The 57,311-nt window shown below is 63.9% G+C and carries 50 protein-coding genes and 1 pseudogene; 33 read left to right on the top strand and 18 right to left on the bottom strand.

Annotated elements, in window-relative coordinates; genetic code table 11:
• The first annotated feature begins 9 nt into the window (after nt 1-9).
• The 3 genes from DS839_RS34090 (at nt 10) to DS839_RS34080 (ending at nt 4,551) form a co-directional block, all read left to right on the top strand.
• Nucleotides 10-1,794, top strand: coding sequence for a gamma-glutamyltransferase family protein (locus DS839_RS34090; RefSeq protein ID WP_119275013.1), 1,785 nt, complete (start codon nt 10-12; stop codon nt 1,792-1,794).
• A gap of 17 nt (nt 1,795-1,811) precedes the next feature.
• A complete protein-coding gene (locus DS839_RS34085) occupies nt 1,812-3,686 on the top strand; it encodes an ABC transporter ATP-binding protein (protein WP_119275036.1) in 1,875 nt (624 codons plus the stop codon).
• A gap of 145 nt (nt 3,687-3,831) precedes the next feature.
• The gene (locus DS839_RS34080; protein ID WP_119275012.1) at nt 3,832-4,551 is read left to right on the top strand and encodes a DNA helicase; all 720 of its coding nucleotides are present in this window, start codon (nt 3,832-3,834) and stop codon (nt 4,549-4,551) included.
• Here the strand turns inward: DS839_RS34080 and DS839_RS34075 are convergent.
• Nucleotides 4,538-5,326 (bottom strand): enoyl-CoA hydratase/isomerase family protein, encoded by a 789-nt coding sequence (locus DS839_RS34075; protein ID WP_119275011.1) that lies wholly within the window; start codon nt 5,324-5,326, stop codon nt 4,538-4,540. The two genes, DS839_RS34080 and DS839_RS34075, sit on opposite strands and share 14 nt — an antisense overlap.
• A complete protein-coding gene (locus tag DS839_RS34070; protein WP_119275010.1) occupies nt 5,319-6,896 on the bottom strand; it encodes an acyl CoA:acetate/3-ketoacid CoA transferase in 1,578 nt (525 codons plus the stop codon). Before DS839_RS34070 ends, DS839_RS34075 begins: the two co-directional genes overlap by 8 nt.
• A 105-nt stretch (nt 6,897-7,001) precedes the next feature.
• On the opposite strand from DS839_RS34070, the gene DS839_RS34065 reads away from it, so the two are divergent.
• The 3 genes from DS839_RS34065 to DS839_RS34055 are packed head-to-tail and all read left to right on the top strand — an operon-like array spanning nt 7,002 to nt 9,788.
• Entirely contained in the window at nt 7,002-7,778 is a 777-nt protein-coding gene (locus DS839_RS34065; protein WP_119275009.1) for a 3-ketoacyl-ACP reductase, read from the top strand.
• Between the two features lie 2 nt (nt 7,779-7,780).
• Nucleotides 7,781-8,950, top strand: coding sequence for a dihydrodipicolinate synthase family protein (locus tag DS839_RS34060; RefSeq protein ID WP_119275008.1), 1,170 nt, complete (start codon nt 7,781-7,783; stop codon nt 8,948-8,950).
• Nucleotides 8,943-9,788 carry a sugar phosphate isomerase/epimerase family protein gene (locus DS839_RS34055; RefSeq protein ID WP_119275007.1) on the top strand — a complete coding sequence of 282 codons (846 nt, stop codon included), beginning with the start codon at nt 8,943-8,945 and terminating at the stop codon, nt 9,786-9,788. Before DS839_RS34060 ends, DS839_RS34055 begins: the two co-directional genes overlap by 8 nt.
• Nucleotides 9,789-9,800: 12 nt before the next feature.
• Here DS839_RS34055 and DS839_RS34050 read toward each other — a convergent pair whose 3' ends face one another.
• On the bottom strand, nt 9,801-10,628 hold the full coding sequence (locus tag DS839_RS34050) for an aldo/keto reductase (RefSeq protein ID WP_119275006.1): 828 nt from the start codon (nt 10,626-10,628) through the stop codon (nt 9,801-9,803).
• Between the two features lie 104 nt (nt 10,629-10,732).
• On the opposite strand from DS839_RS34050, the gene DS839_RS34045 reads away from it, so the two are divergent.
• Nucleotides 10,733-11,659 (top strand): carbohydrate kinase family protein, encoded by a 927-nt coding sequence (locus DS839_RS34045; RefSeq protein WP_119275005.1) that lies wholly within the window; start codon nt 10,733-10,735, stop codon nt 11,657-11,659.
• A 3-nt stretch (nt 11,660-11,662) separates the two neighbouring features.
• On the top strand, nt 11,663-13,294 hold the full coding sequence (pgi, locus tag DS839_RS34040) for a glucose-6-phosphate isomerase (protein WP_119275004.1): 1,632 nt from the start codon (nt 11,663-11,665) through the stop codon (nt 13,292-13,294).
• A 15-nt stretch (nt 13,295-13,309) separates the two neighbouring features.
• Here the strand turns inward: pgi and DS839_RS34035 are convergent, their stop codons facing one another.
• Nucleotides 13,310-13,819 carry a GNAT family N-acetyltransferase gene (locus DS839_RS34035; RefSeq protein WP_119275003.1) on the bottom strand — a complete coding sequence of 170 codons (510 nt, stop codon included), beginning with the start codon at nt 13,817-13,819 and terminating at the stop codon, nt 13,310-13,312.
• A 2-nt stretch (nt 13,820-13,821) separates the two neighbouring features.
• Nucleotides 13,822-14,124 (bottom strand): type II toxin-antitoxin system TacA family antitoxin, encoded by a 303-nt coding sequence (locus DS839_RS34030; RefSeq protein WP_119275035.1) that lies wholly within the window; start codon nt 14,122-14,124, stop codon nt 13,822-13,824.
• 191 nt (nt 14,125-14,315) lie between these two features.
• On the opposite strand from DS839_RS34030, the gene DS839_RS34025 reads away from it, so the two are divergent.
• The 14 genes from DS839_RS34025 to DS839_RS33955 all read left to right on the top strand — a co-directional run bounded on the left by DS839_RS34025 (nt 14,316) and on the right by DS839_RS33955 (nt 32,758).
• A complete protein-coding gene (locus DS839_RS34025; protein ID WP_119275002.1) occupies nt 14,316-15,167 on the top strand; it encodes an ABC transporter permease in 852 nt (283 codons plus the stop codon).
• On the top strand, nt 15,167-16,087 hold the full coding sequence (locus tag DS839_RS34020) for an ABC transporter permease (protein WP_119275001.1): 921 nt from the start codon (nt 15,167-15,169) through the stop codon (nt 16,085-16,087). The genes DS839_RS34025 and DS839_RS34020 overlap by 1 nt, the downstream gene beginning before the upstream one ends.
• A 54-nt stretch (nt 16,088-16,141) precedes the next feature.
• Nucleotides 16,142-17,761 (top strand): ABC transporter substrate-binding protein, encoded by a 1,620-nt coding sequence (locus DS839_RS34015; RefSeq protein WP_119275000.1) that lies wholly within the window; start codon nt 16,142-16,144, stop codon nt 17,759-17,761.
• 44 nt (nt 17,762-17,805) lie between these two features.
• Nucleotides 17,806-18,744, top strand: coding sequence for an acetamidase/formamidase family protein (locus DS839_RS34010; protein WP_119274999.1), 939 nt, complete (start codon nt 17,806-17,808; stop codon nt 18,742-18,744).
• A gap of 45 nt (nt 18,745-18,789) precedes the next feature.
• The gene (locus DS839_RS34005; RefSeq protein WP_119274998.1) at nt 18,790-19,767 is read left to right on the top strand and encodes an ABC transporter ATP-binding protein; all 978 of its coding nucleotides are present in this window, start codon (nt 18,790-18,792) and stop codon (nt 19,765-19,767) included.
• Nucleotides 19,764-20,738, top strand: coding sequence for an ABC transporter ATP-binding protein (locus DS839_RS34000; protein ID WP_119274997.1), 975 nt, complete (start codon nt 19,764-19,766; stop codon nt 20,736-20,738). Before DS839_RS34005 ends, DS839_RS34000 begins: the two co-directional genes overlap by 4 nt.
• A 240-nt stretch (nt 20,739-20,978) precedes the next feature.
• On the top strand, nt 20,979-26,312 hold the full coding sequence (locus DS839_RS33995; protein ID WP_119275034.1) for a HAMP domain-containing protein: 5,334 nt from the start codon (nt 20,979-20,981) through the stop codon (nt 26,310-26,312).
• 26 nt (nt 26,313-26,338) lie between these two features.
• Complete coding sequence (locus DS839_RS33990) at nt 26,339-27,835, top strand: response regulator (protein ID WP_368912077.1); 1,497 nt, start codon at nt 26,339-26,341, stop codon at nt 27,833-27,835.
• A gap of 65 nt (nt 27,836-27,900) precedes the next feature.
• Nucleotides 27,901-28,359, top strand: coding sequence for an RrF2 family transcriptional regulator (locus DS839_RS33985; protein WP_119274996.1), 459 nt, complete (start codon nt 27,901-27,903; stop codon nt 28,357-28,359).
• A 120-nt stretch (nt 28,360-28,479) separates the two neighbouring features.
• Nucleotides 28,480-28,671 (top strand): hypothetical protein, encoded by a 192-nt coding sequence (locus DS839_RS33980; protein ID WP_119274995.1) that lies wholly within the window; start codon nt 28,480-28,482, stop codon nt 28,669-28,671.
• 194 nt (nt 28,672-28,865) lie between these two features.
• The gene (locus tag DS839_RS33975; protein ID WP_119274994.1) at nt 28,866-29,867 is read left to right on the top strand and encodes a sulfate ABC transporter substrate-binding protein; all 1,002 of its coding nucleotides are present in this window, start codon (nt 28,866-28,868) and stop codon (nt 29,865-29,867) included.
• A gap of 193 nt (nt 29,868-30,060) precedes the next feature.
• A complete protein-coding gene (cysT, locus tag DS839_RS33965) occupies nt 30,061-30,906 on the top strand; it encodes a sulfate ABC transporter permease subunit CysT (protein ID WP_119274992.1) in 846 nt (281 codons plus the stop codon).
• Between the two features lie 5 nt (nt 30,907-30,911).
• Nucleotides 30,912-31,718 (top strand): sulfate ABC transporter permease subunit CysW, encoded by an 807-nt coding sequence (gene cysW, locus DS839_RS33960; protein ID WP_119274991.1) that lies wholly within the window; start codon nt 30,912-30,914, stop codon nt 31,716-31,718.
• Entirely contained in the window at nt 31,718-32,758 is a 1,041-nt protein-coding gene (locus tag DS839_RS33955; RefSeq protein ID WP_119274990.1) for a sulfate/molybdate ABC transporter ATP-binding protein, read from the top strand. Before cysW ends, DS839_RS33955 begins: the two co-directional genes overlap by 1 nt.
• 223 nt (nt 32,759-32,981) lie before the next feature.
• On the opposite strand, the pseudogene DS839_RS33950 reads toward DS839_RS33955, so the two are convergent.
• From DS839_RS33950 to DS839_RS33905, 9 genes and pseudogenes are all read right to left on the bottom strand, one after another.
• Nucleotides 32,982-33,223: pseudogene (locus DS839_RS33950) on the bottom strand (type II toxin-antitoxin system Phd/YefM family antitoxin).
• Between the two features lie 55 nt (nt 33,224-33,278).
• On the bottom strand, nt 33,279-34,388 hold the full coding sequence (locus DS839_RS33945) for a DUF1513 domain-containing protein (RefSeq protein WP_119274989.1): 1,110 nt from the start codon (nt 34,386-34,388) through the stop codon (nt 33,279-33,281).
• Nucleotides 34,378-35,397: an imelysin family protein gene (locus tag DS839_RS33940; RefSeq protein WP_119274988.1), complete on the bottom strand. Its 1,020-nt coding sequence runs from the start codon at nt 35,395-35,397 to the stop codon at nt 34,378-34,380. The genes DS839_RS33945 and DS839_RS33940 overlap by 11 nt, the downstream gene beginning before the upstream one ends.
• Entirely contained in the window at nt 35,398-36,603 is a 1,206-nt protein-coding gene (locus DS839_RS33935; RefSeq protein WP_119274987.1) for a di-heme oxidoredictase family protein, read from the bottom strand.
• Nucleotides 36,600-38,051, bottom strand: coding sequence for a multicopper oxidase family protein (locus tag DS839_RS33930; RefSeq protein ID WP_119274986.1), 1,452 nt, complete (start codon nt 38,049-38,051; stop codon nt 36,600-36,602). The genes DS839_RS33935 and DS839_RS33930 overlap by 4 nt, the downstream gene beginning before the upstream one ends.
• Before the next feature lie 291 nt (nt 38,052-38,342).
• On the bottom strand, nt 38,343-38,828 hold the full coding sequence (bfr, locus tag DS839_RS33925; protein ID WP_119274985.1) for a bacterioferritin: 486 nt from the start codon (nt 38,826-38,828) through the stop codon (nt 38,343-38,345).
• 293 nt (nt 38,829-39,121) lie between these two features.
• A complete protein-coding gene (locus DS839_RS33915; protein ID WP_119274984.1) occupies nt 39,122-39,394 on the bottom strand; it encodes a transposase in 273 nt (90 codons plus the stop codon).
• 8 nt (nt 39,395-39,402) lie between these two features.
• Complete coding sequence (locus DS839_RS33910; protein ID WP_119275032.1) at nt 39,403-40,680, bottom strand: imelysin family protein; 1,278 nt, start codon at nt 40,678-40,680, stop codon at nt 39,403-39,405.
• A gap of 40 nt (nt 40,681-40,720) precedes the next feature.
• Nucleotides 40,721-41,248, bottom strand: a complete 528-nt coding sequence (locus DS839_RS33905) for a hypothetical protein (RefSeq protein WP_119274983.1) — start codon at nt 41,246-41,248, stop codon at nt 40,721-40,723.
• A gap of 139 nt (nt 41,249-41,387) precedes the next feature.
• On the opposite strand from DS839_RS33905, the gene DS839_RS33900 reads away from it, so the two are divergent.
• Nucleotides 41,388-42,311, top strand: a complete 924-nt coding sequence (locus tag DS839_RS33900) for a sugar kinase (protein ID WP_119274982.1) — start codon at nt 41,388-41,390, stop codon at nt 42,309-42,311.
• Between the two features lie 7 nt (nt 42,312-42,318).
• Here the strand turns inward: DS839_RS33900 and DS839_RS33895 are convergent, their stop codons facing one another.
• Both DS839_RS33895 and DS839_RS33890 read right to left on the bottom strand, forming a co-directional pair.
• A complete protein-coding gene (locus DS839_RS33895) occupies nt 42,319-42,876 on the bottom strand; it encodes a DUF6647 family protein (RefSeq protein WP_368912076.1) in 558 nt (185 codons plus the stop codon).
• 90 nt (nt 42,877-42,966) lie between these two features.
• On the bottom strand, nt 42,967-43,887 hold the full coding sequence (locus tag DS839_RS33890; protein ID WP_119274981.1) for a 2-dehydro-3-deoxygalactonokinase: 921 nt from the start codon (nt 43,885-43,887) through the stop codon (nt 42,967-42,969).
• 95 nt (nt 43,888-43,982) lie between these two features.
• Here DS839_RS33890 and DS839_RS33885 point away from each other — a divergent pair, with 95 nt between their 5' ends.
• The 6 genes from DS839_RS33885 to DS839_RS33860 all read left to right on the top strand — a co-directional run bounded on the left by DS839_RS33885 (nt 43,983) and on the right by DS839_RS33860 (nt 50,571).
• On the top strand, nt 43,983-44,762 hold the full coding sequence (locus DS839_RS33885) for a FadR/GntR family transcriptional regulator (RefSeq protein WP_162918990.1): 780 nt from the start codon (nt 43,983-43,985) through the stop codon (nt 44,760-44,762).
• A 105-nt stretch (nt 44,763-44,867) separates the two neighbouring features.
• A complete protein-coding gene (locus DS839_RS33880; RefSeq protein ID WP_119274979.1) occupies nt 44,868-45,878 on the top strand; it encodes an ABC transporter substrate-binding protein in 1,011 nt (336 codons plus the stop codon).
• Nucleotides 45,879-46,041: 163 nt separating this feature from the next.
• Nucleotides 46,042-47,517, top strand: a complete 1,476-nt coding sequence (locus DS839_RS33875; RefSeq protein WP_119274978.1) for a sugar ABC transporter ATP-binding protein — start codon at nt 46,042-46,044, stop codon at nt 47,515-47,517.
• Between the two features lie 212 nt (nt 47,518-47,729).
• Nucleotides 47,730-48,671, top strand: coding sequence for an ABC transporter permease (locus tag DS839_RS33870; RefSeq protein WP_119274977.1), 942 nt, complete (start codon nt 47,730-47,732; stop codon nt 48,669-48,671).
• Complete coding sequence (locus tag DS839_RS33865; protein WP_119274976.1) at nt 48,668-49,621, top strand: ABC transporter permease; 954 nt, start codon at nt 48,668-48,670, stop codon at nt 49,619-49,621. The genes DS839_RS33870 and DS839_RS33865 overlap by 4 nt, the downstream gene beginning before the upstream one ends.
• A gap of 56 nt (nt 49,622-49,677) precedes the next feature.
• Nucleotides 49,678-50,571 (top strand): NAD(P)-dependent oxidoreductase, encoded by an 894-nt coding sequence (locus DS839_RS33860; RefSeq protein WP_119274975.1) that lies wholly within the window; start codon nt 49,678-49,680, stop codon nt 50,569-50,571.
• On the opposite strand, the gene DS839_RS33855 is transcribed toward DS839_RS33860, so the two are convergent.
• On the bottom strand, nt 50,572-51,549 hold the full coding sequence (locus DS839_RS33855; protein ID WP_119274974.1) for an HpcH/HpaI aldolase/citrate lyase family protein: 978 nt from the start codon (nt 51,547-51,549) through the stop codon (nt 50,572-50,574).
• 181 nt (nt 51,550-51,730) lie between these two features.
• Between DS839_RS33855 and DS839_RS33850 the strand changes: the two genes are divergently transcribed.
• Nucleotides 51,731-53,116, top strand: coding sequence for a M20 family metallopeptidase (locus DS839_RS33850; RefSeq protein WP_119274973.1), 1,386 nt, complete (start codon nt 51,731-51,733; stop codon nt 53,114-53,116).
• Here the strand turns inward: DS839_RS33850 and DS839_RS33845 are convergent, their stop codons facing one another.
• Nucleotides 53,117-53,755, bottom strand: coding sequence for a response regulator transcription factor (locus DS839_RS33845; protein WP_119274972.1), 639 nt, complete (start codon nt 53,753-53,755; stop codon nt 53,117-53,119).
• 170 nt (nt 53,756-53,925) lie between these two features.
• Here DS839_RS33845 and DS839_RS33840 point away from each other — a divergent pair, with 170 nt between their 5' ends.
• From DS839_RS33840 to sucD, 3 genes are read left to right on the top strand one after another with little or no spacing between them, the layout of a single operon-like run.
• Complete coding sequence (locus DS839_RS33840; protein WP_119274971.1) at nt 53,926-55,116, top strand: aminotransferase class V-fold PLP-dependent enzyme; 1,191 nt, start codon at nt 53,926-53,928, stop codon at nt 55,114-55,116.
• A gap of 5 nt (nt 55,117-55,121) precedes the next feature.
• On the top strand, nt 55,122-56,309 hold the full coding sequence (locus tag DS839_RS33835) for a malate--CoA ligase subunit beta (protein ID WP_119275030.1): 1,188 nt from the start codon (nt 55,122-55,124) through the stop codon (nt 56,307-56,309).
• Complete coding sequence (gene sucD / locus DS839_RS33830; RefSeq protein WP_119274970.1) at nt 56,306-57,193, top strand: succinate--CoA ligase subunit alpha; 888 nt, start codon at nt 56,306-56,308, stop codon at nt 57,191-57,193. The genes DS839_RS33835 and sucD overlap by 4 nt, the downstream gene beginning before the upstream one ends.
• The last annotated feature ends 118 nt before the right edge of the window (nt 57,194-57,311 follow it).

The following is a 57,311-nucleotide window of genomic DNA, read 5'->3' as shown; positions in this document are numbered from 1 at the left end:
TTCCCCGAGATGAGCACCTTCACCACCCGTCCTGAAATCCTCGGCACATTCGGCGTCGTCGCCTCCACCCATTGGATCGCCTCCGCGGTCGGCATGAGCATGCTCGAGAAAGGCGGCAATGCCTTCGACGCCGCGGTGGCGGCGGGCTTCGTGCTGCAGGTGGTGGAGCCGCATCTCGTAGGCCCCGGCGGCGACATGCCGGCGATCATCTATTCCAAGGCCAAGGACAAGGTCGAGGTCATCTGCGCGCAAGGACCGGCGCCGGCCGGCGCCACGCTCGAGCACTATCGCGGCGAAGGCCTCGCCAAGATTCCGGGCGACGGCCTCCTCGCCACCGTCATCCCGGGATCCTTCGCCGGCTGGATGCTGATGCTGCGCGACTATGGCCGGCTCACCATCCGCGACGTGCTCACCCCCGCCATGTACTACGCCGCGCATGGCCACCCCATGCTGCCGCGCGTGTCCGACATCATCAAAGGCCTGGCGGACTTCTTCGAGAAGGAATGGCCGACGTCGCACCAGACCTGGCTGCCGGGCGGCCATGCGCCCGAGCCGCGCGCCAACTTCAAGAACCCGGTTCTGGCACGGACATGGGAGCGGGTCATTGCCGAGGCCGAGGCCAAACATGGCCGCGAGGCGCAGATCGAAGCCGCGCGCGATGCCTTCTATCGCGGCTTCATCGCCGAGGCGATCCAGAACTATCTCGACAAGGCCGAAGTGATGGATGCGAGCGGTGCCAGGCACAAGGGCGTGCTCACCGGTGAGGACATGGCCCGCTGGAAAGCGACGATCGAGGCGCCGCTCACCTATGACTATCACGGTTGGACAGTCGCCAAGATCGGGCCATGGGGACAGGGACCGGTCTTCCTGCAGTCGCTGTCGATCCTCAAGGAGATCGACCTCGCGCGCATGGATCCTTCCGGCGCCGAATTCGTCCATACCGTCACCGAAGCGATGAAGCTCGCTTTCGCCGACCGCGAGATCTATTACGGCGATCCGCTGTTCTGCGACGTGCCGCTCGACCATCTGCTGTCCGATACCTATGCCGCCCAACGCCGTCGCTTGCTGAACGGACAGGCCGCACTCGATCTCGAGCCTGGCATCGTTCCCGGTTTCGAGACGCAAGTGCGGCAGACGATGAAGATGCTCGGCGCGGACGACGCCGAGGGGGCCGTCTATGAGCCGACGATGGCGCATCTCTCCACCAAGCGCGGCGATACCGTCCATATCGACGTCATCGACCGGGACGGCAACATGGTCTCGGCGACGCCCTCGGGCGGCTGGCTGCAATCTTCGCCGATCATCCCCGATCTCGGCTTCTGTCTCAATTCGCGCGCCCAGATGTTCTGGCTGGAGCCCGGTCTGCCGACCTCGCTCGCGCCGGGCAAGCGGCCGCGCACCACGCTGACGCCGTCGCTCGCGCTCAAGGATGGACGCCCGACGCTTGCCTTCGGAACGCCCGGCGGTGATCAGCAGGAGCAATGGCAATTGGCCTTCTTCCTGCGCCATGTGCATCACGGCCTCAACCTGCAGGAAGCGATCGACCAGCCGCTTTTCCATACCGCGCATTTCCCGGGGTCGTTCTTCCCGCGCACGCGTGAGCCCGGCAGCCTGATCGCCGAAGCGAATTTCGCCGCCGCGGTGCTCGACGAGTTGCGCCGGCGCGGCCATCGCCTGACGGTCTCCGAGCCATGGTCGATCGGCCGCCTCACCGCGGCGCGCCGCGATCCGGACGGGCTTCTGCGTGCCGCGGCGACCCCTCGCCTCATGCAAGCCTATGCGGTCGGGAGATAAAGGTGGTCGCCTCCGTCATGACCCGCGGGCCCAAGGCCGGTCAATCCGGGGCCGACGTCCTGCCGGTGCTGTCGGTGCGCGATCTCACCACCTCCTTCCTGGTCGACGGCCAGTGGTCGACGGTGGTCCGCAATGTTTCCTTCGACGTCCTGCCGCGCGAGACGGTGGCGATCGTCGGCGAAAGCGGATCAGGCAAGAGTGTCACGGCGCTGTCGGTCATGCGGCTCCTCGCCAAGGAAGCGAGCCGCATTCGGGGCCGCATCACGCTCGCCGGCAAGGACACCCTGTCGCTCTCCGACAAGGACATGCGCGAGGTGCGCGGCAAGGATGCCGCCATGATCTTCCAGGAGCCGATGACCAGCCTCAATCCGGTCTTCACCATCGGCCGGCAGATTTCCGAGGCCCTGACCTGTCACGGCAATATCGGCCCGGCCGAGGCGCGGGCCGAGACGATCCGCCTCTTGGAAAAAGTGCGCATCCCCAATGCGGCGGACCGTTTCGACGACTATCCGCACCAGTTCTCCGGCGGCATGCGCCAGCGCGTGATGATCGCCATGGCTCTGGCAAGCCGGCCCAAGCTTCTCATCGCCGATGAGCCGACCACCGCGCTCGACGTCACCATCCAGGGACAGATCCTCGACCTGATCAAGCTCCTGCAGCAGGAAGAGGGCATGGCGGTCCTGTTCATCACCCATGACATGGGCGTCGTCGCCGAGATCGCCGACCGCACCATCGTCATGCTGCGCGGCGAGGTCGTGGAGGCGGGCGCCACCGCCGATATTTTCGAGCGCGGCGAGCAACCCTATACGCGCGCCCTTCTCGCCGCCGTGCCGCGGCTCGGATCGATGGCCCGCCATCGCAACCCCCGGTACTTCCCCATCGTCGACCAGGTGACGGGCTTGCGCAAAGAGGGCCGCGAGGAAAAGGATACCGTCAAGCATCAGGCCGAGCCGGTTCTGACGGTAAAGAATCTCGTCACCCGCTTCGACATCCGCGGCGGCCTCTTCGGCGGCAAGCTCGGCGCCATTCACGCGGTCGAGAACGTGTCCTTCGATCTCTTCCAGGGCGAGACCCTGGCGCTGGTCGGGGAGTCGGGCTGCGGCAAGTCGACGACCGGGCGGTCCATCATGCGGCTGGTGAAGCCGAAGAGCGGCGATGTCCGGCTCGACGGCTTCGACGTGCTGAGCCTCGATGCGGCCCGGCTACGCACCATGCGGCGCAGCGTCCAGATGGTGTTCCAGGATCCTTTCGCCAGCCTCAATCCGCGCATGACGATCGGTGCTGCGGTGGCGGAGCCGATCACCGAGCACGGCCTGGCCTCGCGTGCGACGGCGCGCGAGCGCGCGGCGGAGCTCCTGCGCCAGGTCGGCCTCACCCCCGACATGATGACGCGCTATCCGCATGAATTCTCGGGCGGCCAGCGCCAGCGCATCTGCATCGCCCGGGCGCTGGCGCTCGATCCCAAGGTGATCGTCGCGGATGAAAGCGTCTCGGCACTCGACGTATCGATCAAGGCGCAAGTGTGCAACCTGCTCATGGACCTGCAGCAGAAGCTCGGCATAGCACTTCTGTTCATCTCGCATGACATGGCCGTGGTCGAGCGCCTGAGCCACAGGGTCGCCGTCATGTATCTCGGCGAAATCGTCGAGATCGGGCCGCGGCGGTCGGTGTTCGGCAATCCGAGCCACGCTTATACGCGCAAGCTCATGGCCGCCGTGCCGGTGCCCGATCCGTCACGACGAGGCTTGCGCCGGAGCGCTGCCGTCGATGAGATCAGGAGCCCGATGCGGCCGTTGGGCTATGTCCCGCCGGCGCGCAGCTATCGCGAGGTCGCCCCAGGCCATTTCGTGCAGATCGAAACGGATGGTCCATCGGCGGGTGATGGGCTATGATGTGATTCTGGCGTGGCCCGCGCCTCCTCCCTCCATTCGGGAAAGCATTTTACTCATGCCGGGCGAGTGGATCATCGGACCGACTGTTCGAGCAGGACGCATGCGGAGGGGTTGCGGCAATGGCTCGCACCAGGAGGTTCTTCAGATGAAGCTGTCCGTTCCCCTCTATCGCTTGAAGCGCAAAGCCAGGCTTCTGTCACGCGAAAGCAGTATCCCTCTTCACGCAGCACTCGATCGTATCGCTCGCGAAGAAGGTTTCGGCCGATGGAGCCTGCTTGCGGCAACGCTGTCGGCAGTCGCACCGGCCGGCAAATTGTTTGCCGAGCTTAGGCCCGGCGATCTGGTGCTGGTCGGTGCACGTCCGGGCCAAGGCAAGACCCTGCTGAGCCTCGAGCTTGCCGTCGCAGCGATGAGGGCCGGCAACAAGGCCGTGTTCTTCTCGCTCGAATATGTCGAACGGCATGTCCCCGACATTTTCCGCGCCATCGGCGCGGAGCGGTCGCAATTCGGCGCGCTGTTCGAATTCGACGGTTCCGACGCGATCAGCGCCGATTACATCATGAGGACGCTGTCCTCGGCACCCTCCGGCACCTTGGCGGTCATAGACTATCTGCAGCTCCTCGATCAGAAGCGCGGAAATCCGGAACTGACGGTCCAGGTCAGTGCTTTGAAGTCCTTTGCACGCGAGAAGGAGCTGATCATCGTCTTCATCTCGCAGATCGACCGGTCATACGATCCGGCGATGAAACCCTGCCCCGATCTGACCGATGTCAGGCTGCCCAATCCGCTGGATTTGACGCTGTTCAACAAGACCTGTTTCCTGAACGGCGGCGAAGTCCGGTTTGGGGCGGCTACTCATTCCTGAATTTCGGCTTGCGCTTGGCGCGGAAGGCGGCAACGCCTTCCTTCAAATCCTCGGTCGAGGCGGCGAGCGCGCCGGCGATGGCTTCGAGCGGCCGCTCGGTCTCCTCGCCTTCCGCCGCATTGATCAGCGCCTTGGTGAGCTCGAGCGCCACGGGTCCTCGCGCCACGACCAGATCGACATATTCCTGAGCACTCGCCATGCCCTGGCCCTTGGCCGCCACCTCATCGACAATGCCCAGAGCCAGCGCTTCCGATGCCGAGAAGATCTCGCCGAAGAGCGCCATGCGGCGGGTCAATTGCGCGCCGAAGCGGCGGGCAACGCGCTGCGTGCCGGACCAGCCCGGAATGATGCCGAGGCCCGTCTCGGGCGCGCCGACCTTGATATGCTCCTCGGCGATCCGGAGATCGGCGACCGCGGCAAGCTCGAGGCCGCCGCCCAGCACATGGCCGTTCAGCACCGCGATGAGCGGCTGGCGCAGCCGGGCCAGCGCATCGAAGGCGCGATGGCCATAGCGGATCCAGGCGCGGCCGAAATCGAGCGCCGAATGCAAGGCCCAGGCTTCGATATCGCCGCCGGCGCAGAAGGATTTGTCGCCGGTGCCGGTCAGGATGGCGACGCGGACATCGCGCTCCGCCTCGATCAGGGCGGCGGCACGCTCCAGCGCCAGGACCATGTCCATGTCGAGCGCGTTGAGCTTCTCCGGCCGCATCAAGGTGAGCGTCGCGACATGGTCCTTGACTTCGAGCAGGATGCGCTTGTCGCCGGTGTCAAGCATGTGACAGCTCCAGGCCCATGGGCCGAGGCTCGAACAGGCGCGCCTCCATGAGCTTGAGATCGGGCGCCACCTTCAGCGGGATGTCGGCCTCTGCCAATATATGCTGCTCGAGATCGACGCCCGGCGCAATCTCGGTGACGAGGAGGCCGTCCTTCGTCAGCTTGAGCACGCAGCGCTCGGTGACATAGGTGATGTCCTGGCCTTGCGCCACGGCGCGCCGTCCCGAAAACGAGACCTGCTCCACTTCCGGCACGATCTTCCTGACCTTGCCTTCCTTCTCGATCCGGAGCTTGCCGCCTTCGACCATCATCTTGGCGCCGGCATTGTAGAAGCCGGAAAAGACGATCTTCTTGGCGCGCGCGGTGATGTCGACGAAGCCGCCGGCGCCTGCCGTCACATGCGGCCTCACCCCGAGCTTCGACACATTGACCGAGCCCGCCCGGTCGATCTGCAGGAAGGAGAGCAGCGAGCAATCGAAGCCCGCCGCCTGGAAATAGGTGAATTGCTGCGGCGAGGGCATCACCGCTTCGGCATTGGAGGCGCAACCGAACTGGAAGTCGAGCAAGGGCACGCCGCCGATCGGTCCCTGTTCGATGACCCAGGTGGCATCGCCATGGCGGCCCTCTTCGAGCAGGATGCGCGGCACATTGGCGGAGACGCCAAAACCCAGATTGACGGCCCAGCCCTTCCTCAATTCCTGCGCCACGCGCCGCGCGATGACCTTGCCGATGCCGAACTCCATCGGCGCGAAGCTCGACAGCGGCAGGTCGATCTCGCCCGAAATGGCGGGATCATAGACCGTCTGCGTCGTCTGCCATTGCTCCGGCGCCTCGACGACATAATCGATGAGGATGCCCGGCACGCGCACATGGTGCGAATTGAGCGAGCCCGCTTTCACGATGCGCTTCACCTGGGCGATGACGATGCCGCCATTATTATGCGCTGCCATGGCGAGATCGGTGATGCCGAGGAAGGCGCCTTCCTGCTCGCAAGAGAGATTGCCGCGCTCATCCGCCGTCGTCGCGCGGATGACGGCGACATTGGGCACGATCGCCGGGAAATAGAGCCACTCCTCGCCCTCGAAGGTGACCTTCTTCACCACCGGCGCCTTGGCCGCCGCATTCATCGCGCAGCCCTCGCGATCGGGATCGACGAAAGTGTCGAGACCGACCTTGGTGAGGACGCCGGGGCGCCTGGCGGCGGCCTCGCGATGCATGTCGAACAGGATGCCGGACGGGATGTTGTAGGCAGCGACCTCGCCCCGGCCGATCATCTGCCAGATGAGCGGCGGCTCGCTCGATGAGGGGCCGGACGGATAGGAGCCGGCGATGATCCTGTTGATGAGGCCGGATTTGGCCAGATGGTCGATGCCCTTGACGCCATACATGTCGCCGGCGGCGATCGGGTGCAGCATGGTCACCTGCTTCGGGCTCCCCTCGCGCTCGAAGCGCTCGCCGATGGCCTTCAGCATATGGTCGGGACAGCAGAGCCCCGAGCTCGAATTGACGGTGATGACGGCGCCATCCGGTATCTGGCGGGCGGCCTCGGCGGCGGTGACGATGCGGACCATAAGGGGGCTTGATCTTTCGCGAAAATTCCGACAAGTAACCATTTAGTTATTTCATTCCGGGCCCGAGGTCAATCGCCCGGGACCGCTCGTGAAACGGACCCTGCCATGGCTGAACCCCGCCCGATCGCTCTCGTCACCGGCGCCCGCCGCGGCATCGGCAAGGCGATCGCTGTGGGCCTCGCGCAAGCGGGCTTCGATGTGGCGATCAACGACCTCGACGCCTCGGGCGAACTCGATGCGGCGGTCGAGGAGGCCAACGCGCATGGTGTCAGGGCGGTAGCGGTCACCGGCGATGTCGCGCGCCTCGGCGATCACGCGGGCCTGCTCGAGGCCGCCGAACGCATGCTCGGGCCGCTGACGACGCTCGTCAACAATGCCGGCGTCTCGGTGATGAGCCGGGGCGACCTCCTCGAGGTGACGAGCGAGAGCTATGACCGCTGCCAGTCGGTCAACACGCGCGGGACCTTCTTCCTCACCCAGGCCTTCGCCAGGCGCCTCCTCGGGCGGGCGCGTCCCTCCGCCCTGCATCATTCCATCGTCACGGTCACTTCCGCCAACGCCATCGGCGTCTCGATCAATCGCGGCGAATATTGCGTGTCCAAGGCCGGAGCCTCGATGGTGTCCAAGCTCTTCGCCGCGAGACTCGCGAATGACGGCATCGGCGTCTATGAGATCCAGCCGGGCTTCATCGCGACGGACATGACGGCGCCGTCGAAAGCGCGCTACGACAAGCTCATCGAGGACGGCCTCACCGTGATCAAGCGATGGGGCACGCCGGAAGAGGTCGCGCGCATTGCCGTGACCCTCGCCACGGGCGGCCTGCCCTATACCAGCGGCCAGGCGATCGCCGCCGATGCCGGCCTCTTGACCGTGAGGTATTGAGCATGGTCGCGATCAAGCTTCCGGATCAGGCGGGGAAAATCGCGAGCTACCGGCTCACCGGCACGCCGCTCGAGGTCGAGAAGGGACAGAAACGCTTCAACCGCGTGGCCTTCGCTGCCGCCCATATCGTCGTCGATCCGCTCAGGACCAGCGAGCCATCGGCATCGCCGGTCTTCGACTGGGAGAGGACGCTCGCCTTCCGCCATCATCTCCTCGATCTGGGTTTCGGCATCGCCGAGGCCATGGACACCGCGCAGCGCGGCATGGGCCTCGACTGGCCGGGGGCGCATGAGCTCATCCGCCAGTCGCTCAATTCGGCCAAGGACCGCAAGGATGCCGTCATCTTTTCGGGCTGCGGCACCGAGCAGCTCGACCCGGCGGAAGCGCGCTCGCTCGATGACGTGATCGCTGCCTATCTGACCCAGCTTCATGCCATCCAGAAGCTCGGCGGCCGCATCATCCTGATGGCGAGCCGTGCGCTTGCCCGCATCGCCCGAACGCCCCGCGACTATGAGACCGTCTATGCCCGCGTATTGTCCGAGGCCGATCAGCCGGTCATCCTGCATTGGCTGGGCGACATGTTCGATCCTGGGCTCAAGGGCTATTGGGGTGCTGAAGATTTCGCCGCTGCGCTCGATACGGCGCTGCGTGTCATCGCAGCCAACCAAGGCAAGGTCGACGGCATCAAGATCTCGCTCCTCGACGATCAGAAGGAGATCGTCATGCGGCGGAGGCTGCCAAACACGGTCAAGATGTATACCGGCGATGATTTCAACTATCCCGCTCTGATCGAAGGCGACGCGCACGGCCATTCGCATGCGCTGCTCGGCATATTCGATCCGATCGCGCCGGCCGCGTCGCTGGCGCTGGAAAAACTCGCGCAAGGCGACCGCAATGCCTATGCGAAGCTGCTCGAGCCGACCGTGCCGCTGTCGCGCCTGATCTTCCGGGCACCGACGCAATATTACAAGACCGGCGTCGTCTTCCTCGCCTGGCTCAACGGCTTCCAGGATCATTTCACCATGGCGGGCGGCGCCCAATCTTTGCGGTCGATCGGCTATTTCGCCGACATCCTGCGGCTCGCCGACCAGGCCGGATTGCTGAGCGATCCCGATCTCGCCTGCACCCGCATGCGCCAGCTGCTGGCGCTCCATGGCATCGAGAATGCGTGATCTCGCGGGCCACCCGGAGCTCTGCGCCATCAACACGGCGACGCTGGGCTTCACGGCGCCAATCGGCGAGGTGATCGAGGCGGTGGCGCGGCACGGCTTCGGCGGCATCGCGCTTTGGCGGCGCGAGGTCGAAGGCCAAGACGTGAAGCGCATTGCCCTTCTCATCCGCGATGCGAAGCTGAAAGTGACCGGCTATTGCCGCTCGACCTTCATCCCGGCGGCGACGGTCAAGGAATTCCGCGCCAGCATCGAGGACAACAAGAGAGCGATCGCGGATGCGTCCGTTCTTGGCGCCGAGAATTTCGTCATGGTGGTGGGCGGGCTCGCTCCCGGCTCCAAGGATCTCGCCGCCGCCCGCCGGCAAGTGGCGGAAGCCACGGCCGAGCTCGTCGTCCATGGCAGGGAGCATGGCGTCAAAATCGCTCTCGAGCCCTTGCACCCCGTCTATGCGGCGGACCGCTCCTGTCTTTCGACCATCGATGAGGCGCTCGATCTGTGCGACCGCCTCGCCCCGGCGTCCGAAAAAATGCTCGGTGTCTGCCTCGATGTCTATCACATCTGGTGGGATCCGGCGCTCGAGCGCGCCATCGACCGCGCCAAGGGCCGCATCTTGGGCTTCCATGTCTGCGACTGGCTGCTCGAGACCAAGGACGTGCTCAATGACCGCGGCATGATGGGCGACGGTGTCATCGACATCAGGGCCATTCGCGCCATGGTCGAGAAAGCCCGCTATCGCGGCCTCGTCGAGGTCGAGATCTTCTCGGCCGCCAATTGGTGGCGGCGGCCGATCGAGGAGACGCTCAAAGTCTGCAAGGAGCGGCTAGGGACGGTGTGCTGAGGCACCGCGCCGTCACTTATCCCATTTCGGCGCCCAGCCGGTGGGCGAGATCAGCCGGCGGTTCTGCTTGGAGGCCTCCGAGAGCGTCGCCATGTCGGCCGCCGACAGCTCGAAATCGAAGATCCGCATATTGCTCTTGGCATTGTCGCGCTTCGTCGTCATCGGCAGAGCCACGACGCCTTGCTGGACGATCCAGCGCAAGGCGATCTCGGAGGGCGGACGGCCGAGGCGCTGTGCGACCTCCACGACCGCCGGATCCCTGAGCACGGCGCCGCGGCCCAAGGGGCTGTAGGCCGAGAGCACGATGCCGAGCTTTTTCGCCTCGGCGCGGACGCGCGACTGGTCGAGCAAGGCATGGAACTCGACCTGGTTGTTGATGAGCGGCAGCGTGGCGCGCTTGGCCGCCCGCTTCATCAGGGGAATGGTGAAATTGCTGACCCCGATCGCCTTGGCGAGCCCCGAGGCCTGCGCCACGCAGAGCGAGTCGATGGCGGAATCGAAGTCCTCCTCATCGGGCGGCCAGTGAATGAGCAGCAGGTCGACCTGCTCGACGGCGAGCTTGTCGAGGCTGTCCTGCAGCGAATGGATGAAATGCCGGCGGCCGAGATTGTCGCGGGCGATCTTGGTGACGAGAAAGATCTCCTCCCGCTTGACGCCGGATTTGGCGATCGCCTGGCCCACATCCTTCTCATTGTCATAGAGCTGGGCCGTGTCGATATGGCGAAGCCCGAGATCGAGCGCCATGACAACACCGTCGCGGCATTCAGCCCCGGTGAGCGGATAGGTCCCATAGCCCAGAAGGGGTATGCCATTGGCCGTCTGCATGACGTCTCGTCCCATTCACAAAGCCTCCGTGACGGCACCTTAATCAACAGAATTCCCAGGAGCCAGCGTATTTTACGCAAAGCTGATGGACGGCAAGGCGGATATGCTATGAGATCGGCATGATCCTCTGCTGCGGCGAAGCCCTCACCGACCTGATCCCCGGATTGACCGCCGACGGCACGCCGGCCTTCGTGCCCAAGACCGGCGGGTCGGTCTTCAACACCGCCGTAGCGCTGGGCCGGCTCGGCATCCCGGCAGCCTTCTTGGGCGGCCTGTCGAGCGACTTCTTCGGCGATGAATTGCGCAAGGCGATGCTCGCCGCCAATGTCGACATCTCGCTCGCCCCGGTCTCGGAGCGCTACACCATCGCCGCCTTCGTCAAGCTCGAGGACAACCAGGCGCGCTACTCCTTCATCGATGAGGGATCGGCTTGCCGGATGCTCGCACCCGAAGACCTGCCGGCGCTGCCCGACAGGATTTCAGCCCTCCATCTCGGCTCCTTCCCTCTGGCGATCGAGCCCTGCGGCTCGGCCTTCGAGGAATTGTGCCGGCGCGAATGTCATACGCGCGTCATCCATTTCGATCCCAATATCCGCGCCAATCTCATCAAGGACCGGGCGGGGCACCGGAAAAGGGTCGAACGCATCGTCGCCATGTCCGATCTCGTCAAGATGAGCGATGAGGATCTCGCCTGGCTGGCGCCCGGCGCCAACCTCGAGATTTTTGCGCAAGACTGGCTCAAGCGCGGCGCCAAGCTCGTGGTGGTGACGCGCGGCAAGGACGGCGCCGTCGCTTTCACACGCGAATTTCGCGCCGAGGTCCCGGGGCTCGCCGTGAAGGTCGCCGATACGATCGGCGCCGGCGACACCTTCACCGCCGGGCTCCTCGCCTCGTTCCATAAAGCGGACCGCCTCAGCAAGGCTGCCATCGCGGCACTTGACCAGGAGAGCGTGGTCGCGGCATTGAAGTTGGCCGTAAAGGCGGCCGCGGTGACGGTGTCGCGGCCGGGCGCCGATCCACCTTGGGCTCATGAACTCAAAGGATAATATATGACCGTTTCAAAACGCGCTTTCGATGCCCTGCTGCAGCATCGGGCGAAAGCACCGTTGCGCGACATGCGGCAAGCCTTCGACGAGGACCCGCTGCGCTTCAAGCGCTTCTCGCTCCATCTCGACGATCTCCTGCTCGACTGGTCGAAATGCGCGGTGACGGCCGAGACCATGAAGCTGCTGCATGAGCTGGCGCAAGCGAACGACGTCATAGGTCTTCGCGACAAGATGTTTGGGGGCGAGCCCATCAACATCACCGAAGGGCGCGCCGTGCTGCATGTCGCGCTGCGCAACCGCGGCAATCGGCCGATCCGCGTCGACGGCAAGGATGTGATGCCCGACGTCAATCGCGTCCTCACCCAGATGCGCGATTTTGCGACCGGGGTCCGGTCCGGCGCCATCGCCACCGCGAGCGGCAAGCGCATCAGCGATGTGGTCAATATCGGCATCGGCGGCTCCGATCTCGGTCCCGCCATGACGACCTTGGCGCTCTCTCCCTATCATGACGGACCGCGGCTCCATTTCGTCTCCAATATCGACGGCGCGGCTCTCGCCGACACGCTGAAGAATCTCGACCCGGCGAAAACCCTGTTCCTCATCGCCTCGAAGACCTTCACCACCGTCGAGACCATGACCAATGGGCATTCGGCGCGCGAATGGATCGTCAAGCATCTGGGCGAGACGGCGGTGCCCAAGCATTTCGCCGCCATCTCGACCGCGCTCGACAAGGTCAAGGCCTTCGGCATCGGCGAGGAACGCACATTCGGCTTCTGGGACTGGGTCGGCGGGCGCTATTCGGTGTGGTCGGCGATCGGCCTGCCCTTGATGATCGCCATCGGGCCTGAGAATTTCGGCCATTTCCTCGACGGCGCCCATGCCATTGACGAGCATTTCCGCTCCGCTCCGCCGGAGCAGAACCTGCCGCTCACCCTCGGCCTCATGGGCGTGTGGCACCGTAACATCTGCTCTTACGCCACCCGCGCGGTCATCCCCTATGACCAGCGCCTGTCGCGGCTTCCGGCCTATCTGCAGCAGCTCGACATGGAATCGAACGGCAAGGGCGTCGAGCGCGACGGCACGCGCGCCGAAACCGAGACGGGGCCCATTGTCTGGGGCGAGCCCGGCACCAATGGCCAGCATGCCTTCTTCCAGCTCATCCATCAGGGCACCAGCCTGATCCCGGTCGAATTCCTGATCGCGGCGCAATCGCATGAGCCGGCGCTCGCCCACCATCACGACCTCCTGATGGCGAACTGCCTGGCGCAATCGGAAGCCCTGATGCACGGGCGCACTTTTGCCGAGGCCAAGAAGCAGCTCCTCGATCAGGGCAAGAGTGAAACGGAAGCCGAGAGGGTGGCGCCGCATCGGGTCTTCACCGGCAACCGGCCCTCGATCACCATCGCCTACAAGAAGCTCGATCCCCGGACGCTCGGCCGGCTCATCGCGCTCTACGAGCATCGCGTCTTCACCGAAGCGGCGATCTGGAACATCAACGCCTTCGACCAATGGGGCGTCGAGCTCGGCAAGGAGCTGGCGACCGGCCTCCTGCCGGTCATCGAAGGCAAGGTCGAGGCCTCGGACCACGACAGCTCGACCCAGGGCCTCGTCGCCTTTTTGCGCGGGTTGCAGTAGCGCTCACGGCTTGCGTTACGCGGATGACGCCCTGATCGATGCCGCGATATCAGGGAGGGATCGGAACAGGACGAAGGGCTCATCGCGCGACGGAACGAAGCCCCGGCGGCGCCAGAAATCGGCAGCTTCGGCGTCGATGGCGTTGACGACCAAAGCACGCCCGCCAACGAGGTTCGCCGCGGCGACAGAGCGATGCAAGGCGTGCTTGAGCAATCCGCTGCCGATGCCCTTGCCGATCCAGTTCATGTCGACCGCAAGCTGACCGAGCAAGAGGCAGGGAACCGGGTTGGGCGGCTGACCAGTACGGATCGAGCGCGGCAAGACTGCCGGCACAACCGCCGTCGGAGATAGGCCGTAATAGCCGATCACCTTCAGACCCGCGTGAACCACAATGACTGCCGTGAAGCCTTTCTCTTGATTGGACAAGGCGCGCGTCTTGAGCCAGTGATCGAGGAGCGGCTTGCCGCAGGAAAACTCCGAGAGGTCATGAGCGGAGGTCAACGGCTCAGGACCAGAGATCGCCAAGCCTAGTTCCCGCTTTTCGAAGTCTTGCGCTCCCAGGGCGCTATGCGGCTAAGGGTGTCGACCATCTCGGGAACCGGGGTGGCGGGCGCGGACAAGGCCGCCATGAAGGACTTGAAACCCGACGCGCTCATGCGAATGGGCGCGGCTTCCATGAGAACCGTCTCCGCGGCGCGGACCGCCGCATCCCGCACGAAATCCGTCCGCGAACGGCCGCGGAGCGACGCGGCGCGATCGATGAGAGCGATATCCGCTTCCGGCAGCCGCATGGACAGCGGATATTCCTTGCGCTTTACAGCCCGCGGCATGGTGAACCTCCGGCCAAGGACATAGGACATCGTAGCGCTTTTTGCAATACGGCCGCGACCTTTACCCTCGGCCCTGCTTTAGCTTGGGGACAAGGGTAATGCGGAATGAGCTGCCGCTTCTGTGCGTAGAGGGAACGTCCGAAACATCCTATTGACAGCCGTCACACCTTCCGGCCTCACTCGGCGCACTCATGCAGGCTTTCTGGAAGAGATTCAGCAAGGACCGGGTCGCCGTCTTCGGCGTCCTGGTGATCGTTCTTGCCGTCCTGGCCGCGGCGCTGGCGCCCGTCATCGCGCCCTATGATCCCTCCGAGCAGTTCTTCGACGGGCTCACCCTGGAAGGCGCCCCCTTGCCGCCCAATGAGCGCTTCTGGTTCGGCACCGACACCAATGGTCGCGACCAGCTCTCGCGCCTGCTTTATGGCGCGCGTACCTCGCTCACGATCGGCCTTATCGCCAATGGCATAGCGGTGGCGATCGGCACGCTGCTCGGCGTCATCGCCGGCTATGCAAGGGGATTCCTCGGCGCCACCATCATGCGCTTCACCGATCTGATGATGGCCTTCCCGCCGCTGCTGCTGGCCATCGCGCTCGCCGCCATCCTGAAGCCCGGCCTGTGGATCGTCATCGTCGTCATCGCCCTCGTCAACTGGGTGCAGATCGCGCGCGTCATCTATACCGAGACGACGTCGCTCGCCGAGCGCGAATATATCGAGGCGGCCCGCGCGCTCGGCGCCTCGACCCCGCGCATCGTGCTGCGCCATCTGATCCCGCATCTCGTGCCCACCATCATCGTCTATGCGACGCTCGGCATCGCCACCACGGTGCTGCTCGAAGCCATGCTGTCCTTCCTCGGCCGCGGCGTGCAGCCGCCGACACCCGCCTGGGGCATGATGATCTTCGAAAGCCAGTCCTATTTCCTCAATGCGCCCTGGCTCGTCTTCATTCCGGGCGCCGCGATTTTGATCGTGGCGCTCGCCTTCAATCTCGCCGGCGATGGCCTGCGCGACGCGCTCGATCCGACCCAGAGGGGACGGCGCTGATGATCGCCTATCTGGCCAAAAGACTGTCGGCTTCCGCCCTCATCCTGATCGGCGTCACCATCGTCACCTTCTGCCTCACCTTCATCATCCCGGCGGATCCGGTGGCGATGATCGCCGGGCGCAATTCGACGCCCGAAATGCGCGAGCAGATCCGCATTGGGCTCGGCCTCGATCGGCCGCTGGTCGAGCAATATGCCCATTATGTGCAAAGGCTGGCGCAAGGCGACTTCGGCATCTCCTATGCGCGGAAGAGCGCGGTCGGCGACCTCATCCTGTCGCGGCTCCCCGCCACCCTTCTCCTGATGCTGGGCGCCATCATCGCCGAGCTCATGATCGGCATACCGGCCGGCCTCTATGCCGCGGCGCGGCGCGGCCAGACCGGCGACAAGGTGGCGATGACGCTCTCCTTCCTCACCGTCTCGACGCCGCAATTCGTGCTGGGCCTCAGCCTCCTTTATTTCTTCGCCTACCGGCTCGGCTGGTTCCCGTTGAGCGGCTATGGCTCGCTCAGCCACCTGATCCTGCCCGCCGTCACCCTGGGGCTCGCCGGCGGCGGCTGGTATTCGCGCATGATGCGCTCCTCGATGATCGAGATCATGCGCCAGGACTATATCAGGACGGCGCGCGCCAAGGGTATGAGCGAGAAACGGGTGATGTTCGTCCATGCCCTGCGCAATGCCATCCTGCCGGTTATCGCCATGATCGGCCTCGATGTCGGGATCTTCATGTCGGGCGTGGTGGTGGTGGAAAACGTCTTCGGCTGGCCGGGCATCGGCCAGCTGATGTGGCAGGCCATCCAGTCGCTCGACATCCCCATCATCATGGGGGTGACGACGGTCGCGGCCCTGTTCATCGTGGCCGGAAACCTCATTGCCGACCTTATCGCCCCCCTGATTGACCCGCGCATCCGCTTGCGCTGATATGCGGGTTCCTGAATTTAGTTCATATATAAAATAACCCCTGGGAGATAGATCATGCGTAGCTTCCTCATTGCCTCCGCCGCCGCCTTGGCCCTCCTGGCCACCGCCCCTGCCGCCCTGGCGCAAAGCCCGAAACAGGGCGGTGCCGCGGTCGTCACCTTCAACAACGACCTCACCACCCTCGACCCGCAAGTGGGCTATGACTGGCAGAACTGGTCGGTCATCAAGTCTATCTTCGACGGGCTCATGGACTACAAGCCCGGCACCACCGAACTCGAGCCCGATCTCGCCGAAAGCTACACTGTGTCCGATGACGGCCTCACCTACACATTCAAGCTGAGGGACGGGGTCAAATTCCACAACGGCCGGCCGATGACGCCGGCGGATGTGAAATACTCGCTCGAGCGCGCCGTCGATCCCAAGACGCAGAGCCCGGGCGGCGGGTATTTCAGCGCCATCGAGGGCTATGATGCGCTGGCCGGCGGCAAGGCCACCGAGCTCACCGGCATCCGCATCGTCGACGACAAGACCATCTCCTTCACGCTGACGCGGCCGGACGCCACCTTCCTGCATCTGATGGCGATCAACTTCGCCTATGTCGTGCCCAAGGAGGAAGTCGAGAAGGCGGGCGCCGACTGGGGCAAGAAGCCGGTCGGCACCGGCGCCTTCAAATTCGTCGAATGGGTGCCGGGCCAGCGCATCGCGCTCGAGCGCAACAAGGACTATTTCCGCCAAGGGGTGCCCTATCTCGACAAGCTCACCTTCGAGTTCGGCCAGGACCCGACGGTCGCGGTGCTCAGGCTCAAGAACGGCGAGATCGATATCGTCGGCGACGGCATTCCGCCCGCCCAGTTCGCCGAGATCATGGCCGATCCCGCCAACAAGGACCTCGTCGCCATCGGCGATCAGCTGCAGACCGGCTATGTGACGATGAATGTCACGCAGCCGCCTTTCGACAATCTGAAGGTCAGGCAAGCGGTCAACATGGCGATCAACAAGGACCGCATCGTCAGGCTCATCAACAACCGTGCGGTGCCGGCGGTTCAGGCGCTGCCCCCCGCCATGCCGGGCTACAATACCGACAACAAGGGCTATGCCTATGATCCGGACGCGGCCAAGAAGCTCCTTGCCGAGGCGGGCCAGCCTGACGGCTTCACGACCGAGCTCTATGCGATGAATGTCGATCCCAATCCGCGCATCGCGCAAGCGATCCAGCAGGACCTCGCCGCCATCGGCGTCAAGGCCGATATCCGCTCGCTGGCGCAAGCCGAAGTCATCGCCGCCGGCGGCTCCGGCAAGGCGCCGATGATCTGGTCGGGCGGCATGGCCTGGATCGCCGACTTCCCCGATCCCGCCAATTTCTACTACGGCATATTGGGCTGCGCCGGCGCCGTCGAAGGCGGCTGGAACTGGTCGAAATACTGCAACAAGGAACTCGATGCGCGCGCCCAGAATGCCGACGGCATGGTGAAGGCGGACGAAGGCGAGAAGCGCATCGGCGAATGGAAAGGCGTCTTCGATGAAGTGCTCAAGGACGCTCCCTGGGCGCCGGTCTTCAACGAGAAGCGCTTCACCTATCATTCGGCGCGGCTCGGCGGCGATCCGTCCCTGTTCACCGACCCGATCCATATTCCGGTCAACTACGACTACATCTTCGCGAAAGACGCGCAGTAATCACGGGGACGTGGCCCCGCCCCTTGCGGGCGGGGCCGAACATCATGAAACACAATCACACGATCCATCAGCATCAGTGCCATTTTGGCTGGTCCAACACCAACAAACCGGAGGTGACGATCGCCCCAGGCGCGACGATCGAATTCCATCCGCTCGATTCCTCGGGCGGCCAGATCACGCCCGAATCGACGCTCGCCGACATCGCGAAGCTCGATTTCGCCAAGGTCAATCCGGTGGCAGGGCCGGTTTATATCGACGGCGCCGAGCCCGGCGACGCCATCAAGGTGACACTCCTCTCCTTCGTGCCTTCGGGCTGGGGCTGGACGGCCAATATCCCGGGCTTCGGGCTCCTCGCCGACCAGTTCAAGGATCCCGCACTCCATATCTGGAAATACGATCCCTCGACGCATCAGCCCGCGATGTATGGGCCGGGCGGGCGGGTGCCGCTCAAACCCTTCTGCGGCACGATCGGGCTCGCTCCGGCCGAGCCCGGCCTCCATTCGATCGTGCCGCCGCGCCGCGTCGGTGGCAACATGGACATCCGCGATCTGTCGGCCGGGACCGAGCTCTATCTCCCGGTCGAGGTGAAAGGCGGGCTGTTCAGCGTCGGCGACACCCATGCGACGCAGGGCGACGGCGAAGTGTGCGGCACCGCGATCGAAAGCCCCTGCTCGGTCGTGGCCAGGTTCGACCTGATCAAGGGCGCCAACCTCGCTTTCCCGCGCTTCACCACGCGCGGTCCCGTAGCCCGGCATTTCGACAGCAAAGGCTATGAGGCGACGACCGGCATCGGTCCCGATCTTTTCGAAGCGGCGCGTCAGGCGGTCATGGGCATGGTCGATCTCTTGAGCAAGCGCCACAAGATGAGCGCGGTCGAGGCCTATATGCTGTGCTCGGTCGCCGGCGACCTCAGGATCAGCGAGATCGTCGACATGCCGAACTGGGTCGTCTCGTTCTATTTTCCGCGCGTCGTGTTTGAATGAGGCGAGCATTTTCAAGTGAAGTGGACGCCGGTTCGCGTCAAGAAAATGCACACTGATAGAAAGACTGCTCTCCTCTCCGTCGAAGGCCTCTCCATCGGCTTTGCGACGGAAGAGGGGCCCATTCGCGTCGTCGAGGACGTCTCCTTCGCCGTCAAGGGCGGCGAGACTCTGGGCCTCGTCGGCGAATCGGGCTGCGGCAAGAGCGTCACCGCGCAGACCATCATGCGCTTGTTGCCCTCACCGCCTTCGCGCATCGAAGCCGGACGCATCGGCTTCAACGGGATAGACCTCGCCACCGCGAGCGAGGCGCATATGCGCAAGATCAGGGGCAATGACATCGCCATGATCTTCCAGGAGCCGATGACGAGCCTCAATCCGACCATGACGATCGGCGGCCAGATCGCCGAAGCCCTGCTGCTGCATCGCGGCGCCAGATCGGCCGAGGCGCGTCCCAAGGTGCTCGACATGCTGAGCCAAGTGGGCATCGGACGGCCGGAGAAGCGCTTCACGCAATATCCGCATGAATTGTCGGGGGGCCTCAGGCAGCGCGTGATGATCGCCATGGCGCTGATCTGCGAGCCCAAGCTCCTGATCGCCGATGAGCCGACCACGGCGCTCGACGTCACGATCCAGGCGCAGATCCTCGAATTGATGAAGAAGCTGCAGCGCGAGCTCGATATCGCGGTGCTGCTCATCACCCATGATCTGGGCGTGGTCGAGGAAATGTGCCAGGAGGTCGTGGTGATGTATGCCGGCCGCATCGCCGAGAAGGCTCCCGCGCCCTCGCTCTTCGCCAAGCCGCGTCATCCCTATACGGCGGGGCTTCTCGCCGCCTCGCCGCGCAAGGCCCGGCGCGGCCAGATCCTTCCCACCATTGCGGGCACGGTGCCGCCGCCCGGCAAAAGGGGTCGAGGCTGCAGTTTCGCCGACCGTTGCCCCCGGGCGCTGCCGCGCTGCCGAGAGGATGTGCCGCCGCTTCTCGGCGATGCCCATCTCGCCGCCTGCTGGAACCCGGTGCCATGACCCGTCCGCAATTCACCCGCAGCGTCGCGACCGGCCCGCTGCTCATCGCCGATGATCTCGTCAAGCACTACAAGTCGCGCGACGGCCACGGGATCGCTCGTGCCGTCGACGGCGTCAGCCTCACCCTCAAGCGCGGCGAGACCCTGGGCATCGTCGGTGAATCGGGTTGCGGCAAATCCACTTTGGCGAGGCTGATCCTGCGCCTCATCGAGCCGACATCCGGGCGCATCGGTTTCGACGGCGAAGACGTCATGGCGCTCAAGCCCTCGCGGCTGCGCCGTCTCCGGCGCGACATGCAGATCGTGTTCCAGGACCCTTACGCCTCGCTCGATCCGCGCATGACGATCGGGCAGATCATCGCCGAGCCGCTCGATATCCACGGCCTCGGCACGGCTGCGGAAAAGCGGCGCAAGGTGGAGGACCTGCTGCTCATGGTGGGTCTCGACCGCTCCGCCCTCCAGCGCTATCCGCATGAATTCTCAGGCGGCCAGCGCCAGCGCATCGGCATCGCGCGCGCCATCGCGCTCGAGCCCAAGCTTCTCATCCTCGACGAGCCGGTATCGGCGCTCGATGTCTCCATCCAGTCGCAGATCCTCAATCTGCTGATCGACCTCAAGGCGAGGCTCAATCTCTCCTATATCTTCATCTCGCACGATCTCTCGGTGGTCGAGCATGTGAGCGACCGGGTGCTGGTCATGTATCTCGGCCGCATCGTCGAAGAGGGAACGGCGACGCAGGTCCTGAGACAGCCGCGCCATCCCTATACGGAGGCGCTGGTCTCGGCGGTGCCCGGCGCCCGAGCCGGCGGGCGCATCGTGCTCAAGGGCGATCCGCCCTCGCCCGAAGCGGTGCCGGAAGGCTGCCGCTTCCATCCGCGCTGCCCCAAGGTGCTCGATATCTGCCGCACGACCCCGCCGCCCGCGATCGGCAGCGCCGGAGGCGCCCGCGTCGAATGTCACCTTTTTAGCTAGCTGCCCTTTCGGAACCTTTACGCGACCGTTGCGTTAGGCAAGCTGCGCCTCGGTATGACGTGCTTTTGCTGCGTTGCAGCACGACGGCGAATCGGTAGGGAGAACAATATGCAGGACGCAGGGACGGAGCGGCCGGTCAAGCGCAGGCCAAGGCTCTCACGCGGCATTTCGGCATCGATCGAGCCCCCTCCCGAAGCAGCTTCTCCTGATCTCAACAGCCTCCTCAATGCCCTCCTCGAAATGCGCAGCGGAAATTTCTCCGTCCGGCTGCCGGCGCATAGTTCGGGGATCGGCGGGCGCATCGCCGAAACCTTCAATGATATCTGCGCCACCAACCAGAGCATCGCCCAGCAATTGGAGAAGGTCGGCACGGTCGTGGGCAAGGAAGGCCGGACGCGCCAGCGCGTGAATTTTGGACTTTCGCATGGCGCCTGGGGCGAGATGGAAGCCTCGGTCAACAGTTTGATCGACGACCTCTTGTGGCCGACCGCCGAGGTCACCCGCGCCGTCGCCGCCGTGGCCCAGGGCAATCTCTTGCACACCGTCAGGCTCGATGTCGACGGGCGGCCCCTGAAAGGCGAGTTCCTGCGATCAGCCTCGATGGTCAACACGATGATCAAGCAGCTCGCCGTGTTCACATCGGAAGTGACGCGGGTGGCGCGTGAAGTGGGCACCGAAGGCAAGCTCGGCGGACAGGCGCAAGTGCCGGAAGTCACCGGCGTGTGGAAGGAGCTGACGGAGAGCGTCAACCAGATGGCCGACAATCTGACGGCCCAGGTCCGCAATATCTCCGACGTGACCATTGCGGTCGCCAGCGGCGACCTGTCGAAGAAGATCACCGTCGATGTCAGGGGCGAAATCCTTCAGCTCAAGGAAGCGATCAATACCATGGTCGACCAGCTGCGCTCCTTCGCTTCCGAAGTGACGCGCGTGGCGCGCGAGGTCGGCACCGACGGTAAGCTCGGCGGCCAGGCGATGGTGCCGGGCGTCGCCGGCACCTGGAAGGACCTGACCGACTCGGTCAATGCCATGTGCGGCAATCTCACCGATCAGGTTCGCAATATCGCGCAAGTCACCACCGCCGTCGCGCGCGGCGATCTCTCCCGCAAGATCACCGTCGATGTCAGGGGCGAGATCCTCGAGCTCAAGGACACCATCAACACGATGGTCGACCAGCTCAACGCCTTCGCCTCGGAAGTGACGCGCGTGGCGCGCGAGGTCGGCACCGAGGGCAAGCTCGGCGGCCAGGCGCAGGTACCGGGTGTCGCCGGCACCTGGAAGGACCTGACCGACAATGTCAACTTCATGGCGAGCAACCTCACCGCCCAGGTGCGCAACATCGCCGAGGTCTCGACCGCCATTGCCGGCGGCAACCTGTCGAAGAAGATCACCGTCAATGTGAGCGGCGAGATCCTTCAGCTGAAGGAAACGATCAATACCATGGTCGATCAGTTGAATGCCTTTGCCGGCGAGGTGACACGCGTGGCGCGCGAGGTCGGCACCGACGGCAAGCTCGGCGGCCAGGCGATGGTGCCGGGTGTCGCCGGCACCTGGAAGGATCTCACCGACTCCGTCAATTCCATGGCGAGCAACCTCACCGCCCAGGTGCGCAACATCGCCGAGGTGACGACCGCCGTGGCGCGCGGCGACCTGTCGCGCAAGATCGCCGTCGATGTCAAAGGCGAGATCCTCGAGCTCAAGAACACCATCAACACGATGGTGGATCAGCTCAATGGCTTCGCCTCGGAAGTGACGCGCGTGGCGCGCGAGGTCGGCACCGATGGCAAGCTCGGCGGTCAGGCGGCCGTGCCGGGCGTCGCCGGCACCTGGAAGGACTTGACTGACAGCGTGAACTCCATGGCGAGCAACCTCACCGCCCAGGTGCGTAACATCGCCGAGGTCGCGACCGCCATCGCCGGCGGCGACCTGTCGAAGAAGATCACGGTCGACGTGCGCGGCGAGATTCTCCTGCTCAAGGAGACGCTCAACACGATGGTGGAGCAGCTCCGCTCTTTCGCTGCCGAAGTCACGCGCGTGGCGCGCGAGGTCGGCACTGATGGGAAGCTCGGCGGCCAGGCGCAGGTGCCGGGCGTCGCCGGCACCTGGAAGGACCTGACCGACAACGTCAACCTGCTCGCCGCCAATCTCACCACCCAGGTGCGCAATATCGCCGAGGTTACGACCGCCGTCGCCCGCGGCGACCTGTCGCGCAAGATCACCGTGCCGGTGCAGGGCGAGATCCTCGAGCTCAAGAACACGATCAACACCATGGTCGACCAGCTCAACGCCTTCGCCTCGGAGGTGACGCGCGTGGCGCGCGAGGTCGGCACTGAAGGAAAGCTCGGCGGTCAGGCGACCGTTCCGGGCGTCGGCGGCACCTGGAAAGATTTGACCGACACCGTCAATCTCATGGCGGCCAACCTCACCGAGCAGGTGCGCGGCATCGTCAAAGTCGTGACTGCGGTCGCCGACGGCGATCTCGGCCAGAATCTCACGGTGAAGTCGAAAGGCGAGGTCGCGGCGCTCGCCGAGACCATCAACAACATGACGGCGACCCTTGCCATCTTCGCCGATCAGGTGACGAGCGTCGCCCGCGAGGTCGGTGTCGACGGGCGCCTCGGCGGCCAAGCCAATGTGCCGGGCGCGGCCGGCACCTGGAAGGATCTCACCGGCAACGTGAACCTGCTCGCCGCCAATCTCACCACCCAGGTCCGCGCCATTGCCGAGGTCGCGACCGCCGTGACCAAGGGCGATCTCACGCGCTCCATCCAGGTCGAGGCGCGCGGCGAAGTGGCCGAGCTCAAGGACAACATAAACACCATGATCGGCAACCTCAGGCTCACTACCGATCGCAACACCGAACAGGACTGGCTGAAGACCAATCTCGCCAGTTTCACCAACATGCTGCAGGGCCAGCGCGATCTCGCCACCGTGGGCCGGCTTCTGCTTTCCGAACTGGCGCCGCTCGTCCATGCGCAGATGGGCGCTCTCTACCAGATGCAGGAGACCGAAACGCCGCAGCTCAGGCTGCTCGCCGTCTATGCCGACAATATCGGCGAAGGCCATCCCGACTATGTACCGGTCGGCAAGGGCTTGATCGGCCAGTGCGCGGCGGACAAGCGGCCCATTCTCGTCAAGAAGCTTCCGTCCGACTCCATGCCCATCGGCTCCGCCGTATTCAAGGCGACGCCGCGCAATGTGATGGTGCTTCCCATTCTTTTCGAGAACCGGGTCAAGGCGGTGATCGAGCTTGCCTCGCTCAGCAAATTCACCGCCCTGCAACGGGCCTTCCTCGAAACGCTGACCGACAGCATCGGCATCGTGCTCAACAGCATCGAGGCGACGATGCAGACCGAAGGCTTGCTCAAGCAGTCGCAGCAGCTCGCCAGCGAGCTCCAGACGCAGCAGAAGGAGCTGCAGCAGACCAATGAGCAGCTCGGCATGAAGGCCCAGCAACTGGCCGAGCGCAATGTCGATGTGGAAAAGAAGAACCAGGAAATCGAGCAGGCGCGGCGCGCCCTGGAAGACAAGGCGACCGAGCTCGCCTTGACCTCGAAATACAAGTCTGAGTTCCTCGCCAACATGTCGCATGAGCTGCGCACGCCGCTCAACAGCATTCTCATCCTGGCCCAGCAGATGAGCGAGAATCCCGACGGCAATCTGACGCCGAAGCAGGTCGAATTCGCCCGCACCATTCGCGGCGCCGGCAGCGACCTGCAGAATCTCATCAACGACATCCTCGACCTGTCGAAGATCGAGTCGGGAACGGTCACTGTCGAGGCGGAAGAGCTGTTCGTCGACAAGATCGTCGAGGTGGTGGGCCGCCCATTCCGGCATGAGGCCGATTCGCGGCAACTGTCCTTCAAGATCACGGTCGATCCGGGCATCGAAGGCACGCTCTTCACCGATTCCAAGCGCCTGCAGCAGATCCTGAAGAATCTGCTCTCCAACGCCTTCAAGTTCACCGAGCGCGGCGGCGTGACCTTGCGCGCCTTCGCCGCCAAGGGCGGCTGGAACCCTGAAAACCGGGTCTTGGGCGAGGCATCGAGCGTCATCGGCTTCGAAGTGTCGGATACCGGCATCGGCATCCCTTCCGACAAGCAGAAGCTGATCTTCGAAGCCTTCCAGCAGGCCGATGCGAGCACCAGCCGGAGATATGGCGGCACGGGCCTGGGCCTCGCCATCAGCCGCGAGCTCGCCACCTTGCTCGGCGGCGAGATCCAGGTTCACAGCATCATCGGCACCGGCAGCACTTTCACTCTTTATCTCACCCAGCGATTCTCGGGCACGCCGATGACCCTGGCGAAGGCCGATATGGATATGGCACATGCCAAGCCGGGCGCGTTCTCCGCCAGGACCGTCGCGCCGCTGCTCGATGACCGCCTGCTGCTCAAGCCGGGCGACAATATCCTGCTCGTGGTCGAGGATGATCCGGGCTATGCCGGCATCGTCATGGATGTCGCGCGCAAGCGCGGCTTCAAGGCGATCCTCGCCGCAACGGGTGCGGAAGCGATCGAGCTCGCCTCGCAATATCAGCCGACCGCGATAACCCTCGACATATTCCTGCCCGACATGCTGGGCTGGGGAGTCCTGAGCCACCTGAAGAAGAATCCGCTCACCCGGCATATCCCCGTCCAGATCGTGAGTCTCGATGAGGATCGCCAGCATGGCTTGGCCAAGGGCGCATTCTCCTTCCTCGCCAAGCCCGCTTCGAGCACCGATCTCGAGATGGCGCTGGCAAGGTTGCAGCACTGTGCGGCGGCGCGGCAGAAGCGTCTTCTCATCGTCGAGGACAATCCGGCGGAGCAACTGAGCATAGCAACCCTGCTCCAGCACGACGACATCGAAGTCGCAACCGCTGCCACGGGTTCCGCCGCCCTGGACAAGCTTGCGCAGGAGCCCTGGGATTGCATGGTCCTCGACCTCAAGCTTCCCGACATGTCGGGCTTCGACGTCCTCGAACATGTGGCTGCTGAGGAAAACCTGTCCGATCTGCCCGTCGTCGTCTTTACCGGCCGCCCGCTTTCGCCGGAGGAAGAAGACAAGCTCAAGTCCATGGCCCGCAGCATCGTGGTGAAGGGCGTCGAATCGCCCGAGCGCCTGTTCGACGAAACCTCATTGTTCATGCATCGCGTGGTCGGCGACCTGCCGCCGCGCCAGCGCGACATGATCTACCGCCTGCATGATTCGAACGAGGATCTCGTCGGGCGCACGGTTCTCGTCGTCGACGACGACGCGCGCAACATCTTCGCGCTCAGCAGCGTGCTCGAGCGCAGCGGCATGAAGGTGCTCACCGCCGGCAATGGCCGCGACGCCCTCAGGATCGTCGAGGACACTCCCGATCTCGCCATCATCCTCATTGACATCATGATGCCGGAGATGGACGGCTACGAGGTCATCGAGACCATCCGGGATCAGCCAGATCTGAGACGGTTGCCGATCATCGCCCTGACCGCGAAGGCCATGAAGGGCGATCGCGAAAAATGTCTCGAGGCGGGCGCGTCGGATTATCTGGCGAAACCCGTGGATACCGATCAACTCATTGCAGCGCTGCGTGTATGGCTGCATCGCTGACCGTGGCCAGACGATGGACGGCACCGATGATGGACGCCACCGATAAAGTGAACATCCTTCTGGTCGACGACCAGCCGGGCAAGCTCCTGACCTATGAGGTCGTCCTGGAGGAACTCGGCGAGACTCTCATCAAGGCCTCATCTGCCCGCGAGGCGCTGGAGTGCCTGCTGCGCATCGACGTCGCCGTCATTCTGATGGATGTCAGCATGCCGGAGCTCAACGGTTTCGATCTCGCCCAGATGATCCGCGAGCATCCCCGTTACAAGGATACGGCGATCATCTTCGTGTCGGCGGTCCATTTGAACGAGGCGGATTATGTCCGCGGCTACCAGATGGGTGCGGTCGATTATGTCTCGGCACCCGTGGTCGCGGAAATCCTGCGGGCCAAGGTCAAGGTCTTCGTGGAGCTACATCGCAAGACGAGAGAGCTCGAGGCCTTGAACAGCGATCTGGAGAGGCGCGTCGCGGAGCGGACCGAGGAACTGCGGCTGGCGAACGACCACCAGACCGTGCTGGCGCGCGAGGTCGATCACCGCGCCAAGAACGCTCTGGCGGTGGCGCAGGCCATCGTCAGGCTTACGCAAGCCGAAACGATTGACCAATATGTCACGGCGATCGAGGGGCGCATCAACGCGCTGGCCCGCGCCCATGCCTTGCTGTCGGACTCGCGATGGCAAGGCGCCAGCCTGAAGACCATTGTCGAGGACGAGCTTGCTCCCTATCGCGGATCGGGCGAGCCCCTTTATATCGTCAACGGGCCGGACATCGTGCTGAGGCCCGGCAGCGCGCAGGCCATTGCGCTGGCACTGCACGAGCTTGCGACCAATGCCGCCAAATATGGCGCCTTCGCCGCGAAGACCGGCAAGCTGGCTCTGTCGTGGCGAGCCGATCCGCTGACCATCTCATGGCGCGAAAGCGGCGTGCCCGACCTCCGCCCCCCGACAAGTCAAGGTTTTGGCACGAAGGTGATCGATCTGAGCATCAAGGCGCAACTCGGCGGACGCGCCCATTTCCAATGGAATAGCGACGGGCTGCACTGCGTCCTTGAAGTCCCGGAGGCAGCCGATCAGGCAGTTGGAAAAGCGCAAGGCGGCGCCGAAGGGCGGGCCGCCGGAGCGACCATCCTGCTGGTCGAGGACGAGCCCCTCGTCGCCTTGATGATCGAGGAGCTCATCGTAAGCCTTGGCTATGCCGTCGCCGGTCCCTATGCCACGGTGGCGCAGGCCTGCCAGGCGATCGACGGCGAGCAGTTCACCGGCGCGATACTCGACATCAATCTCGCCGGTGAGCTTGTCTTCCCGGTTGCGGACATTCTCTCGCATCGCCAAATCCCGTTCATCTTCACCACCGGCTATGGCCCCGAGCGCGTCGTACCGCGCTTCGCTCATATTCCGCTCTTGTCGAAGCCGGTCGAGGCTCCCATGCTCTCTATATTCCTGGCTGAGGCGCTGGCGGCTAGAGGACCGGAATCCTTTGCCCGCGAGCAGCGTGAGAGCAAGACCGGCACGCGCCCAGCCCTTTAGGGCACCAAGCAATCCCTCATCGCCAAAGTCTTCAACTTGGGCCGGATATGCTCTAGGACTGGAGCATGATCTCACGCCAAGCCAAATATGCGCTGCGCGCCCTTATCGCGCTCGCCCGCATCAAGCCAGGAAGTGCTGCCCAGACCTCCGACATCGCGACCGCCGAGAAGATCCCGAAGAAGTTCCTGGAGCAGATCCTCCTCAGGCTGAAGAACCAGGGCATGGTGCAGAGTAGGCGCGGCAATCGCGGCGGCTATGCGCTGCTCAAGCCCGCATCCCAGATCACCTTCGCCCAGGTGCTGCGCACCATCGACGGGCCGATCGCTCCCTTGCCCTGCCTCAGCATCATCGCCTACGCGCGCTGCGAGGATTGCAAGGACGAGCATACTTGCGAGATCCGCAAGGTCTTTGCCCGCGTCATCGAGCCGACGCGGGAAGTGCTGGAGCGCACCACGATTGCCGACGCCGCTGCCGGCCGTGCCATCGATCTCGACACTTTGCCTGTCACCAGGCAAATGGCTTGAGTCATTAACGTCATTCTAAGCGACTGAATTAGCCAGATAAAACTGGTTAGCGGATTGTTGCTTGACTAACTCGATAAAATCAGTAGAAATTATCGTATTGTGTCCCTGAGGAGAAATCCGATGGCCTCTCTCAAATCTATCCTGCCGTTCTGGCGGCATCCGGTCTCCGGCGGCGAAGCAGCGCCGGATCCCCTTCCGGTGAAGCCTGAAGATTTCGGCAAGGCGAGCAGTTTCGAGCTTCTCTACGACCGTCTCATGGACGATCCGGAAGCCCCGCGCGACACGCTGTTCCCGACGGGGAGCTGTCGCTAGCGCATGATCCGGAAAAGTGGCCACCGGTTTTCCGAAAAGATCATGCGCCATATGAAAAAGCGCACGCGCCAATAAAGAGGAGGAGCAGGCAAGCTCCTCGGAACCTTCCCATCCACCCATACGTTGCCGCTCAAGGCGATCTCCAGGCGCCGGGACCGGCGAAGCTTTGACTGAACTCTTCAAGGAGTAAGATCATGTTTCGACGCACCTTTCTCGCTTTTGCCGCCGTATCGGCGCTGTTCACCTCGACAGCACTTGCCGATAGCGAGCTTCTCAATGTCTCCTATGACCCGACGCGCGAGCTGTATCAGCAGCTGAACGAGGTCTTTGCCAAGGAATGGCAGACCAAGACCGGCGAAGCCATCACCATCCAGCAGTCGCATGGCGGATCCGGCAAGCAGGCGCGCGCCGTCATCGACGGGCTCGAGGCGGATGTGGTGACACTGGCGCTCGCTTACGACATCGACGCCATCGCCAAGAAGGGGCTCATCGCCCAGGACTGGCAGAAGCGGCTCGCCCAGAACAGCTCGCCCTATACCTCGACCATCGTCTTCCTCGTCCGCAAGGGCAACCCCAAGGGCATCAAGGACTGGTCCGATCTCACCAAGCAGGGTGTGCAAGTGATCACGCCCAATCCCAAGACCTCGGGCGGCGCCCGGTGGAATTATCTCGCCGCCTGGGGCTATGCCCTCCACAAGAGCAACAAGGATGAGACTGCGGCGCGCAATTTCGTCGCCGATCTTTTCCGCAACGTGCCGGTGCTCGACACGGGTGCGCGCGGCTCGACCGTGACCTTCGTCGAGCGCGGCATCGGCGATGTGCTGCTTGCCTGGGAGAACGAGGCCTTCCTCGCGCTCAAGGAATTCGGCAACGACAAGTTCGAGATCGTCGTGCCGAGCGAGAGCATCCTGGCCGAGCCGCCGGTAACGGTCGTCGACAAGGTCGTCGACGCCAAGGGCACGCGCAAGCAGGCGGAAGCCTATCTCAACTTCCTCTACACGCCGCAAGCGCAGGAGATCATCGCCAAGAATTCCTACCGTCCGCGCGATGCGGCGGTCCAGGAGCAGTACAAGGACGCCTTCCCGAAGATCGCGCTCTTCAATATCGATGACGAGTTCGGCGGCTGGAAGAAGGCGCAAGAGACTCATTTCGCCGACGGTGGTATCTTCGATCAGATCTACAAGCCCAGCAACTGAGGCGAATACCGGTCATGATCGGACTTGACATTGCCCTCCCTCGTGAGGATTGGTCCTGCGGGGGAGGCGTGACGCATCGGGAGGAGCAGGAGGCTTCGTCCATGTCCCTCACGCTTCCCGCTTTCCTCGCTCCGCTGCGCTCCGCTTGCGGGGCGAGGGTGACAAGTCTTTTCTCCCTAGGTCTCATCCCGCAGTGACATCCTTTACCAGCAGTTGGCGCAAGCCGAGCGTGATCCCGGGCTTCGGGTTGACGCTCGGCCTCACCTTGATGTGGCTCAGCCTGATCGTGCTGATCCCCTTGGCCGGTCTCGTGCTCAAGGCGGCGACGCTCGGCTTTTCCGGCTTTGTCGACACCATCCTCAACGCCCGGGTGCTGGCGGCGCTCAAGCTCAGCTTCGGCTTGTCGCTCATCGCCGCCGCGGTCAATCTGGTTCTGGGCCTTCTCATCGCCTGGGTGCTGGTGCGCTATGATTTCCCGCTGCGCCGCAGCTTGAGCGCCATGGTGGACATTCCTTTCGCGCTCCCGACCGCCGTTGCCGGCATCGCGCTGACGACGCTCTATGCCCCCAATGGGGCGATGGGCTGGCTCTTCGGCCTCATCGGCCTCAAGATCTCCTTCACGCCGCTCGGCATCCTGGTCGCGCTGATCTTCATCGGCCTTCCCTTCGTGGTCAGGACCGTCGAGCCGGTGCTTGCCGATATCGACCAGACCACCGAGGAGGCCGCCGCCTGCCTCGGCGCCACCAAGCTCGCAACCTTCCGGCGCATCATCCTGCCCGCCATCCTGCCGGCACTTCTGACCGGCTTCGCCCTCGCTTTCGCCCGCGCCGTCGGCGAATATGGCTCGGTCATCTTCATCGCCGGCAATTTGCCCATGGTGTCGGAGATCGCGCCGCTCCTCATCGTCATCAAGCTCGAGGAATTCGAATATGAGCAGGCGACCGCCATCGCGGTCGCCATGCTCATCGCGTCGCTCGCTCTGCTTTTCCTCATCAATGTGCTACAGGCCTGGGGCCGCAAACGTCAGGGTACCGGCTGAAGCAGATGAACAGAGACCCCCTTTCCGTCAGGATCGTGCTGATCGCCCTGGCTTTTCTGGTCATGGCGATGCTCATCGGCCTGCCGCTCATCACCGTCTTCGCACAGGCCCTCGCCAAGGGCTGGGATGAGTATTTCCTGTCCCTGAGCGATCCGGTGACGTTGTCAGCGATCAAGCTCACCCTGATCACCGCCCTGATCTCGGTCAGCGTCAATCTCGTCTTCGGCGTGATCGCCGCCTGGGCCATCGCCAAATATGAATTCAAGGGCAAGAGCTTCCTCCTGACCCTCATCGACCTCCCGTTCTCGGTATCGCCCGTCATCGCCGGCCTCGTCTTCGTGCTCCTGTTCGGCCTGCAAGGCTGGTTCGGCCCGGCACTCCAGGGCACCGGCCTCAAGATCATCTTCGCGCTGCCCGGCATCGTGCTCGCCACCATGTTCGTGACCTTCCCGTTCGTCGCGCGCGAGCTCATCCCCCTGATGCAGGAGCAAGGCACCGAGGACGAGGAAGCCGCGGTGTCGCTCGGCGCCTCAGGCCTCCAGACCTTCTGGCGCGTGACCTTGCCCAACATCAAATGGGGCCTGCTCTACGGCGTGCTGCTCTGCAATGCCCGCGCCATGGGCGAGTTCGGCGCCGTCTCGGTCGTCTCGGGGCACATCCGCGGCAAGACCAACACCATGCCGCTCCATGTCGAAATCCTCTATAATGAATACAACTTCACCGCCGCCTTTGCCGTCGCTTCCCTTCTGGCGCTTCTCGCCTTCGTGACGCTCACCGCGCAGAGCCTGCTGGAATGGAAAAAGGCCCACTAATGAGCATCGACGCCATCGACATCACCAAGGACTTCGACGGCTTCGTCGCCCTGAAGAGCGTCAGCCTGTCGGTCAATCGCGGCGAGCTCCTGGCGCTGCTCGGGCCTTCGGGCTCGGGCAAGACGACGCTGCTGCGCATCATCGCCGGGCTCGAATGGCCGGATGCCGGCGACATCCGGATCGAGGGCAAGAGCGTGCTCAGGGTCGATGCGCGCGAGCGCGGCATCGGCTTTGTGTTTCAGCACTACGCGCTCTTCCGCCATATGACGGTGTTCGACAATGTCGCCTTCGGCCTCACCGTGCGCAAGCGCCGCGAGCGTCCGTCCGAAGCCGATATCGCCAAGCGCGTGCATGAGCTTCTCGAGCTCGTGCAGATCGAGCGCCTGGTCAAGCGCTACCCTTCAGAGCTCTCGGGCGGCCAGCGCCAGCGCGTGGCGCTGGCGCGGGCACTCGCCATCGAGCCCATCGTGCTCCTTCTCGACGAGCCCTTCGGCGCGCTCGACGCCAAGGTGCGCAAGGAATTGCGGCGCTGGCTGCGGCGCCTCAACGAGCAGACCGGCATGACCTCGATCTTCGTCACCCACGACCAGGAAGAGGCGATGGAGATCGCCGACCGCATCGTGGTGATGAGCCATGGCCGCATCGAGCAGATCGGCAAGCCCTCCGAGATCTATGAGAACCCGGCCAATCCCTTCGTCTGCGAGTTCCTCGGCAATGCCAACCGCATCCCGCTCGCCTGGACCGACGGGAAGATGTCGCATCCGGCCATCGATCTCGATGCCATCACCGTCAAGCCCAAGTTCATCGGCGCCGAGCATGTCTTCGTGCGCCCGCATGACATCGACTTGGTGAAGGATGCGGCCGGCGCCGGCACGGTGCGCTTCCTGTCGATCGTCGGTCCGGTGGCGCGCGTCGATGTCGAGGTCACGGCGGGCGAGAAGCCGATCGAGGTCGAGATGCCCGCCCACCGCCTGCAGCGCGCCGGCCTCGAGGTCGGCGCCCCGGTGAAGCTCGCGGCGCTGAAGGGGCATATTTATTAGCGGTTCTCTCCACCCTCTTCATTTCCCTTCTCCCGTTGCGAAGCAATGGGAGAAGGTGGCGCGCAGCGCCGGATGAGGGCTCTTATCGCGCAATGTACTCCGATCTCGAAGAGTATTCCTTGCTGCAAAGGGCCCTCACCCACCCTTCGGGCACCTCTCCCATTGCTTCGCAACGGGAGAGGGGAAAAAGCGTAGGTTCCGGTCTTCGCGCCTCCATAGAGCGTCAATAGCGATCGCCGTCCCGTATCGACCGTACCAGGTCGGCGGCATCATGCGCCTGCGGGGCATCGAGGTCGTCAAGGCCTTGAGCATCGCCATGTCGATTGGCTTGCGGGACCTAACCGCAGCGGTAAGCAGCGCGACGGACTTGCCCCGCCGGGTAATGCCAATCGTTTCACCAGCCTCGACCCGATCGACAAGCTGGTTCAGACGAGCCTTTGCGTCAGTCAGTTTGATCGTTTCCACATCAGGCTCCCGACTATCCAGATGGTCTTATCGCGGAAAGAGCGCGGTCCCAAACCTAGACCGCCAGCAGGTGATTATCCCAGATCCAGTTCTGCAGCCGGTCCGTCGAAATGCGCTTGAGCGTTTCATTGCCCTCGATGAGGCTGCGCACGCCGTCATTGCCGGAGGTCAGGAGGAAATCCCGGGTCCCGGGCAGTGCCGCGACGCCGCAGACATCGTTCATCCGCTCGCGCGTCAGGAACTCGCCCGAGCGGCGATTCCACAGAGCGACGCTGCCGCCTTGCGGGCTCGTCGCGGCGACGATCTCTTCCGATGCATCGAGCGACATGGAGCCGATATAATTGGCCATCCCCAAGAGCTCGACTTCCGGCATGTCGAACAGCGCGACCTTGCCCGAAGCGCTCACGGAGCCCACGAGCGGCGGCAGGTCATTGGGATCGCCCTGATACTGGCAGCCGAAGGCGATGCTGCGGTCCTGGGCAATGGCCATGTGGCGAATGGAGAGCGCGCGAAACTGCGGCGCCAGCTCGAGGGCGGCAAGGGTCGCATCATGCGCCGCATCGATCAGCGCGACATTGGGCTTCATGTCGTCCTTGTTGAGAACCTCGCGCCCGGTCTCGGGCGACGTGCGCAGGCCGCCATTGGCGACGACCAGCGTCTTGCCGTCGGGCAGGAAGGCAATGTCATGCGGACCGATGCCGCGCGAGGCGATCTCGCCGATGCGGCGGTAATCGGCGCCCGCATCATAGATGCCGAGCACGCCATTGCCGGTCACCGTGTCGTTCTCGGTGGCATAGAGCAGCTTGCCGTCGAGCGTGAACACCCCATGGCCATAGAAATGCCTATCCTTGGCGGAGAGTACTGTGCCGACGACGAGGCCCTTCCTGGCATCGACGACGATGAACCAGTTGCCGGGCCGTCTGGCGAAGACCACGACCTCTGGCGATAAGGGCCGCATCGTCGCATCATGGCCGCGCGCCGGCAGCACGGTCGAGAACAATTCCTTGCCGTCAAGGGAGAACATCGCCGCCGAGGCCTTGCCCGCGGCATCCATGCGGCAGGAAATATAGAGCGCCGGCGCATTGGCGCGCGCTCGTGCGGGAAGGACGCTCGCCGCAAGAGCCGCGGCGAGGCCCTGCACTATCTGGCGACGGTCAATCACCATCCTGGCTGTTGAACCCCACTGTTACGCCGAGCACCGCCGGTATCTCGTCATGCGCCTTGTCGCGCGCCGCCGCCAGCGCATCGAGCAGCAGATAGAATTGCTGGCGCTGCTTGACGTCACTCACCGCCGGACCGAAATCCTCGGGCAGCGCTTCGGCGAAGCTCGCGGCCGTCGTGATGGTCGAAGGCGTAGCGCCCTCCTTGCCCGCCATGATGAGCTTCGCGACGGCGAGCGCGGTCTCGATATTGAGAGCGAGGGCGCGCTTCGAGCGCTTGCTGCGCCAGCCTTCGGCAAGTGCCGGGCGTGCCTCGGCCGCGTTCTTGCCGAGCACCGGGCGCAGTTTCGAATCTCTCATATAGGCGAAGGTAGACAGGAAATCGGTGGCGATGCGCGAGGTCGCTTCCTTGGCCGTGTCGGGATTGGCGATGGCCTCGACGACATCATTGGTCCAACCGAGCCGCACATCATGAGCGATCATCACGATGTTCCAGGCGATGGCCTGGCCTATGGCGCAGCGCCGCTCCTTGCGTAGGCCGTTCAGCATCTCCACTTGCGCCTTCTCGTCGAAAAGGAGACGCTCGAGCGCCGGCAGGCCTTGCACCGCGACGCTGTTCTTGACGAAGGTCTCGGGCGCCAGGTCCTCGATGCCGCTTTTCTCGAGCAACAGGGTCAAGGCTTTCGCCGTCGCATTCTTGCGCTCCGGCCAATAGGACAGGCGCTCGGCGCGGAACTCATCGCCGATCGGTCCATAGCGCAGGAACTCGATCTGCGACCATGAGTCGGCGGTGGCGAGATAGGCGCGCTGCAGGGTCTCGAACCCCATTTCGTCGGGCTTGGCGCAGAACTCCGACCAGGCCTTCTCCTGCGCATCGGCGGTGAGCGACAGAGCCTGATAATGCGGGATGATGAAGCGGTCGACGAGCCGGCTCAGCGTTTCGTCGGCAGCACGCGCCGGCCCCGCCATGACCAGCATGACGAGGCAGAGGACGAGCCGCCGCACGATCGGCATCTAGAGCGTCCCCAGATAGTCGATGAGCCGGGCCTTGGCCTCGGCCGACAATCCCAGATAGCGTTCTTTCGCCTTCACAGCTTCACCACCATGCCACCTTATGGCTTCATCCAGCGTCGCCGCGCGTCCGTCGTGAAGGAACCGTCTCTTGCCCTTCTGCGCGTCGAGATCGATCAGCGGGGCGGTGCGCCATTCATTCGCCGCAGCGAAACCATCGGGAAAGGCGCCAGCCAGCCCATTGCCCATATCATGCAGCAGGAGATCGGTGAAGACCGGTAATGTCTCACCCGTTGTCGCCTTGAGGGCCGGCACATGGCAGGAGACGCAGCCCGTCTCCCTGAGCAGGCTCTCGCCCTCCGGGTCCGCCTTAACCTTTTTGGGTTGGAAGGTCGCCACATAGTCCGCGACCATCTCGACCATCGCCTTAGAAATTTCCTCCCCGTCAAAATCCGGACTGCGGCCGGTTGCATTGGCGCGGCAGGCCGTCTCGGCCTCGGGACAATCGCCGTAAGGGTAAGGCCGCAAGGGTGAGGACAGGCCCATATCGAGCATGGCCGCATCGGCCGTCTGGTCGGTGAGGCTCGCGGCCGTCGCCTTGAGGCCGAAGCGGCCGATCTTCGAGCCTTCCTTGGTTTGGATGATACGGGCGCGGCCCGATATGCCATCGCCATCGCGATCGTCGGGATCGGCCAGCTTGACGATCTCGCTCTGGGCCACGCGGGCGATCATGCCGCGTCCGAGAAGCGAGGGCGCGACACGGATCTCCTGCTCAATTCCTGGAGACGACGCTCTTTCATTAAATGTGACCTTGGCCAGCATGCGGGTAAGGCCATCACCCGCAGGCTCGAGATAGGGCGAGATGCGGGCTTCCGGTGTGAGGCCCGGAATAGCATGTTCCTGGAGCTGGCGGCCGAGAACGGGATCGGGCGCGCCTTTGGCATCGCCCAGCCTGACGACGAAGCCCGCGGCGCCGAGCACACCGTCGATCGCGGAAAAGCGGGCGCCATTGCCGTTCTTGTGGCATGACGCGCAGGACACGGCGTTGAACAAGGGGCCGAGCCCGTCGGCGGCATTGGTGGAAGCCGGCGCCTGCACCCATTTGCGGTCGAACAGCGCCTTGCCGACGGCCGAATCGAGCTCTTCCGCCATGGCAACCGGTGCGACCAGGCAGAATAGGATTGTCAGGACATGGCGAAGCGCCGTCATGCGTTTGCGAAATATCCCATCATGCCGGTCTCCAGATGTTCCAATATGTGGCAATGGAACATCCACTTCCCGGCGGCGGCAACGAAGGCGATCTCGATGCGTTCCTTAGGGAGAACCAGGACTGTGTCGGCATAATGGACGGGGAGCTTCCGCTTCGACGAGCCGAGCACCTTGAAGGTATGGCCATGGAGATGGATCGGATGCGGATGCGGGGTCGCATTCTGCAGCGTGAAACGATAGCTCTTGCCCGATTTGAGCCGCGCCAGAGGCGGCGGCAGGTTCCGATGTCCATCATTGGGCCAGGACCGTTTGTTGATCGCCCAGAATGTACGACTGGCGGTGCACAAATCATCCAAAATGACCTTGGATAGCGGATCATCAGGATCGAGCGTGTCGATGAAGCTTGCGATCGCATCGGAAGCGGCGCCAAAGACGAAAGGCTGAGTCTCGGCCCCCGCGAGATCGGGCTCGGGAACTCGAGACGCGTAGAGGGGGGCGGGATCGAAAGGTTCCGCGCGCCGGTCGGGGCCTTCCGCCTCCAGTTCCGCAAGGTCGAAGATCTCGGTCGGGAAATAATCCCGCAAACGGACCTTGCCCCCGGCCTTGGGTGTGCGCAGCACCAGATCGAGACGGGACGCAGCACCCATGCGCCAGGAATCGAGCGGCATCGCTTCGACCGGATTGCCGTCGATGGCGATGATCCGCGCCTCGGCCCCCTCGACGCCCACATCCATCATGCGCGTCGCATCGAGATTGAGGAGGCGCAGCCTTATATCGGCCGCCGCCGGAACCTTCCGCGCGAAGCGTTTCACCCCGTTGACGGTGCGCAGCGTGCCGAAAGTGCCGGCGCGCGCCGCCCCGCTGTCGGTCGAGAAAGGCAGGAACGACCCATCCTCGGCAAGCCGCCAGTCCTTGGCGATGATCACCGCCTCATCGTCGAAGGCTTCGCTCTCGTCGCCCGCGACGATCACGACGCCCAGGAGCCCATGGCCGACCTGACCCGTTTCATTGCAATGCGGATGGAAAAAGAAGGTGCCGGTATCGGGAAGGCTGAAGTCGTAAGTGAAACTCTCGCCTGGCTCGACCGGCTTCTGCGTCACATATTGGACGCCGTCCATGTCATTGGGCACGCGCACGCCATGCCAGTGAATGGAGGTGTGCTCGCCGAGACTGTTCTTCAGCGTCGCGCGCAAGCGGTCGCCGCGCTTCAGGCGGAGGACTGGAAAGAGTTCATCGCCATAGGTCCAGAGCGTGCTTTCAGGGCCGTCCTTGCCCAGAAGCTTGACGCTTCTTGCTTTGGCTTCAAGCGTGACGTCGTGAAGTGCAGGCGCCCCGGCGACGGGCGGTGTGAGCAATGGTCTTGCCGCCGGCCGTCGCGGCAGCGACAGCAGAGCGGGAGCAACGAGGCCTACCCCCAGGCCAGCGATGGCGGCCCTGCGCGTCAGCATTGCGCGGCTCGCACAAAACCTCCCTCCACCGCCGAAGGCGGGGAGGGTGGCGCGCGGAACGCGCGACGGGTGGGGTCTCTCAACAAGACAGGTCTCGCAAGCAAAAATATTTGCAAGCAATTGGGGTCAATCGCCGAACACGTGCCGCCGGAGAAACCCCACCCGTCCGCCCTCTCGCCTTCGCGAAGCCGAAGTTTCGTTTCGGCAGAGCAAGATTGCTTCGCTTCGGCGGAACAAGGTCGGGCGTCCACCCTCCCAGCGCTTCGCGCGGCGGAGGGAGATTTCGGTGGCCTATTCCTTCTTGTCGGCGTGATCGGCCTGCAGTTGGCCGTAATTCTCGAGCCCGATCTTGTCGAGAAGGCTGAGCTCGCTTTCGATGAAATTGATATGGCCTTCCTCATCCTCTAGAAGCTCCCTGAAGAGCTCCATGGACACGAAGTCGCCGAGTTCGTGGCACGCCTTATAGGCCTCCTTATAGAGATCACGGGCGCCGTATTCGGCCTTCAAATCGCTTTCCAGGACTTCCTTGATGTCCTGTCCGATCATCAAGGGATCAAGTGTCTGCAGATTGGGGTGACCTTCGAGGAAGACGATGCGCTCGATGAACTTGTCGGCGTGATGCATCTCCTCGATCGATTCTTCCCTCTCCTTCTTGGCGAGTTTCGAGAAGCCCCAATCCTCCAGCAGACGGAAATGAACCCAATATTGGCTCACCGCCGTGAGCTCGCTCCTCAGGCCCTTGTTCAGATACTCGATGACCTTCTTGTGACCCTTCATCCGCCTTCTCCCGAGAGTTGGGAAGTCCTTCCCTGGGAAGAACTTCTGCTTCGCTTTCGGAGGATGGTGCAGATTGGTGCTCTTGGCAAGTCAGCCTTCGGACTTCGAGAACCGCCGCCTCCATATGCTTAACCAGATGCGGCATGCAGCCGCCGCATTGCGGACGCTGGCCGCAGCAACGGAAGACCTCGCCCGGCGTCACCACGCGAAACTCGTCGAGCTCCATCAGGCGGCCGACAGCCTCCTTGATGTGGCGCGAAGTGATGACATTGCACTGACAAACGATCATAGGCTCAACTCTGGGCAGCTCCGGCGAGGTTCGCCAGCGACTTCACCGCCCGCTTCAGCTGGGCATTCTCGCGGCGCAGCCGGCGCAACTCGTCACCTTCGCGCATCGGCTTCTCGGCCCGCTTCAGCCAGTTGTAATAGGTCGTGTCCGTGACACCCAGAACACGGGCGATCTCATAGACCCGCTTGCCTTCCTCGCGCAGCGTTTCCGCCACTTTGAGCTTCTCGGCGATCTCGGCCTCGGTGAAGGACTGGACATGTCGCTTGTATCTGAGCATGGGCGACCTCACTGGACGGCGGAAGGATTGTCGAGACTGTCGGAGCCTTCGACGGTGATCTTGAGATTGAGGGCGGCGACGATCGCCTCCAGCCCACGTGTCTGAGCCACCAGCGCATCGATCGCCGACTGCACCAGCGCATTGCCCTCCTCATTGCCCTGGCCGATCATCTGGTCATAGGCCTCTTTGCCGCTTTCCGCCCGGTCGCGGATCGCACCCAGTTTCTTCTCGGCATCGCTCATGAGCTCGTCGAGCTTCTTGGCCTCGGCCGGCGCCTTGGCCGTGGCGAGGGCGGCGATGCCTGGCCCTTCGAGGGTCGATCCGTCGCGGCGCTTGAGCTTGCCGCTATAGATCGAGATCATGCCTTCCTCGTCGAAATAATGCGAATTATGCGTATTGTCGGAGAAGCAGTCATGCTCCTCCTCGGGATCATGCAGGATGAGGCCGAGCTTCATGCGCTCGCCGGCGAGCTCGCCATAGGACAGGCTGCCGATGCCGGTGAGGATGGTGGCGAGACCGCCTTCATCGCCCTTGCCCTTAAGCTCCTTGCGCGCCGCACCGTCGGCCTTCCAGTTTCCGACCATTTCGGCCAGATCGGATTGCAGCAGATCGCTCGCCGCCTTCAGATAGGCGGCACGGCGATCGCAATTGCCATTGGTGCAGTTCTTGGTGTCGAAATCGCTCGCCGGACGATTGCCGGCGCCCGCCTTGGTGCCGTTCAGATCCTGGCCCCAGAGCAGGAACTCGATGGCATGGTAGCCCGTCGCCACATTGGCTTCATTGCCGCCCGCTTCCTGCAGCTTGCGCAGAAGATCGGCATCGATCTTGGTCGCGTCCACCGTGTCATTGCCGATGCGGATCGACGTGTTGGCGATGACATTGGCGGTATAGAGCGGATTCTCGTCCGAGGTCTCGCCATAGGAGGCCTTGTCGGTATAGTCGATCAGGCCTTCATCGAGCGGCCAGGCATTCACGCGGCCCTCCCAGTCATCGACAATGGCATTGCCGAAGCGATAGCCTTCGGTCTGCTGATACCAGGGGCGCGCCTCTTTCCACGCCGCGCGCGCGGCAGCGAGCGTCTTGTCGTTCGGATCGGCGATGAAGGCATCGATGGCCTTGCCGAGGTCTCCCGCCGCAGCCTGAGCGTCGCCATACATGGCTTCCGCCACATCGCCATAATGCTTGAGGACGGCACCCGCCGTCACGTCTTCGCCGCGCGCGATCGAGATGACCGAGGCCAGTGTCAGGGCCGTGCCGGCGGCAAGCGCAAACAGATGCCGTTTCATGATGGTAAGTCCCCTTCTGAGTGATTGATGCATGGTTGGCTCAATGAACTGTCTCCTCAGCCGGCGAGGGCCCGCTGCCAAAAGCGGCGATGGAGAGAACAACGGATGCGGGAACGCTCATGAGCTTCTGGCCGGCGCCGATCAGCGCATCGGCATAACCTTGGCCGGCGACGGTCAAGGAAAGCGGCGGCTCGCCCTCGACATGGCCGCTCAAATGGCGCGCCGCGAGGAGAGCCGTGCCCAGATCATTGTCCTGAAGGGCGGCGATCAGCGACAGCGCCATGCATTCGTCGCGGCAAACATGGCCGCAACCATGCGGGAACACATCGAGCGGCCTGGTGCATTCGGCCCTGAGGCAGCGCACCCAATATTGCAATTCGCCCATCAGGCGGCGCGCGTCGCTGGTGCCGAGCTCCATGCAATAGCTCCGCCAGGCGGTCTCCCAGCAGTCTATGTCGCCGAAATTGTAGCCGGCCATGCAGCAGCGCAGGCCCGTGACCACCAGCCTTTCGGGCTTGCGATCGAGGAGCCTCAGCGGGCAGCTCGCGGGACAGAATTGCGCGCTCATCGGTGGACCATTGCGAACCAAAAAATCCGAGTGATTTAGTCAGTTATTCGATGGAGCCCCGTCCTGTCAATCGGCTTCGCCGCCTTGCGGCAAAAAATCCAAGTTGTTCAAGAGATTAGAAGTATTCTAAGAAGGCTTCATGACCCGCCCCCTCACCATCGCGTCGATCGGCGAGCCGATGATCGAGCTCGCCCGCTCATCCGCAGGACCCCTTTCCTATGACCGGCGCTATGGCGGCGATACGCTCAACACCGCCGTCTATCTGGCCCGGCTGCTCAGACCTGAGGAGGCGCGCGTCCAATATGTGACCCGGCTCGGCGATGATGCCTTGAGCGACTGGATGATCGAGGGTTTCCAAAGCGAGGCCATCGACACGAGCCTCATCATTCGGGTGAAGGACCGAAGGCCCGGCCTCTATATCATCGACACCGATGCCAAGGGCGAGCGCTCCTTCAGCTATTGGCGCAGCGAAGCCCCGGCGCGCCAGCTCTTCGAGGACGGCGATCTCGCCCGGAAGCTGAGTACGGCGGATGCGGTCTATAGCAGCGGCATCACGCTGGCCATCTTGAGCGATCAGGGGCGTGAGCGTCTCTTGGGCCTCATGCGGAAGCTCAAGGGGCTGGGCCGCGTCGCTGCCTTCGACACGAATTACCGCGCGCGGCTGTGGCCCGACTCCGGGACCGCTGCTTCCTGGATGAGGCAGGCGATCGCGGCTTCGACCCATGTGCTGCCTTCGGCCGATGATCTCGATCAGATCTTCGGCCAGGAAGAGCCTCAGGCCTGGGCCGGAAAGCTTGTCGCGCTGGGAGCACAGGAAATCGTGGTCAAGACCGGCGGCGGTCCGGTGCATACGAGCGACGGCACGATCGATCTCCAAAGAGACGCAGCGCCGCGCGACACGACCGGCGCCGGCGACAGCTTCAATGCCGCCTATCTCGCATCCAGGCTCACAGGGGACTCCATTCCCGAGAGCGTCCGCAAGGCGCATGCGCTAGCGAGTCGCGTCATCCAATATCCGGGCGCCGTCATCGCGCGCGATGCGATGGCCGATCTCATGAAGTGAGGGTCGTTCAGAATCCGCAATTGGTGAGGACGAGAAGCGTGAAACCGTCGATGCTGAATTCCTCTTCCAGGCCAGTTCCGAAGCGCCTGAGCAAGCGCTGCTGCGCTTCATAGGCCAGCTTCTCCCGGGCCTGCGGACATTCGGCTTTCATTCCTCCGAGATTCTGGGCGTGATGAACCATCTCGTGCACGAGGATGGAGGCTTCGGCCACTGTTTGCCCGGTCCAGCCCTGCGGCAGATAGATCGTCCGCGCGTCGTCGTCATAAACGGCAAGAATGTCGCGCCCCTCGCTCATGTGGTCCGACGGCAGGCCACGATGGCGAAGGGCGATCATCCGCTCCCTGGCGACAAATTCGATATGGGGCAGCTCGGCGACAGTCAGTCCAAATTCAGCAGAGAGCCAGGACGCAACGGTCTTCAGCGACTCGCTCTCGACGGAAACCGGCTTGGCAGCATTGATGGAAACGGGATGCCCTGATGGGTCGCGCGCAGAAGCGGGAATGTCTGCGATGGCGGCTCGTACCAGGATAACGAGCATCAGCAGCAATGTCGTCGAGGGCCTCATCTTGCTCCTCCGCGAGATTCCGAAATTGCTCGCGGAAGCTAACACTATGGAAGGCCGGACGCGGTGAGGAAACTCACAGGTGAAAGAGTTCTATGCCACGAGGCCTGAATCTCGCGCGATCATGTGAAGGGCGGGGGGCAGAAGTGCCGAGTTGTCATGCGCTTCGAAAGCGAGGCCGAAGAAATCCGCGGCACGGCGATAATTCTCGAGCAGCTTCGGCGATCCGACCGCGATCATCTGCTTCGCTCCCGACCAGGCCACCGCATCCGTCATCTCGGCGCCGATCAGCAGGCCGGACAGATAGGTGGAAAGGCTCGCGCGCGGCATGAGGTCGAACAGGCCCAGGGTACGCACGCCGAAGAGAAGATGCGTGAGCGCGCCCGATCCTTCATCGCGGACCTGTCGCAGGCCGCGCAGGAAAGCCTCGCCATCCGCTTCGCCCTTTTCCATGAGCTGCGCCAGGGTGCCCGAGGAAGTCAGCGCGTTATAGAGCTCGCCCGTCATGTATGTGCGGAAGGAAACGAGCTTGCCGTCCGCGACCTGAACCCATTTCGAATGCGTGCCGGGCAGCAGCAACGTCGCATCGCGCAATCGGCGCTGGGCCATGACGGCGAGGACCTGGCATTCCTCACCCCGCATCACATCGGGCACGCCGCGGTCGATTGCGGAGACGCCCGGAACGATGACGATGCGGGCATCGCCCGCGAAAGGCACGGGATGAAGGTGACGGGCCAACCCTGAGAGATCGGCGGGTGCTGCGATATAGGGCGCTTCCGTCCAGCCGAGCTTGCTGCCGACCATGCCGCACATGAGCACCGGCAGGCGCTCTCCCCGTGTGAGCCAGAGGGCGGCGAAATCGGCGAAGGAGCGGGCGAAGCCTTGCGGCTTGACTTGAAGCAGCCCCTCGCCGTCTTGGCGCTCGGCCAGCACCTTACCATCCCGGCCGAGAGCCCAGGCACGACGGTTCGTCGTGCCCCAATCCACGGCGATCATCGCGATGGGCTCGGTCATGGCAAAGCCCTCAATACCACGTAGAATGTCATTTGTCTGATGATTGAACTGCTCTATGTTATGGGCAAATTCCGAAGACAGACAGGATGGGGATCATGGCGGGGACGCGACGCAGGCAGCCGGATAAGGGTTCGCTTCGCAAAAGTCTCTATAACAAAGTGGCGCATGACCTCGGCCAGCGCATCGTGCGCGGCGACTACAAGCCGGGCGCGCTTCTGCCCAATGAGGCGGAATGCGGCCAGATCTACAAGGTGAGCCGCACCGCGGTGCGGGAAGCCGTCAAGATGCTCTCGGCCAAGGGGCTGATCCAGTCGCGGCCGAAGATCGGCTCGCGCGTCGAGCCGCGCGCCGCCTGGAACCTGCTCGATCGCGACGTGCTCGGCTGGTATTGCGCGACCGTCGATTTCCAGAATTTCGCGCATGACGTGCAGCAGATCCGCTTCATGATCGAGCCCGAAGCGGCAGCGCTCGCGGCGACGAACCGCAGCCAAGCGCATCTCGTCGAGATCGCCGCCGCCTATGAAGCCATGTCGGAAGGGGTCGATGACGAGCAGGCCTGGAATGTGGCGGATGTCAAATTCCATCTCGCCGTGCTCGAGGCCTCGGGCAACGAATTCATCTCGCCTTTCGGACGCGTCATCGAATCGCTGCTCGCCAACCTGTTCTCGGGCACCGTCGGTTATGTGCGCAACCGGGTCAGGGTGCTGCCGCTGCATGAGGCGATCCTCGATGCGATCAAGGCCAGGAAGCCCGATGCCGCCCGGCGCGCGGTGCGCCGCCTGCTCGAAAGCACGCAGCGCACCATCGACCAGGGCGGCAAGGCGAGACCCGCCCAGGACGCTAAGCCGCGCCAGCGCCGAAGCGTAAAAGTATGACAAATGAGCATTGCGCGAGAGCGCAGCTTTGCTAACATGTTAGGGTGTGGCGACGGCCACCAATCAAAAAATTGCCGTTCATCAACCCCTGGGAGGAGTCCTGACATGAGAAAGACTGCCCTTTTATGCGCTGCCGCCCTCGCCACGCTCAGCATGGCGATGCCGGCTCAAGCCGACACCAAGGACAAGAAGATCGCGCTGTCCAACAACTATGCCGGCAATTCCTGGCGGCAATCGATGCTGAAGAGCTGGGACAAGGTGACGAAACAGGCGGTTGCCGACGGCGTCGTCGCGGCAGCCGATCCCTTCACCACTTCCGAGAACCAGGTGACGGAGCAGGCGGCGCAGATCCAGAACCTCATCCTGCAAGGCTACAATGCGATCGTCCTCAATGCCGCCTCGCCCGATGCGCTCAACGGCGTCGTCAAGCAGGCTTGCGATGCCGGCATCACCGTCGTCTCCTTCGACGGCATCGTGACCGAGCCCTGCGCCTGGCGCATCGCCGTCGATTTCAAGAAGATGGGCGCGGTGCAGCTCGACTATCTTGCCGACAAGATGAAGGACGGCGGCAATGTGCTCGAGATCAGAGGCCTTGCCGGCGTGTTCGTCGATGACGAGATCCACAAGGGCATCGAGGAGGGTGTGGCCAAGCACAGCCAGTTCAAGGTCGTCGGCTCCGTCCATGGCGACTGGGCCCAGGAAGTGGCGCAGAAGGCGGTGGCCGGCATACTGCCGTCGCTGCCGGAAGTGAAGGCGGTGGTGACGCAAGGCGGCGACGGCTATGGCGCGGCGCAGGCCTTCAAGGCGGCCGGCCGGCCGACACCGCTCATCATCATGGGCAACCGCCAGGACGAGCTCGCCTGGTGGAAGGAGCAGAAGGACGCCAATGGCTATGAGACCATGTCGGTCTCGATCGCGCCCGGCGTGTCGACGCTCGCTTTCTGGGTGGCGCAGATGATCCTCGACGGCAAGGAAGTGCCGAAGGACCTGGTCGTGCCCTTCCTGCAGATCAACCAGGCCGATCTCGAGAAGAGCCTCGAGACCACGGAAAAAGGCGGCGTCGCCAATGTCGAATATTCAAAGGAAGACGCCGAGAAGGTGGTCGCCGGTAAGTAAGCGCCAATCCCCTCTCCCCCTGCGGGGGAGAGGGTTAGGGTGAGGGGGAACCGGCGGGGAGTTCTTTGCAAAGATGCAGAGGAAACTGCCGTCCGTTCCCCCTCACCCTCCCAATGCTTCGCATTGGGTCCCTCCCTCTCCCCCGATGGGGGCGAGGGTATAAATGGAGACCGATATACCCAACTCCGCCGTCGAACTTTCCCGGATCGTCAAGAGCTTCGGCGCCGTCCGCGCGTTGGCCGGCGTCGATCTCGCTTTGGCGCAGGGCGAATGCCTCGGACTCGTGGGCCATAATGGCGCCGGCAAGTCGACGCTCATGCATGTGCTCGCCGGCACGCTCAAGCAGGATCAGGGCAGTCTTGCTATCGCCGGCGAGGATGTGAGCGCCCATTTCAGCGCGGCCGGCGCCTCCGCGCATGGCATACGCTGCGTGTTCCAGGAGCTCTCGCTCTGCCCCAATCTCACCATCGCCGAGAATGCCCGCATCGTGCACCGCTCGCTTAAAGGCGTCGGCTGGAAGGCCAGGGCCAGAAACCTCATTCGCGCCAAGCTCGACGAGATCTTTCCCGGCCACGGCATCGATGTCGATCAGGAGGCGGGCGATCTCAATATCGGCCAGCGGCAAATGGCCGAGATCGCGCGCGCCTTCACCGAGACCGACGAACCCTTGCGGGTCGTCATGCTGGATGAGCCGACCTCCTCGCTCGATGCGGTGACGGCGAAGCAGCTTCTGACCTTCATGCGCCGGGAAGTCGCGCGTGGCGTCAGCACGATCCTCATCTCGCATCTGCTCGGCGACGTTCTCGATCATTGCGACCGCATCGCCGTCATGAAGGACGGCAAGGTGGTGGCCGAGAGGCAAGCGGAGGCCTTCACCCGCCGGTCGCTGGTCGAGGCCATGGGGACGGCGGCGGAAGAAAAAAGCGGCCGCGCCATCAGCAGCCGCAAAGCGAAGATATCATCCGAGCGCGCCATCGAGGCGACGCCGCGGACGGCGGCGCGATCGGAGAGCCTCATGGTCCACAAGGGTGAGATCGTCGGCCTTGCGGGCCTTGCCGGCCATGGCCAGACCCGCATGCTGATCCAGATTTTCGACGGCGCCCGCAAGGGCGACGAGGCGACGAGAGTCAGAGGCCAGGCCGCCTTCATCGCCGGCGACCGGCAGTCGGACGGCATCTTCAATCTCTGGTCCATCGGCGAGAACACGACGGTGAGCGCGCTTAAGGCTCTCAAGCGCGGACCGCTCATCGCGTCCGAGCGCGAAACGGAAATGGCGCGCGACTGGAAGGAGCGTATCGGCATCCGCACGCCTGACATGAACAACAACATCCTGACGCTGTCGGGCGGCAATCAGCAGAAGGCGCTGTTCGCCCGGGCACTTGGTTCGAAGGCCGACATCGTCCTCATGGACGATCCGATGCGCGGCGTCGATGTCGGCACCAAGCTCGAAGTCTATGACATGATCCGTCAAGAGGCGGAGCGGGGCCGCAGCTTCGTCTGGTACACGACCGAGATCGACGAGCTCACCCATTGCGACCGCGCCTATATCTTCCGCAACGGCGCCATCGTCGCCGAACTCGGCCCCGACGAGCTCACCGAAGACAAAGTGCTCCATGCCTCCTTCGCCGAGAGCGCCTAGATGAGGTCATGCGAGCCCTCTCTCTTTTTCCCCCTCGCCCGTTGCGAAGCAATGGGAGAGGGTGCCCGGAGGGCGGGTGAGGGCTCTTTGCCTGCAAAGTGTATTGCTTTTGAAGTTCGCGCTCGCCTCACGAAAGAGCCCTCATCCGGCCTTCGGCCACCTTCTCCCACGCGTGCCGCGCGGGAGAAGGGGAACGATGGGTGCGGTCTACAATGACCGCCCTCCTCGCCAACCGCAAGCTGCTGCGCGCGCTGCTCCCCGTGCTCTCGCTGGCAATCGTGCTCATCGCGACATTCTACGCGCAGCCGCGCGCGATGAGCTATTTCGGCCTCAATCTGATGCTGCAATATGCGGTGCCGATCGCGCTCGCGACCATCGCCCAGATGTTCGTCATCACCGTCAACGACCTCGATCTCTCGATCGGTCCCTTTGTCGGACTGGTCGGCTGCATCGGCGCCACCTATCTCCATGAGACGCCGCTTCTCGGCATCCTGGCGCTCCTCCTGTGCATCGCCGCCTATGCCGCCATGGCCGCCCTCATCCATCTGCGCAACCTGCCCTCGATCGTGGTGACGCTCGGCGCTTCCTTCATCTGGCTCGGCATCGCCGTCCTCATCCTGCCCTCGCCCGGCGGCAAGGCGCCGGACTGGCTCAAGGCGATCATGTCGCTGCAAGTGCCGCTCATTCCCTTCCCGATCATCGCCGCCCTCGCCATCGCCGCTCTCGTCCATATCGGCCTCATGACCTCGTCCTATGGCGTGATCATGCGCGGCACCGGCGGCAATCCGCGCGCCATGGCGCGGGCCGGCTGGTCGGAGCTCAAGACTAAGATGACGATGTATGCGCTGGCGGGCTTCTTCGGCGTGCTCTCGGGCCTCTCGCTCATCGGCCTCACCACCTCGGCCGATGCCCACATCGCCGACCGCTATACGCTCTATGCCATCGCCGGCGTCATCCTGGGCGGCGGCGAATTCGTCGGCGGCCGCGTCTCGCCCTTTGGCGCCGTGCTCGGCGCGCTCACTCTGGCGCTCGCCGGCGCCTTCCTCATCTTCATGCGCATCTCGCCCGACTGGCAGATCGGCGCGCAAGGCGCAATCCTGATCATCGTCCTCGCCCTGCGAGCCCTCATCAATACCGGCGAGGCACGGCGATGACGCAAGCCTGGTCGAAGCTGCGCGCGCAGCCCTGGATCTGGTCCTTCATCGCCATGATCGCGGTGTGGCTCGCGACCGTCATCTTCACCGGGGGCCAGGGCGCCGGCCAGATCCTGACCGCGGCGCTCTCCTTCGCCGCCTTCACCATCATCATCGGCCTGGGCCAGATGATGGTGATCACCACCGGCCCGGGCAATGTCGATCTGTCGATCCCGGCGACGATCACGCTTTCGGGCGTCGTCGCCATGAAGATCATGGACACTGACAATGCGCGGCTCCTCATCGGCATCCTGGCGGCGCTGGGCACGAGCTTCCTGGTCGGCCTGTTCAATTACGGCCTGATCCGGATCCTGCGCATACCGCCCATCATCGCCACCCTCTCCTCAAGCTTCCTCATCCTGTCGACCGCGATCTCCTATGGCCGCGGCATCCGCATCAAGCCGCCGCCGCTGCTCGCCGATTTCGCCACCGCCAATGTCCTCGGCGTGCCGCTGCCGGCGATCCTGGTGCTGGCGCTTTCAGGGATCATCGCGGTCATCCTCAAGCGCACCACCTATGGCCGCACCGTGCTGGCGATCGGACAAAACCCGCGCGCCGCGTGGCTGGCCGGCCTTAATGTCGATGTCGCCCGCTTCGCCACCTATGTGCTGAGCGCCCTGCTTGCCGGCCTCACCGGCATTCTCCTCTCCGGCTTCTCGGGCGGTGCTGCCCTCAATATGGGCGAAGGCTTCCTGCTCGCCTCGATCGCCGTCGTCGTCATCGGCGGCACATCCGTTGCCGGCGGCCGCGCCAATGTGCCGGGAGTCTGGGGAGCCGCCCTCTTCATCTATCTCCTCGACACCATGCTCAATATCTTCGGCGCCAGCGCCGGCATCCGCCTCATCATGACCGGCGTCATCATCATAGCCGTCATCACCATTGCCGGTGGCGACCGCGCGCAGCGCTCATGATATGATCCTTACCTCCCCAATTCATCCAGCCCCACGACTATAGGAGTAACAGCGTCATGACGAAGAAGAAGGTCGGACTGATCGGCGCGGGCCTCATGGGCCACGGCATCGGCAAGAACATCGTGACCAAAGGCTATGAGCTTACCGTGCTCGCCCACCGCAATCGCGCGCCGATCGACGATCTCATCGGCAAGGGCGCCAAGGAGGCCAGGACGCCGCGCGCCGTCGCCGAAGCGGCGGACGTCGTCTTTCTCTGCGTCACCGGCTCGCCGCAGGTCGAGGACCTGGTGTTCCGCAAGGATGGGCTGCTGGATGGCATGAAGCCCGGCCTCATCATCGCCGATTGCTCGACTGCGGAGCCCGCATCGACGAAAAAGTTGGCCGAGGCCGTCGAGGCGAAAGGCGGACATTTCGTCGACACGCCCTTGGTGCGCACCCCCAAGGAGGCCGAGGAGGGCAAGCTCGGCCTGATGACGGGCGGCGACGAGAAGGTGCTGAAGGACATCCGCCCCATTCTCGACTGCTTCGCCGACACCATCATCCATGCAGGACCGGTAGGTGCGGGCCACACGCTCAAGCTCATCAACAACTTCATCGCCATCGGCACGGCGGCGGTGGTCGCCGAGGGGATCGCTGCCGGCCTCAAGGCCGAGGTCGACATGAAGGCGCTCAACGACATCGTGATGGCGGGCGGCGCCAAATCGGTGATGTTCGAGCGCATCATCAAGGTGCCGCTCGCCGATGACGACAGCGCCGCCAAATTCGCCATCGACAATGCCCGCAAGGATGTGCGCTACTACACCAACATGACGGAGACCATGCCGCTCGCCTCACCTGTGGCGGAAGCAGTGCACCAGACTCTTGTGCTCGGCTCGGCGCAAGGCTACGGCCAAAAATTTGTGCCGCGCCTCGTCAACCTCGCCTGCCAGCTGAATGGGATAAAGCTGTGATCAAGCCCTCGCGATCTGCTCGGCCTTCTTGACCAGCACTTCGGCCTGGCGGATCGAGGCGTAGTCGATGAGGCGGCCGTCGAGCGAGACGGCGCCCTTGCCGGCCTTGGCCGCTTCTTCCATCGCCACCAATATGCGCTTGGCGCGGTCGACATCCTTCGCACTCGGCCCCATCCCTTCATTGGCGAGCGCCACTTGCGAGGGATGGATGGCCCATTTGCCCTCGCAGCCCAAAGCCGCGGCGCGGCCGGCGGCCGCCTTGTAGCCGTCGGCATCGGAGAAATCGCCGAAGGGACCATCGACCGGACGCAGGCCATTGGCGCGCGCCGCGACCACCATGCGCGCCAGCGCATAATGCCACATGTCGCCCCAATGGGTGGCGCGCGAGCCGTCGGCGAGCTTGTCGGTCAAGACCGCATAATCCGGATTGGCGCCGCCGATATTGGTGGTGCGGGCGCGGGTCGAGGCGGCATAGTCGGCGACGCCGAAATGCAGCGATTCATTGCGGCGGCTGGCGCCCGAGATCGCCTCGACATTCTGCATGCCGAGCGCCGTCTCGATGATGAGCTCGAAGCCGATCTTCTTTTTGCGGCCCTTCGCGGTCTCGATCTGGGTGACCAGCATGTCGATGGCATAGACGTCGGACGCGGTGCCGACCTTGGGGATCATGATGAGGTCGAGCCGGTCGCCCGCCTGCTCCAGGACGTCGACGACATCGCGATACATATAATGTGTGTCGAGGCCGTTGATGCGCACCGAGAGCGATTTCGAGCCCCAGTCGATCTCGTTGATGGCCTTGATGACGTTCCTGCGCGCCTGCTCCTTGTCATCGGGAGCGACCGCGTCCTCGAGGTCGAGGAAGATCACGTCGGCTCCCGATTTCGCCGCCTTTTCAAAGAGCTGCGGCTGGCTGCCGGGGACGGCGAGCTCGCTGCGGTTGAGCCGCGCGGGCGCCTGTTCGATGGTGTGGAAGCTCATTGGGGATCCCCTCTCGTGACGTGACCGGGGCATGAGACAATAGGGGGCCGCGCTCCGCGTCAAGCGGCAATTCGGTCGCAGGAGCCCATTCATCCGTAGGCAGACCAATTATCGCAACATGTTAGCCGATGGTTTTCTTAGCCTCCCCTGGGTGCTATCATGGCCCTCCAGGGGAAGAAACATGGGCGGAACACGCGAAGGCGCGATCGCGCGCGCCGAGAGCTATTTCGATGGCGGGTTGTTCCTCGCTGATCTCGGCCGCCGGGTGGCGATCCCGACGGCGAGCCAGGAGGCTGACGCGATGCCGGCGCTCGTCGACTATGTCTCGGCCGAGATGGCGGCGACGCTCTCGGGGCTCGGCTATGAGTGCCAGGTCCTGCCCAACCCGGTGAACTTCTACGGACCGTTCCTGGTGGCGCGGCGGATCGAGAACGCAGGCCTGCCGACGGTGCTGACCTATGGCCATGGCGATGTGGTGCGCGGCCAGGCGGAAAAGTGGCGCAACGGTCTTTCGCCCTGGCGCATCGTGATCGAAGGCGATCGCATCTATGGCCGCGGCACCGCCGACAACAAGGGCCAGCACACGATCAATATCGCAGCGCTCGCTTGCGTGCTCGCGGAGCGCGGATCGCTCGGATTCAACTCGACCATCCTGATTGAAACCGGTGAAGAAGCGGGCTCGCCCGGGCTTGCAGAATTCTGCGCCGCCAACAATACGAGGCTCAAAGCAGATGTGCTGATTGCTTCAGACGGTCCGCGCCTCGATCAACATCGCCCGACCATTTTCGGCGGCACGCGCGGCGTCTTGAACTTCGATCTGAAGCTCAGCCTGCGCGAGGGCGGCTATCATTCCGGCAATTGGGGCGGGCTCCTCGCCAATCCGGGCATCATCTTGGCGCATGCGCTCGCGACCATCACCGATGCGCGCGGCCAGATCAAAGTGCCGGAATGGCGGCCCCGGACGCTGACCCCGGCCATGCGGGCGGCGCTGGCTGAGATACATGTCGATGCGGGCGAGGGCGCGCCTGAGATCGATCCCGATTGGGGCGAAGAAACTCTGACATCCATGGAGCGCATCTTCGGCTGGAACAGTTTTGAGATCCTGGCCTTCACGACCGGCAATCCCGATGCGCCGGTGAATGCCATCCCGCCCAGCGCCCGCGCGCATTGCCAGCTTCGTTTCGTCGTCGGCACCGATCCCGGGGACATCGTTCCCGCACTGCGCCGGCATCTCGACAGACAAGGCTTCCAGCAGATCGAGATCGAGACGGATGGCCTGATCATGAAGGCGACGCGTCTCGATCCGGAAAACCCCTGGGCGAAATTTGCCAGCGCCTCGATCGAGAAGACGGCCGGAAAGAAACCCGACCTGCTGCCCAATCTCGGCGCCTCGCTGCCCAATGACGTGTTCACCGACGTCATCGGCATGCCGACCATCTGGGTGCCGCATTCCTATGCCGCCTGCTCGCAGCATGCGCCCGACGAGCATCTGCTCGCCTCGCTCGCGCGCGACGGGCTTCGCCTGATGACGGGTCTGTTCTGGGATATCGGCAGCAAAGCCAGATGATCACCGCGCCGTATTGTCGTCCCGATGCGCGCCGGAGGAATAATAGAACGCGATTGCCTGGGCGCGGCTCGACAAATTGAGCTTCTCATAGAGATTGCGCAGGTGGAATTTCACCGTATTGACCGAGATGTCGAGCTCGCGCGCCAGCGACTTGTTGTCGAGGCCGCGCGCCAGGGCGGCGAGCAGCGTGCGCTCGCGCAGAGTGAGGGCGGCCGCCGGATCTCGATTGAGCTCGCGCACATCGACGAAGGGAAACATCATCTGCCCCAGCGCCACGGCGCGCGCCATCACCAGGAGCTGCTCGGGCGGCTGATGGCGGGGCGAGAAGCCCGCAGCGCCCGCCGCCATGGCGCGGCGCAGAATCTCGGGCTCCTCGGGCGCGCCATAGACGATCATGCGCGGTGGCGCTGGCCGCAGCCGCAGCGTGTCGAGCAGGCGCTCGCCCCCCATCACCGGCAGGTTCCAGTCGATGATGCCGACGGCGACCGGGACCCGGCTCACTGCGGCGAGGAAACCCTCGGCGGTGGCGGCCGTCGTCACCAGGCTAAAACCCTTGTCGCGGTCGATGAAATCGGCAAGCGCCGCCAGCATCAGCGGATTGCCGTCGGCCAGGCCAATGTCGATCGGCGCATCTGTCATAGGCTATCCCACACTGTCGGGTAGGTCGATGCGCCGATAAATATCACCTTACTCACCTTAAGGGTAGGAAAATCCCCACCCTTCTGGACATCCAAAGGCAGGTGATCGGGGTGTTGCGGGCAAGACCCTACCCGGTGAGATAATGGCGAAAATAGACATAGGAGGAGACCATGCCCGGCATTCGCGGATTGTTCATTCCAGGCCCCACCAATGTGCCGGACCGAGTGCGCCGCGCCATGGATATCCCGATGGAGGACCAGCGGGCGCCCGATCTCCCGCAATTCACTCTGCCCCTCCTCGAGGACGTGAAAAAGGTTTTCAAATCGCGGACCGGCCAGGTCTTCCTGTTCCCCGCTTCCGGCACCGGCGGCTGGGAAGCGGCCCTCACCAATACGCTTTCGCCCGGCGACAAGGTCTTGGCCGCCCGCTTCGGCCAGTTCTCGCATCTGTGGATCGACATGTGCATCCGCCTCGGCCTCGAGGTCGATGTCGTCGATGTCCCCTGGGGCGAAGGCGTGCCCGCCGATGTCTTCGCGGCCCGCCTCAAGGCTGACCGCGCGCACAAGATCAAGGCCGTGCTCGTCACCCACAATGAGACGGCGACCGGCGTCACCAGCGATGTCGCCGCGGTGCGCCGCGCGCTCGATGAGGCGCAGCATCCGGCCTTCCTTTTCGCCGACGGCGTCAGCTCGATCGCCAGCATCGATTTCCGCATGGAGGACTGGCGCGTCGATGTCGCGGTCTCGGGCTCGCAGAAGGGCTTCATGCTGCCTCCGGGCCTCGCCATTCTCTGCGTCAGCCAGAAGGTGCTCGCGCAAGCCGAAAGCGCCAAATCGCGGCGCTGCTATTTCGACTTCGCCGACATGGCGCGCGCCAACAAGGATGGCTACTTCCCCTATACGCCGCCGACCCATCTCTTCCGCGCCTTGCGCGCATCGATCGACCTCCTCTTCGAGGAAGGGCTCGATCATGTCTTCGCCCGCCATCACCGCCTGGCGCAAGGCGTGCGCAAGGCAGTGGAAGCCTGGGGCCTGAAACTTTGCGCCACCGAACCGCGCTGGCACTCCGACACGGTGAGCGCGATCTGTCTGCCGGAGGGTTTCGACTCCAATGAATTCGTGCGCCATGCCTACAGGACGTACGGGCTCTCGCTCGGCGTCGGCCTCTCGAAGGTCGCGGGCCGCGTTTTCCGCATCGGCCATCTGGGCGATCTCAATGAGCTGATGGTGCTCCAGGCCCTTTCGGGCGTCGAGCTCACTCTGCGCGACCAGGGCGTGCCCTTCAGCGTGGGCAGCGGCGTCGCCGCGGCCATCGAGCATTTCCACCATACCCGTCCCGCTCAACTCGCCAAGGCAGCGTGATCATCATGGACATCCACGAATATCAGGCGAAGGAAATCCTTTCCCGTTTCGGCGTCGCGGTGCCCCCCGGCGGCCTCGCTTACAGCCCCGAGCAGGCCGCCTATCGCGCCCGCGACATCGGCGGCAGCAAATGGATCGTGAAGGCGCAGATCCATTCCGGCGGCCGTGGCAAGGCGGGCGGCGTCAAATTATGCTCCTCCGAGCATCAGGTCGAGGAAGAGGCGGACGGGCTTTTCGGCAAGCGTCTCGTCACTCATCAGACGGGCCCCTCGGGCAAGACCGTCTATCGCGTCTATGTCGAGGGTGCCGTCGCGATCAAGCGCGAGATCTATCTGGGCCTGGTGCTCGACCGCAAATCGGAACGGGTGATGGTCGTCGCCTCGAGCGCCGGCGGCATGGAGATCGAGGAGATCGCCGAACGCGAGCCCAAATCGATCATCCGCAGCGTGGTCGAGCCCGCGGTCGGGATGCCCGCCTTCCAGGCGCGCGAGATCGCTTTCGGCCTCGGCCTCGAGCCGGCGCTGACGCAGCAGGCGGTCACCACCATCCTCGGCTGCTACAAGGCCTTCGAGGAACTCGACGCGACCATGGTTGAGATCAATCCGCTGGTCGTCACCGAGGACAACCGTCTCATCGCGCTCGATGCCAAGATGACCTTCGACGACAATGCGCTCTTCCGCCTGCCCCATATCGCGGAACTGCGCGACAAGTCGCAGGAGGATGCGCGCGAGACACGCGCCAATGACCGCGGCCTCTCCTATGTCGGCCTCGATGGCGAGATCGGCTGCATCGTCAACGGCGCCGGCCTCGCCATGGCGACGATGGACATGATCAAGGCGGCGGGCGGCGAGCCCGCCAATTTCCTCGATATCGGCGGCGGCGCCACCCCTGAGCGCGTCGCTAAGGCTTTCAGGCTCGTAACGTCGGACGAGAAGGTGCGCGCCATTCTTGTGAATATCTTCGCCGGCATCAATCGCTGCGACTGGGTAGCGGAAGGCATCGTGATGGCGCTGCAGAAGTCGCCGGTCAACATGCCGGTGGTGGTGCGCCTCGCCGGCACACATGTGGAAGAGGGCCGCAAGATCCTGGCGCGCTCCGGTCTTCCCGTCATCCGCGCAGCGACGCTGGCGGAAGCGGCCAGCCGCGCGGTCGCCGCCTGGCGCAACGATTCAGTCACAAAGGTGGCGTCATGACCATACTCCTCGATCGCGCGACACCGGTCCTCGTCCTCGGCATCACCGGCAAGATCGGCAGCTTCCACACGCAAGAGATGATCGCCTACGGCACCAATATCGTGGGCGGCGTGACGCCCGGCAAAGGCGGCGGAAACGTCCACAATGCCCCGGTCTTCGACACGGTGAAGGAGGCCGTCGAGCGGACCGGCGCCACGGCGGCCATCGTCTTCGTGCCGCCGCCTTTCGCCGCCGATTCGATCATGGAAGCGGCCGATGCCGGGATAAAGCTCTGCGTCGCCATCACCGACGGCATTCCGGCCAAGGACATGATCCGGGTGAAGCGCTATATGCGCCGCTATGCCCGTGAGAACCGCATGCAGCTCATCGGGCCCAATTGCGCCGGCATCATCTCGCCCGGCAAGTCGCTGCTCGGCATCATGCCCGGGCATATCTATCTGCCCGGGAATATCGGCGTCGTCGGGCGCTCCGGCACGCTCGGCTATGAAGCGGCCGCGCAGATGAAGGAGCTCGGCATCGGCATCTCGACCAGCGTCGGCATCGGCGGCGATCCGATCAACGGCTCGTCCTTCCGCGACATCCTCGAATTGTTCGAGGCCGATCCCGAAACCCATGCGGTGATGATGATCGGCGAGATCGGCGGGCCGCAGGAGGCGGAAGCCGCCGCCTATATAAGAGAGCATATGACGAAGCCGGTCGCCGCCTATGTGGCGGGGCTCTCGGCGCCCAAGGGAAGGCGCATGGGCCATGCCGGCGCCATCATCCAGGCTTTTGGCGAAAGTGCCAGCGAGAAGGTCGAGCTCCTGCGCGATGCCGGTGTCGCGATCTCGCCGTCGCCGTCCGAGATCGGCCGCACGATGGAGACGCTGCTGAAGGCGGCCTGACCTGTTACCCTCGCCCCGCTTCAGCGGGGAGCGACTATCTGGGGTGTCAAGTTGCATTTGCATATTGCGCTCGCGCATCGCGTGCTTTGGCATTGAGGCGGACGAGAAGCTTGTGAGC

It is taken from the genome of Taklimakanibacter deserti (assembly GCA_003574785.1).
Note: the sequence above shows the minus strand (reverse complement) of the source record. Positions and strands in the feature narration are given on the sequence as shown.

Excerpts from the sequence above, each read along its gene's own strand:
- DS839_RS34010 (WP_119274999.1), top strand. The coding sequence starts at position 17,806 with ATGAAACACAATCACACGATCCATCAGCATCAGTGCCATTTTGGCTGG.
- DS839_RS33955 (WP_119274990.1), top strand. The coding sequence starts at position 31,718 with ATGAGCATCGACGCCATCGACATCACCAAGGACTTCGACGGCTTCGTC.
- DS839_RS34080 (WP_119275012.1), top strand. The coding sequence starts at position 3,832 with ATGAAGCTGTCCGTTCCCCTCTATCGCTTGAAGCGCAAAGCCAGGCTT.
- DS839_RS33940 (WP_119274988.1), bottom strand. The coding sequence starts at position 35,397 with ATGCCGATCGTGCGGCGGCTCGTCCTCTGCCTCGTCATGCTGGTCATG.
- DS839_RS34055 (WP_119275007.1), top strand. The coding sequence starts at position 8,943 with ATGCGTGATCTCGCGGGCCACCCGGAGCTCTGCGCCATCAACACGGCG.
- DS839_RS34025 (WP_119275002.1), top strand. The coding sequence starts at position 14,316 with ATGCAGGCTTTCTGGAAGAGATTCAGCAAGGACCGGGTCGCCGTCTTC.
- DS839_RS33860 (WP_119274975.1), top strand. The coding sequence starts at position 49,678 with ATGACGAAGAAGAAGGTCGGACTGATCGGCGCGGGCCTCATGGGCCAC.
- DS839_RS33855 (WP_119274974.1), bottom strand. The coding sequence starts at position 51,549 with ATGAGCTTCCACACCATCGAACAGGCGCCCGCGCGGCTCAACCGCAGC.
- DS839_RS33840 (WP_119274971.1), top strand. The coding sequence starts at position 53,926 with ATGCCCGGCATTCGCGGATTGTTCATTCCAGGCCCCACCAATGTGCCG.
- DS839_RS33900 (WP_119274982.1), top strand. The coding sequence starts at position 41,388 with ATGACCCGCCCCCTCACCATCGCGTCGATCGGCGAGCCGATGATCGAG.
- pgi (WP_119275004.1), top strand. The coding sequence starts at position 11,663 with ATGACCGTTTCAAAACGCGCTTTCGATGCCCTGCTGCAGCATCGGGCG.
- DS839_RS34090 (WP_119275013.1), top strand. The coding sequence starts at position 10 with ATGAGCACCTTCACCACCCGTCCTGAAATCCTCGGCACATTCGGCGTC.
- DS839_RS33985 (WP_119274996.1), top strand. The coding sequence starts at position 27,901 with ATGATCTCACGCCAAGCCAAATATGCGCTGCGCGCCCTTATCGCGCTC.
- DS839_RS34070 (WP_119275010.1), bottom strand. The coding sequence starts at position 6,896 with ATGGTCCGCATCGTCACCGCCGCCGAGGCCGCCCGCCAGATACCGGAT.
- DS839_RS33865 (WP_119274976.1), top strand. The coding sequence starts at position 48,668 with ATGACGCAAGCCTGGTCGAAGCTGCGCGCGCAGCCCTGGATCTGGTCC.
- DS839_RS33845 (WP_119274972.1), bottom strand. The coding sequence starts at position 53,755 with ATGACAGATGCGCCGATCGACATTGGCCTGGCCGACGGCAATCCGCTG.
- DS839_RS33990 (WP_368912077.1), top strand. The coding sequence starts at position 26,339 with ATGATGGACGCCACCGATAAAGTGAACATCCTTCTGGTCGACGACCAG.
- DS839_RS34060 (WP_119275008.1), top strand. The coding sequence starts at position 7,781 with ATGGTCGCGATCAAGCTTCCGGATCAGGCGGGGAAAATCGCGAGCTAC.
- DS839_RS33910 (WP_119275032.1), bottom strand. The coding sequence starts at position 40,680 with ATGAAACGGCATCTGTTTGCGCTTGCCGCCGGCACGGCCCTGACACTG.
- DS839_RS33995 (WP_119275034.1), top strand. The coding sequence starts at position 20,979 with ATGCGCAGCGGAAATTTCTCCGTCCGGCTGCCGGCGCATAGTTCGGGG.
- DS839_RS33880 (WP_119274979.1), top strand. The coding sequence starts at position 44,868 with ATGAGAAAGACTGCCCTTTTATGCGCTGCCGCCCTCGCCACGCTCAGC.
- sucD (WP_119274970.1), top strand. The coding sequence starts at position 56,306 with ATGACCATACTCCTCGATCGCGCGACACCGGTCCTCGTCCTCGGCATC.
- DS839_RS34030 (WP_119275035.1), bottom strand. The coding sequence starts at position 14,124 with ATGCCGCGGGCTGTAAAGCGCAAGGAATATCCGCTGTCCATGCGGCTG.
- DS839_RS33930 (WP_119274986.1), bottom strand. The coding sequence starts at position 38,051 with ATGCTGACGCGCAGGGCCGCCATCGCTGGCCTGGGGGTAGGCCTCGTT.
- DS839_RS33890 (WP_119274981.1), bottom strand. The coding sequence starts at position 43,887 with ATGACCGAGCCCATCGCGATGATCGCCGTGGATTGGGGCACGACGAAC.
- DS839_RS34085 (WP_119275036.1), top strand. The coding sequence starts at position 1,812 with ATGACCCGCGGGCCCAAGGCCGGTCAATCCGGGGCCGACGTCCTGCCG.
- DS839_RS33850 (WP_119274973.1), top strand. The coding sequence starts at position 51,731 with ATGGGCGGAACACGCGAAGGCGCGATCGCGCGCGCCGAGAGCTATTTC.
- DS839_RS33875 (WP_119274978.1), top strand. The coding sequence starts at position 46,042 with ATGGAGACCGATATACCCAACTCCGCCGTCGAACTTTCCCGGATCGTC.
- bfr (WP_119274985.1), bottom strand. The coding sequence starts at position 38,828 with ATGAAGGGTCACAAGAAGGTCATCGAGTATCTGAACAAGGGCCTGAGG.
- DS839_RS33905 (WP_119274983.1), bottom strand. The coding sequence starts at position 41,248 with ATGAGCGCGCAATTCTGTCCCGCGAGCTGCCCGCTGAGGCTCCTCGAT.
- DS839_RS33870 (WP_119274977.1), top strand. The coding sequence starts at position 47,730 with ATGACCGCCCTCCTCGCCAACCGCAAGCTGCTGCGCGCGCTGCTCCCC.
- DS839_RS34020 (WP_119275001.1), top strand. The coding sequence starts at position 15,167 with ATGATCGCCTATCTGGCCAAAAGACTGTCGGCTTCCGCCCTCATCCTG.
- DS839_RS33885 (WP_162918990.1), top strand. The coding sequence starts at position 43,983 with ATGGCGGGGACGCGACGCAGGCAGCCGGATAAGGGTTCGCTTCGCAAA.
- DS839_RS34000 (WP_119274997.1), top strand. The coding sequence starts at position 19,764 with ATGACCCGTCCGCAATTCACCCGCAGCGTCGCGACCGGCCCGCTGCTC.
- DS839_RS33975 (WP_119274994.1), top strand. The coding sequence starts at position 28,866 with ATGTTTCGACGCACCTTTCTCGCTTTTGCCGCCGTATCGGCGCTGTTC.
- DS839_RS34015 (WP_119275000.1), top strand. The coding sequence starts at position 16,142 with ATGCGTAGCTTCCTCATTGCCTCCGCCGCCGCCTTGGCCCTCCTGGCC.
- DS839_RS33980 (WP_119274995.1), top strand. The coding sequence starts at position 28,480 with ATGGCCTCTCTCAAATCTATCCTGCCGTTCTGGCGGCATCCGGTCTCC.
- DS839_RS34065 (WP_119275009.1), top strand. The coding sequence starts at position 7,002 with ATGGCTGAACCCCGCCCGATCGCTCTCGTCACCGGCGCCCGCCGCGGC.
- cysW (WP_119274991.1), top strand. The coding sequence starts at position 30,912 with ATGAACAGAGACCCCCTTTCCGTCAGGATCGTGCTGATCGCCCTGGCT.
- DS839_RS34045 (WP_119275005.1), top strand. The coding sequence starts at position 10,733 with ATGATCCTCTGCTGCGGCGAAGCCCTCACCGACCTGATCCCCGGATTG.
- DS839_RS33835 (WP_119275030.1), top strand. The coding sequence starts at position 55,122 with ATGGACATCCACGAATATCAGGCGAAGGAAATCCTTTCCCGTTTCGGC.
- DS839_RS34005 (WP_119274998.1), top strand. The coding sequence starts at position 18,790 with ATGCACACTGATAGAAAGACTGCTCTCCTCTCCGTCGAAGGCCTCTCC.
- DS839_RS34050 (WP_119275006.1), bottom strand. The coding sequence starts at position 10,628 with ATGGGACGAGACGTCATGCAGACGGCCAATGGCATACCCCTTCTGGGC.
- DS839_RS33915 (WP_119274984.1), bottom strand. The coding sequence starts at position 39,394 with ATGCTCAGATACAAGCGACATGTCCAGTCCTTCACCGAGGCCGAGATC.
- DS839_RS33935 (WP_119274987.1), bottom strand. The coding sequence starts at position 36,603 with ATGACGGCGCTTCGCCATGTCCTGACAATCCTATTCTGCCTGGTCGCA.
- DS839_RS34075 (WP_119275011.1), bottom strand. The coding sequence starts at position 5,326 with ATGCTTGACACCGGCGACAAGCGCATCCTGCTCGAAGTCAAGGACCAT.
- DS839_RS33895 (WP_368912076.1), bottom strand. The coding sequence starts at position 42,876 with ATGAGGCCCTCGACGACATTGCTGCTGATGCTCGTTATCCTGGTACGA.
- DS839_RS33945 (WP_119274989.1), bottom strand. The coding sequence starts at position 34,388 with ATGGTGATTGACCGTCGCCAGATAGTGCAGGGCCTCGCCGCGGCTCTT.